The 57093-nt window shown below is 69.7% G+C and carries 51 protein-coding genes, 5 tRNA genes, 1 pseudogene and 2 CRISPR repeat arrays (1 of these 59 only partly in view); of the genes and pseudogenes, 45 read left to right on the top strand and 12 right to left on the bottom strand.

The genetic code is table 11. From position 1 onward, the window contains the following. Nucleotides 1-15 carry the beginning of a hypothetical protein gene (locus AKI01S_RS03785; RefSeq protein WP_067812289.1) on the bottom strand. 426 nt of this gene lie to the left of the window's left edge, so the window shows 15 of its 441 coding nt (coding positions 1-15); the start codon lies at nucleotides 13-15; the stop codon falls past the left edge of the window. Nucleotides 16-343: 328 nt separating this feature from the next. Here AKI01S_RS03785 and AKI01S_RS03780 point away from each other — a divergent pair, with 328 nt between their 5' ends. Genes AKI01S_RS03780 through AKI01S_RS03770 form a run of 3 tightly spaced genes read left to right on the top strand, consistent with a single transcriptional unit; the run spans nucleotide 344 to nucleotide 2548 of the window. After that, entirely contained in the window at nucleotides 344-841 is a 498-nt protein-coding gene (locus AKI01S_RS03780) for a GntR family transcriptional regulator (protein WP_067812288.1), read from the top strand. 22 nt (nucleotides 842-863) lie between these two features. Next, complete coding sequence (locus AKI01S_RS03775) at nucleotides 864-1721, top strand: DUF5919 domain-containing protein (protein WP_067812287.1); 858 nt, start codon at nucleotides 864-866, stop codon at nucleotides 1719-1721. Continuing rightward, nucleotides 1718-2548, top strand: a complete 831-nt coding sequence (locus AKI01S_RS03770; RefSeq protein ID WP_067812286.1) for an inositol monophosphatase family protein — start codon at nucleotides 1718-1720, stop codon at nucleotides 2546-2548. Before AKI01S_RS03775 ends, AKI01S_RS03770 begins: the two co-directional genes overlap by 4 nt. Nucleotides 2549-3479: 931 nt before the next feature. Beyond that, nucleotides 3480-6313: a CRISPR direct-repeat array (repeat unit 29 nt; unit sequence CGGACCACCTCCGCCTGCGCGGAGAGAAC). Nucleotides 6314-6429: 116 nt separating this feature from the next. On the opposite strand, the gene cas6e is transcribed toward AKI01S_RS03770, so the two are convergent. From cas6e to AKI01S_RS54570, 7 genes and pseudogenes are all read right to left on the bottom strand, one after another. After that, complete coding sequence (gene cas6e / locus AKI01S_RS48760) at nucleotides 6430-7104, bottom strand: type I-E CRISPR-associated protein Cas6/Cse3/CasE (RefSeq protein WP_083998848.1); 675 nt, start codon at nucleotides 7102-7104, stop codon at nucleotides 6430-6432. Beyond that, nucleotides 7095-7817, bottom strand: coding sequence for a type I-E CRISPR-associated protein Cas5/CasD (cas5e, locus tag AKI01S_RS48755; RefSeq protein ID WP_157419641.1), 723 nt, complete (start codon nucleotides 7815-7817; stop codon nucleotides 7095-7097). The genes cas6e and cas5e overlap by 10 nt, the downstream gene beginning before the upstream one ends. Then, nucleotides 7814-8929: a type I-E CRISPR-associated protein Cas7/Cse4/CasC gene (gene cas7e, locus AKI01S_RS03755; protein ID WP_067812282.1), complete on the bottom strand. Its 1116-nt coding sequence runs from the start codon at nucleotides 8927-8929 to the stop codon at nucleotides 7814-7816. The genes cas5e and cas7e overlap by 4 nt, the downstream gene beginning before the upstream one ends. Beyond that, entirely contained in the window at nucleotides 8926-9528 is a 603-nt protein-coding gene (gene casB / locus AKI01S_RS03750; protein WP_083998846.1) for a type I-E CRISPR-associated protein Cse2/CasB, read from the bottom strand. Before casB ends, cas7e begins: the two co-directional genes overlap by 4 nt. Further along, on the bottom strand, nucleotides 9525-11078 hold the full coding sequence (gene casA, locus AKI01S_RS03745) for a type I-E CRISPR-associated protein Cse1/CasA (protein ID WP_067812279.1): 1554 nt from the start codon (nucleotides 11076-11078) through the stop codon (nucleotides 9525-9527). Before casA ends, casB begins: the two co-directional genes overlap by 4 nt. After that, nucleotides 11075-13768 (bottom strand): CRISPR-associated helicase/endonuclease Cas3, encoded by a 2694-nt coding sequence (locus AKI01S_RS03740; protein WP_067812277.1) that lies wholly within the window; start codon nucleotides 13766-13768, stop codon nucleotides 11075-11077. Before AKI01S_RS03740 ends, casA begins: the two co-directional genes overlap by 4 nt. Nucleotides 13769-14585: 817 nt before the next feature. After that, nucleotides 14586-15102: direct repeats of the CRISPR family, unit length 29 nt; unit sequence CGGACCACCTCCGCCTGCGCGGAGAGAAC. 34 nt (nucleotides 15103-15136) lie between these two features. After that, nucleotides 15137-15343 (bottom strand): annotated as a pseudogene (locus AKI01S_RS54570) (HD domain-containing protein); the annotation flags it as partial. Nucleotides 15344-16211: 868 nt separating this feature from the next. On the opposite strand from AKI01S_RS54570, the gene AKI01S_RS03735 reads away from it, so the two are divergent. Next, nucleotides 16212-16275, top strand: a tRNA-OTHER gene (locus AKI01S_RS03735). A gap of 221 nt (nucleotides 16276-16496) precedes the next feature. Here the strand turns inward: AKI01S_RS03735 and AKI01S_RS03730 are convergent. Then, the gene (locus tag AKI01S_RS03730; protein ID WP_067812274.1) at nucleotides 16497-16883 is read right to left on the bottom strand and encodes a site-specific integrase; all 387 of its coding nucleotides are present in this window, start codon (nucleotides 16881-16883) and stop codon (nucleotides 16497-16499) included. Between the two features lie 208 nt (nucleotides 16884-17091). On the opposite strand from AKI01S_RS03730, the gene AKI01S_RS03725 reads away from it, so the two are divergent. From AKI01S_RS03725 to AKI01S_RS03670, 11 genes are all read left to right on the top strand, one after another. Next, nucleotides 17092-18570: a DUF885 family protein gene (locus AKI01S_RS03725; protein ID WP_245681463.1), complete on the top strand. Its 1479-nt coding sequence runs from the start codon at nucleotides 17092-17094 to the stop codon at nucleotides 18568-18570. A gap of 131 nt (nucleotides 18571-18701) precedes the next feature. Next, complete coding sequence (locus AKI01S_RS03720) at nucleotides 18702-19871, top strand: NAD(P)/FAD-dependent oxidoreductase (RefSeq protein WP_067812273.1); 1170 nt, start codon at nucleotides 18702-18704, stop codon at nucleotides 19869-19871. Continuing rightward, nucleotides 19868-20749: an RNA polymerase sigma factor SigJ gene (gene sigJ / locus AKI01S_RS03715; RefSeq protein ID WP_067812271.1), complete on the top strand. Its 882-nt coding sequence runs from the start codon at nucleotides 19868-19870 to the stop codon at nucleotides 20747-20749. The genes AKI01S_RS03720 and sigJ overlap by 4 nt, the downstream gene beginning before the upstream one ends. A gap of 80 nt (nucleotides 20750-20829) precedes the next feature. Next, complete coding sequence (locus AKI01S_RS03710) at nucleotides 20830-21270, top strand: YybH family protein (protein WP_067812370.1); 441 nt, start codon at nucleotides 20830-20832, stop codon at nucleotides 21268-21270. Nucleotides 21271-21495: 225 nt separating this feature from the next. Next, a complete protein-coding gene (locus AKI01S_RS03705) occupies nucleotides 21496-22089 on the top strand; it encodes an RNA polymerase sigma factor (protein ID WP_083998841.1) in 594 nt (197 codons plus the stop codon). Further along, entirely contained in the window at nucleotides 22086-23210 is a 1125-nt protein-coding gene (locus AKI01S_RS03700) for a CU044_5270 family protein (RefSeq protein WP_067812267.1), read from the top strand. The genes AKI01S_RS03705 and AKI01S_RS03700 overlap by 4 nt, the downstream gene beginning before the upstream one ends. A 475-nt stretch (nucleotides 23211-23685) precedes the next feature. Further along, complete coding sequence (locus AKI01S_RS03690) at nucleotides 23686-24234, top strand: RNA polymerase sigma factor (RefSeq protein ID WP_067812264.1); 549 nt, start codon at nucleotides 23686-23688, stop codon at nucleotides 24232-24234. Beyond that, nucleotides 24231-24518 (top strand): hypothetical protein, encoded by a 288-nt coding sequence (locus tag AKI01S_RS03685; RefSeq protein WP_067812262.1) that lies wholly within the window; start codon nucleotides 24231-24233, stop codon nucleotides 24516-24518. The genes AKI01S_RS03690 and AKI01S_RS03685 overlap by 4 nt, the downstream gene beginning before the upstream one ends. A gap of 226 nt (nucleotides 24519-24744) precedes the next feature. Further along, entirely contained in the window at nucleotides 24745-25845 is a 1101-nt protein-coding gene (locus AKI01S_RS03680; RefSeq protein WP_157419640.1) for a DUF5753 domain-containing protein, read from the top strand. A gap of 79 nt (nucleotides 25846-25924) precedes the next feature. Continuing rightward, nucleotides 25925-26749, top strand: coding sequence for an SAM-dependent methyltransferase (locus AKI01S_RS03675; protein ID WP_067812259.1), 825 nt, complete (start codon nucleotides 25925-25927; stop codon nucleotides 26747-26749). 90 nt (nucleotides 26750-26839) lie between these two features. Then, nucleotides 26840-27571 carry a hypothetical protein gene (locus tag AKI01S_RS03670; protein ID WP_369688698.1) on the top strand — a complete coding sequence of 244 codons (732 nt, stop codon included), beginning with the start codon at nucleotides 26840-26842 and terminating at the stop codon, nucleotides 27569-27571. On the opposite strand, the gene AKI01S_RS03665 is transcribed toward AKI01S_RS03670, so the two are convergent. Beyond that, nucleotides 27568-28596, bottom strand: a complete 1029-nt coding sequence (locus AKI01S_RS03665; RefSeq protein WP_067812255.1) for a hypothetical protein — start codon at nucleotides 28594-28596, stop codon at nucleotides 27568-27570. The two genes, AKI01S_RS03670 and AKI01S_RS03665, sit on opposite strands and share 4 nt — an antisense overlap. 52 nt (nucleotides 28597-28648) lie before the next feature. Between AKI01S_RS03665 and AKI01S_RS03660 the strand changes: the two genes are divergently transcribed. The 9 genes from AKI01S_RS03660 to AKI01S_RS03620 all read left to right on the top strand — a co-directional run bounded on the left by AKI01S_RS03660 (nucleotide 28649) and on the right by AKI01S_RS03620 (nucleotide 34143). Then, entirely contained in the window at nucleotides 28649-29776 is a 1128-nt protein-coding gene (locus AKI01S_RS03660) for an acyl-CoA dehydrogenase family protein (protein WP_067812253.1), read from the top strand. A 111-nt stretch (nucleotides 29777-29887) separates the two neighbouring features. Further along, a tRNA-Thr gene (locus AKI01S_RS03655) sits at nucleotides 29888-29963 on the top strand. A gap of 163 nt (nucleotides 29964-30126) precedes the next feature. Next, nucleotides 30127-30199, top strand: a tRNA-Thr gene (locus tag AKI01S_RS03650). 300 nt (nucleotides 30200-30499) lie between these two features. Then, a tRNA-Met gene (locus tag AKI01S_RS03645) sits at nucleotides 30500-30573 on the top strand. A 121-nt stretch (nucleotides 30574-30694) separates the two neighbouring features. Next, entirely contained in the window at nucleotides 30695-30859 is a 165-nt protein-coding gene (rpmG, locus tag AKI01S_RS03640) for a 50S ribosomal protein L33 (protein WP_067812252.1), read from the top strand. 327 nt (nucleotides 30860-31186) lie between these two features. After that, on the top strand, nucleotides 31187-31624 hold the full coding sequence (locus tag AKI01S_RS03635; protein WP_067812250.1) for a MaoC family dehydratase N-terminal domain-containing protein: 438 nt from the start codon (nucleotides 31187-31189) through the stop codon (nucleotides 31622-31624). Then, nucleotides 31624-32049, top strand: a complete 426-nt coding sequence (locus AKI01S_RS03630; RefSeq protein ID WP_067812248.1) for a MaoC family dehydratase — start codon at nucleotides 31624-31626, stop codon at nucleotides 32047-32049. The genes AKI01S_RS03635 and AKI01S_RS03630 overlap by 1 nt, the downstream gene beginning before the upstream one ends. A 122-nt stretch (nucleotides 32050-32171) precedes the next feature. Continuing rightward, nucleotides 32172-33239 (top strand): UDP-N-acetylmuramate dehydrogenase, encoded by a 1068-nt coding sequence (locus tag AKI01S_RS03625; RefSeq protein ID WP_067812246.1) that lies wholly within the window; start codon nucleotides 32172-32174, stop codon nucleotides 33237-33239. A gap of 199 nt (nucleotides 33240-33438) precedes the next feature. Further along, nucleotides 33439-34143, top strand: coding sequence for a GntR family transcriptional regulator (locus tag AKI01S_RS03620; RefSeq protein ID WP_157419639.1), 705 nt, complete (start codon nucleotides 33439-33441; stop codon nucleotides 34141-34143). A gap of 12 nt (nucleotides 34144-34155) precedes the next feature. On the opposite strand, the gene AKI01S_RS03615 is transcribed toward AKI01S_RS03620, so the two are convergent. Together AKI01S_RS03615 and AKI01S_RS03610 are read right to left on the bottom strand one after the other, a co-directional pair. Continuing rightward, a complete protein-coding gene (locus AKI01S_RS03615; RefSeq protein WP_067812244.1) occupies nucleotides 34156-35229 on the bottom strand; it encodes an adenosine deaminase in 1074 nt (357 codons plus the stop codon). A 172-nt stretch (nucleotides 35230-35401) separates the two neighbouring features. After that, nucleotides 35402-36613, bottom strand: a complete 1212-nt coding sequence (locus tag AKI01S_RS03610; protein WP_067812243.1) for a pyridoxal phosphate-dependent aminotransferase — start codon at nucleotides 36611-36613, stop codon at nucleotides 35402-35404. 309 nt (nucleotides 36614-36922) lie between these two features. On the opposite strand from AKI01S_RS03610, the gene AKI01S_RS03605 reads away from it, so the two are divergent. From AKI01S_RS03605 to AKI01S_RS03505, 21 genes are all read left to right on the top strand, one after another. Further along, nucleotides 36923-36995 (top strand) — tRNA-Trp (locus tag AKI01S_RS03605). A 111-nt stretch (nucleotides 36996-37106) separates the two neighbouring features. Next, the gene (secE, locus tag AKI01S_RS03600; RefSeq protein WP_067812241.1) at nucleotides 37107-37355 is read left to right on the top strand and encodes a preprotein translocase subunit SecE; all 249 of its coding nucleotides are present in this window, start codon (nucleotides 37107-37109) and stop codon (nucleotides 37353-37355) included. A gap of 128 nt (nucleotides 37356-37483) precedes the next feature. Further along, complete coding sequence (nusG, locus tag AKI01S_RS03595; RefSeq protein ID WP_067812240.1) at nucleotides 37484-38302, top strand: transcription termination/antitermination protein NusG; 819 nt, start codon at nucleotides 37484-37486, stop codon at nucleotides 38300-38302. Nucleotides 38303-38500: 198 nt separating this feature from the next. Then, nucleotides 38501-38929 carry a 50S ribosomal protein L11 gene (rplK, locus tag AKI01S_RS03590; protein WP_067812238.1) on the top strand — a complete coding sequence of 143 codons (429 nt, stop codon included), beginning with the start codon at nucleotides 38501-38503 and terminating at the stop codon, nucleotides 38927-38929. 85 nt (nucleotides 38930-39014) lie between these two features. Continuing rightward, on the top strand, nucleotides 39015-39737 hold the full coding sequence (gene rplA, locus AKI01S_RS03585; protein ID WP_067812236.1) for a 50S ribosomal protein L1: 723 nt from the start codon (nucleotides 39015-39017) through the stop codon (nucleotides 39735-39737). Between the two features lie 197 nt (nucleotides 39738-39934). Continuing rightward, nucleotides 39935-40789: a hypothetical protein gene (locus AKI01S_RS03580; RefSeq protein WP_067812235.1), complete on the top strand. Its 855-nt coding sequence runs from the start codon at nucleotides 39935-39937 to the stop codon at nucleotides 40787-40789. Nucleotides 40790-40920: 131 nt separating this feature from the next. Further along, a complete protein-coding gene (locus AKI01S_RS03575) occupies nucleotides 40921-41781 on the top strand; it encodes an SCO4651 family lipoprotein (protein WP_067812233.1) in 861 nt (286 codons plus the stop codon). Between the two features lie 146 nt (nucleotides 41782-41927). Further along, nucleotides 41928-42773 carry an SCO4651 family lipoprotein gene (locus AKI01S_RS03570; protein WP_067812232.1) on the top strand — a complete coding sequence of 282 codons (846 nt, stop codon included), beginning with the start codon at nucleotides 41928-41930 and terminating at the stop codon, nucleotides 42771-42773. Nucleotides 42774-43069: 296 nt separating this feature from the next. Next, a complete protein-coding gene (rplJ, locus tag AKI01S_RS03565; protein ID WP_067812229.1) occupies nucleotides 43070-43639 on the top strand; it encodes a 50S ribosomal protein L10 in 570 nt (189 codons plus the stop codon). A gap of 72 nt (nucleotides 43640-43711) precedes the next feature. Next, nucleotides 43712-44104, top strand: coding sequence for a 50S ribosomal protein L7/L12 (gene rplL / locus AKI01S_RS03560; RefSeq protein ID WP_067812227.1), 393 nt, complete (start codon nucleotides 43712-43714; stop codon nucleotides 44102-44104). A gap of 600 nt (nucleotides 44105-44704) precedes the next feature. After that, nucleotides 44705-45757, top strand: a complete 1053-nt coding sequence (locus AKI01S_RS03555) for an ABC transporter ATP-binding protein (RefSeq protein WP_067812225.1) — start codon at nucleotides 44705-44707, stop codon at nucleotides 45755-45757. Beyond that, complete coding sequence (locus AKI01S_RS03550; protein WP_157419638.1) at nucleotides 45757-46608, top strand: MlaE family ABC transporter permease; 852 nt, start codon at nucleotides 45757-45759, stop codon at nucleotides 46606-46608. Before AKI01S_RS03555 ends, AKI01S_RS03550 begins: the two co-directional genes overlap by 1 nt. Then, a complete protein-coding gene (locus AKI01S_RS03545) occupies nucleotides 46608-47456 on the top strand; it encodes an MlaE family ABC transporter permease (RefSeq protein WP_067812222.1) in 849 nt (282 codons plus the stop codon). Before AKI01S_RS03550 ends, AKI01S_RS03545 begins: the two co-directional genes overlap by 1 nt. 7 nt (nucleotides 47457-47463) lie before the next feature. After that, nucleotides 47464-48894: an MCE family protein gene (locus AKI01S_RS03540; protein WP_067812220.1), complete on the top strand. Its 1431-nt coding sequence runs from the start codon at nucleotides 47464-47466 to the stop codon at nucleotides 48892-48894. Continuing rightward, the gene (locus tag AKI01S_RS03535; protein WP_067812219.1) at nucleotides 48891-49922 is read left to right on the top strand and encodes an MCE family protein; all 1032 of its coding nucleotides are present in this window, start codon (nucleotides 48891-48893) and stop codon (nucleotides 49920-49922) included. The genes AKI01S_RS03540 and AKI01S_RS03535 overlap by 4 nt, the downstream gene beginning before the upstream one ends. Continuing rightward, nucleotides 49923-51014 carry an MCE family protein gene (locus AKI01S_RS03530; protein WP_067812217.1) on the top strand — a complete coding sequence of 364 codons (1092 nt, stop codon included), beginning with the start codon at nucleotides 49923-49925 and terminating at the stop codon, nucleotides 51012-51014. It begins immediately after the preceding gene. A gap of 21 nt (nucleotides 51015-51035) precedes the next feature. Next, complete coding sequence (locus tag AKI01S_RS03525) at nucleotides 51036-52331, top strand: MCE family protein (RefSeq protein ID WP_245681462.1); 1296 nt, start codon at nucleotides 51036-51038, stop codon at nucleotides 52329-52331. Further along, entirely contained in the window at nucleotides 52328-53632 is a 1305-nt protein-coding gene (locus tag AKI01S_RS03520; protein ID WP_067812215.1) for an MCE family protein, read from the top strand. Before AKI01S_RS03525 ends, AKI01S_RS03520 begins: the two co-directional genes overlap by 4 nt. Further along, nucleotides 53629-55104, top strand: coding sequence for an MCE family protein (locus AKI01S_RS03515; RefSeq protein WP_067812214.1), 1476 nt, complete (start codon nucleotides 53629-53631; stop codon nucleotides 55102-55104). The genes AKI01S_RS03520 and AKI01S_RS03515 overlap by 4 nt, the downstream gene beginning before the upstream one ends. Next, a complete protein-coding gene (locus AKI01S_RS03510; RefSeq protein WP_083998837.1) occupies nucleotides 55101-55589 on the top strand; it encodes an Rv1363c family protein in 489 nt (162 codons plus the stop codon). The genes AKI01S_RS03515 and AKI01S_RS03510 overlap by 4 nt, the downstream gene beginning before the upstream one ends. After that, nucleotides 55586-56614 (top strand): Rv1363c family protein, encoded by a 1029-nt coding sequence (locus tag AKI01S_RS03505; RefSeq protein ID WP_067812212.1) that lies wholly within the window; start codon nucleotides 55586-55588, stop codon nucleotides 56612-56614. Before AKI01S_RS03510 ends, AKI01S_RS03505 begins: the two co-directional genes overlap by 4 nt. The last annotated feature ends 479 nt before the right edge of the window (nucleotides 56615-57093 follow it).

Genomic DNA, 57093 nt, shown 5'->3' with positions numbered 1-57093 from the left:
GCCGTTGTGTCGCATCGGCACCTCCAGGGATCAAGAGGACGCTGGGGTCTCACGCACTCCAGGCCGCACCGACCGAAACCGGTCGATGCCTCCTGGGCAGCGCAAGCGCCGCACGAAGGTGGTGCTCGTGGACCGGGTCGCGGAGACCTCGTAGTTCGTCCTCCCGCAGATGGGCCACGTGCAGTTGTTCATCCGGCGACGTCCGGTGAACTTCGGCTACGTCTGAGCTTATGCACATAGCTCAACCATGTACATATGGCTGAAGAGTTAGATCGATGTAACCCATCGCCTGGTGTGGTCCACTGGGCGTACCAGGCGACGCAACGTGTGGAAGGAATGGGGCGTGACCGACGAGATCCCTCGCACCGCCTACGAAGAGGTGGCCGACAAGCTTCGCGCCCAGATCGAAAGCGGCACCCTCAGGGTCGGAGACGCGATCCCCTCAACCGCACAGATCTGCAAGGACTATGGGGTGTCCACCACAGTGGCGCGGCGGGCGGTCTCCGAGCTTCAATCGGCCGGACTGCTCATCGGAAGAGCAGGCAAAGGCGTGTATGTGAAGGCCACCCCGAAAGAGGTGGAAAACCGGAAGGTTGACCTTGACGGCCTTGTCCAGCAGGTCGGAGAGCTTCGAGCAACGGTCGAAGAGATCCAAGCAGCTCGTGATGAACGAGTCGATGCAGAGCTAGGACGCTTGCGACGGCAGGTCGGGCTCATCCACACCCAGCTCATGGACCTGTACGCACGGCTGGGTCAGAGCTATCCACACGAGAGTCTGGCGGAGTTCGAGAACGAGACTCCGCCTGACCGTGAATCGACCAACCGCCGTACCGGCACCTGAACGCCTTGACCTGGAGCCCCCCATGACCAGCCAGGAGAACTACGGCGAGCTCATCGACCTACGCGGGCGGGCGGCCTACCGGCCTGACGTCGCCTCCCTCGCACGCAGCCAGCTCGCCGCAGCGCGAGCTGAAGCGAAGCTGACCGAAGAAGAGTTCGCGGAGCTGCTCAGCCCCATGCTGGGGTGGCCGGTGACCGCCGAAGCGGTACACGCATGGGAAACGGTGACCGTCCCGCCTGGCGACGCACTCGTGGCGGCGGGCCTGGTCCGTCACTCAACGCCCACGACACCAGCCACCCAACCGTCCGTGGACCTTGTCGGGCAGCTCATAAGCGATCGCTTCTCCGACGTCACGGCGGTGTACGCGAGCCGTTCCGAGTTCATGTCGTCCATGCCTCCGCACCGCTTGTTCGACGGGGCGAAAAGCATCGACGCTGTTGGCCTATCCCTCAATCTGATTTGCCAGCAGTACTCCTTGCCTAGCCTGTGCTCGCTCCTGGAGTCGGGGACGACGATCAGGTGCCTGTTCCTCGATCCAGAAGGAGAGGGGATCAAGCGGCGCGAGGAAGAGGAGCGGTACCCTCCCGGCCATCTATCAGCGTTGAACGCTCTCAACATCCAGACTCTTCAGCAACGTGTCCTCGGCCAGATCTCCCCAGAGGCGCAGGCACGGCTACAGATCGCCTTGTATGACGAGACGATCAGGTTCAACGTCATCACAGTGGACGCACGGCTCTGCGTGGTCCAGCCGTACCTCCCCGAGACAAGGGGAGTCGACTCTCCCACAATCCTCGTCCAGCGGCGTTGGCCGACCGCCGGCCTCTTCCCCATCTTCGGCCAAGTGTTCACCTCACTCTGGGAGCGGAGCGTTCGTCTATGACCGACCTGAAAGACCTGCTGCCGATCGCCCAGGCCGCGGTGGACCTCGCGAGCCGCTTCATCAAGGAGCATCCCGTCGAACGTGTCGTCTCCAAGGGAGACCGCGACATGGCCTCGGACGTGGACGTCAAGGTCGAACGCGCAGTCCGCGACTTCTTGCAGACCGAGACGCCTCACATGGCTTTCCTCGGGGAGGAGGACGGCGGCGACGGCAGCTCGGAGCTGTCCTGGGTGCTCGACCCGATCGATGGCACCGCCAATTTTGTGCGCGGCATCCCGCTGTGCGCTGTTTCCCTGGCGGTTCTACATCACGGGAGGCCAGCGCTCGGGGTGATCGAACTGCCCTTCCTCCAAGGGATCCAATACCACGCCGTCGAAGGGCATGGGGCGTTCAGAGACGGCGCGGCCATCTCCGCGAGCACAACGAAGTCCTTGCCGGACGCGATCGTGGCCGTCGGCGACTACGCGGTAGGAGTTGACGCCGCTGCCAAAAACCGGCGACGGCTCGCTCTGACCACTCTGCTGGCAGATCGCGTGCAGCGCGTCCGAATGTTCGGAACCGCCGCCATCGACTTGGCCTGGGCCGCCGAAGGCAGGATCGACGCGTGTATGTCGTTGTCCAACAAGCCGTGGGACGTTGCGGCAGGCGTCATCATCTCTCGGGAAGCCGGGGCCGATGTTGTCGGTCTGGCTGGCGAGGAACACTATGCAAATTCCGAGGCGACCATTGCAGTCACCCCCACTCTCCGGTCTGGCCTCTTCGAACTGATCGAAAGCGCAATCAAGGACGCAGACGGTAGCGAATCTCATGAGAACGCCCCCCAGTGACTCGGCAGGGATCTCAACGGCTCGGCGGTGAAGAACTGCCCCGGTTGCTGAGTTAGCCGCCGCAGAGCTCGGAGTCTGATACGCGCTCGCCATTGGGGCTGTCGGGCAGGTTAGATGATCTTCCCTTGACCTCCCAAAGATGTGGAGCCAGCCTATAGGCAGACGGGTCTGCTGCTGAGATCATGGAGGCGCACGCTCATGAAGCACAATGGAAGGCCGCCCATCACGGCAACTTCGTTGGCTCCGGCGAATATCAACCTTTATCCGGGCGAGAAGCCTTCTGCTGCGTGCCCGGATTGCGGCCGATGGCGTTTCATTCGCAGGCACATGCTCTGGCCTCATCGGACAGAAGACGGGAAGAGTAGGTGCCCAGGAAGCGGTCAGCGGATCATCATCGACCTTACTCCGGAACAGTGGCTCGATCTTGCAAACGGCGTCAACAAGGAAGGGCCGAAAAGTATTCGGGCTGTGAGTGGAGGACTTCCAGGGCTTGGTAAGAAGAGATAGTGCCGTTCTCCACGTCGGCCTCCTACGTCGAGCTGGCGACGTTGAATCGCCGCCGTATGCCCTGGCAGTAGGCACCGATTGGCGTCAGTGGTCGTCCCGGAAACAAAAAGGCAGCCCTCGAACGGAGGGCTGCCTTTGGCACGGAGCGCCAGCACGATCACGTGTTCGGGCGGACGTACAAGCTGTCGATCTCTTCGCCCGCCAGGCGGTAGAAGATTGTGACGTAGGCCGTCGTCAGGCGGTAGGTGTCAGGGACCGGCTCATAGCTTTCGGAGTTGGGGGGCAGTGGGTTGCCATGAGGCCGCCGACCGCGAATAAGGAGTTCTGGTGGTGTCGCTGAGCCGTGAAGCCGCAGCTGCGAGGGCACGGTCAACGGACGGACCCCTAATGCCTATCGGGCCCCACTGACAAAACAGCCCTTGTACGAGTCACCTCCGCCTGCGCGGAGAGAACGAGGACATCGAGACGCCCGACCTCGCCACCGACGGACCACCTCCGCCTGCGCGGAGAGAACGCGATGATCTCGCGCAGGTCCTCGTCGCTGAACGGACCACCTCCGCCTGCGCGGAGAGAACGGGAGCTTCACGACGGCCGTCCCGGCCAGTGACGGACCGCCTCCGCCTGCGCGGAGAGAACGTGACGGTGACCTGCACGTTCTTGGACCGGATCGGACCACCTCCGCCTGCGCGGAGAGAACCGGAGCGGCGAACTCCTACGGGACCTTCCAGCGGACCACCTCCGCCTGCGCGGAGAGAACACCTACCTGATGGGCATCGTGACCGGCGTCCACGGACCACCTCCGCCTGCGCGGAGAGAGCCTGGATCATGGTGCTACCTCCGGGGCGGCGTGCGGACCACCTCCGCCTGCGCGGAGAGAACCAGGTCAGGGCCCCCGACACCCCTTGTGCTGCAGGACCACCTCCACCTGCGCGGAGAGAACAAGAACTCGTTTGGTGAGTCGTGGGATTGGGTCGAACCACCTCCGCCTGCGCGGAGAGAACTCGGTGAGCAGGTCAACCACGGTGCTGAGGGTCGGACCACCTCCGCCTGCGCGGAGAGAACGCGGCTGCGGCAGCTCGCGTGCGAGATCCTTGAGGACCACCTCCGCCTGCGCGGAGAGAACTCCAGCGTCCCGATGAACACCGGCAGGCCGAGCGGACCACCTCCGCCTGCGCGGAGAGAACCGGATATACCGTTCCGCTCGGCAGCCCGGTCGCGGACCATCTCCGCCTGCGCGGAGAGAACACGGCCAGGGGCAGGGTGGTGCGGGTGCGGGTCGGACCACCTCCGCCTGCGCGGAGAGAACCAAGTAATGGCCAGAAGCCACGACGGCGAGGACGGACCACCTCCGCCTGCGCGGAGAGAACCTGGTGGATGTAGCCGGGGCTGAGCCCTTGCTCGGACCACCTCCGCCTGCGCGGAGAGAACCGCTGGCCGTACAGCCGCAGCACCGATTCGAGCGGACCACCTCCGCCTGCGCGGAGAGAACACGAGGTTGGGGCGGTCGGCGACGAACACGCCCGGACCACCTCCGCCTGCACGGAGAGAACCACCCCGCCAACGTCCGCGAGGACCTGGGCGACGGACCACCTCCGCCTGCGCGGAGAGAACACCACGAGCACCGGCGACAGCGCGACCAGCACCGGACCACCTCCGCCTGCGCGGAGAGAACGGGATCTTGGCCGACCTGCGCGGCGTGGGCCCGGGACCACCTCCGCCTGCGCGGAGAGAACACCGCCATATATAGAGCCGTGCGGATGTAGTTCGGACCACCTCCGCCTGCGCGGAGAGAACGCCGGGAATCCGGCCGGGTCCTCAGCCCTGTGCGGACCACCTCCGCCTGCGCGGAGGGAACTTCGGGCACCTGGGCCACGAGATCCTGACCCGCGGACCACCTCCGCCTACGCGGAGAGAACCAGGCGGCGGATGCTTCTGCGTCGCGCACAGCCGGACCACCTCCGCCTGCGCGGAGAGAACCTACCTGAGAACGTAACCCGCCTGCGCGATGCCGGACCACCTCCGCCTGCGCGGAGAGAACACCGGCGCCGGCACCAAGAAGACCGGCATCGGCGGACCACCTCCGCCTGCGCGGAGAGAACACCGACGCCGAGCGGGACGGCGCCGTGAGCGGCGGACCACCTCCGCCTGCGCGGAGAGAACGTCAGCCACCTAGACCCCCAACTCCCATGCCGCGGACCACCTCCGCCTGCGCGGAGAGAACGGGGTGAACGGGGTCCGCAGCTCGATCACGCGCGGACCACCTCCGCCTGCGCGGAGAGAACCCGTGCCATGCTCACCCCTCCGATCAGGCGCTCGGACCACCTCCGCCTGCGCGGAGAGAACTGCACCGCGGTGCCGACGTCGGACCGCTCGTCCGGACCACCTCCGCCTGCGTGGAGAGAACGCCGCCCGGTTCTCGGCGGCCAAGTGGGTCCACGGACCACCTCCGCCTGCGCGGAGAGAACAGCGCACGCGCCTGCTGGCTGGTGACGCTGTACGGACCACCTCCGCCTGCGCGGAGAGAACGACGCCGCAAAGTACGCCCGCCAGGCCGCCGCCGGACCACCTCCGCCTGCGCGGAGAGAACCGTAGCCATGGCGAGGTCGAGATGGACGGCGACGGACCACCTCCGCCTGCGCGGAGAGAACACGGATACCACCATCATGGCCAGGCCCGCGACCGGACCACCTCCGCCTGCGCGGAGAGAACTGAGACCGGATGGCAGTAGCGGGTCACTCCTGCGGACCACCTCCGCCTGCGCGGAGAGAACGTCCATGACGCGATGATAGATCCCGTCCTCGGCGGACCACCTCCGCCTGCGCGGAGAGAACGCCGCGTTGTTGTTCAGCACGAACACGTCGAGCGGACCACCTCCGCCTGCGCGGAGAGAACTGGACCGCTTACAACGACGTCGTCGACGGCGTCGGACCACCTCCGCCTGCGCGGAGAGAACGGCTCCCAGCATCGCATCGAGCATCTGGTCCACGGACCACCTCCGCCTGCGCGGAGAGAACCGCTACGGCGGGACCCCTCCGGTCTCGGCCGACGGACCACCTCCGCCTGCGCGGAGAGAACATCCTTTCGTGCCCGTGGTGTTCGGCCAGCAGCGGACCACCTCCGCCTGCGCGGAGAGAACTCGGCCGGGCACACCATCCGCTACCGCGCCTGCGGACCACCTCCGCCTGCGCGGAGAGAACGGGTGAGCAGGCTCAGGCGGGCTTCGGCGGCGCGGACCACCTCCGCCTGCGCGGAGAGAGCGAAGTAAGGGTGGCCTTGTCGGTGGGTCGGTGCGGACCACCTCCGCTTGCACGGAGAAGTATGGGGTAGGTGAATCATTCGAAGCTTTGAGCGGGGGTCCTTCCAGGCAAAGATCATCATTGCCTACTTCGTATGAGCGTCAGTAGGCCGCACCCGTATGGACGTGCTCGGCCGATGCCGTGTTGTAGGCCGTCCCAAAAGAGGTCCGGCTCCGTGATGGTCAGGTGACCTTCGAAACGGACGGGTTCGATGGTTACAACGGTTCCGGCTTGTTTGTCACCGCGTCCTCTCGGCAGGCTGCTGATCTGTACGTCGGGAGTGCCGAGCTGGCCGATCGGTACCTCGAAGCCGTACTGGGCGCCTTTGCGGGCCAGCCATCCCAGGCGTGCGGTTTCGTCGCGGAGGGGGAGGTGGCGGCCGGAGCGGCGTTTGCCGTCGGCGCGGGTTTTGGTGTCGACGTTGCGGGTGGGGTTGCCTGTGAGCCGGAACGCGAAGCGCCGCCCAGGGGTGAGCAGTTCCCGGAGGGGAGCCAGGGTTCTGAGGCGGGGAGGCTCGGTCAGGTAGCCGGCGGGGAGTTTGGCCCAGTCCGGAGCGGTGGTGGATTGGACCAGCAGGATCGGGGGGTGGCCGGGATCGGCGTCCCAGCGCCACAGCACGCCGTGCGCCAGTCGTCCTGGGCCGTCGATGTTGGGGAAGGCGCTCATGACGCGTTGGTGCGTTTTGTGCAGGTCGGCGAGGTCGCGGAGGACACGAGGAGAGGAGAGTTCTGGGGTAAGGCGGCTCAGGTACACCTTGTTCCTCGCTCGGGTGTCTGGCTGAGCAGGGCGTCTGTCAGCGGGATGAGTTCGGTGCGGATGTGGCGTCTGCCGTAGCGGCGGGCGCCGTCGACGAAGGAGATCGGCTGGTCGTTGAGGACAGCCGTGCCGGGCTCAGGGGGGATTTCGATGACGCAGCGCAGGAGGAGGGGGGCTCCGTCCTGGAGTTCTTCGTGGGCTTTGGTGCGGAGCGCCGGTTGGTCTTCCAGCCAGGGGTGGGTGCGGACTGCTTGCTCGGCGGGATCGGAGGTGGTGCCGATGAGCAGGTCGGGCGGTGCGGGAAAGGCTCGGCGGCCCAGGAAGAGCGGGAAGACGGGGCGTCGCAGAGCGGTGGCCAGTTGGTCGATGAAGGGGGCAGGTCCGGTGAGGGCGGCCAGGAAGCAGGCGTCGGCGAGGTAGTACCGGTTGGAGATGATGGTGCGGTGGTTCTTGCCCATGGTGTTGGGGACGTTCTGGGCGGCCTGGTAGTCGCGTTCGATGCGTCCTTCGCGGTCGGCCCGCACGGCCATGCGCAGGGCCGCCAGGTCGGCGGGGTCGACGTCGCGGGTACGTCCCAGGGCTGCCGCCAGCAGGCCAGCCACTCCTGATTTGGTCGGTTCGGTGATGGTGTCGCGGTGTTCGAAGCGGGAGTGGGCGCCCCAGGACTGCATGGGAGCGCTGAGCCTGAGCAGCAGGGTTGAGGAGGTCACTGCAGCGTTCCGGCGATGCTGGTGATGAGCTCGGACACCGACTGCACGGTGGTGATGTCCTTGGCGGTGACGTCGGCGTCGATCGTCAGCAGGGTGGCGGTGTGACCGTCGCTGCCGTAGGCGGCGGTGAGCTTGCCGTAGTAGGCCAGCAGGGCTTCGGCCGAGCGCTGGACGATGCTGGGGGCGCCGTTGACGTGGGGCGGGGCAATGGGGGCGGCGAACGCGTTGGCCAGGTTCCAGGTGCCGACCGGGCGGGTCACGGCCAGGATCAGCGAGGGCGGGTTGTGCGCCGCCATGGAGTTCTGTTTGCCGGTGGGGACTGCGTGGATGAACGCCTGGGCCCAGGCGAGGGTGCCGCGGTGGGCCAGGTCGGTGTCGCCGTCGAGGTTGGTGGTGAGTTGGTGCAGGTCGAGGTTGGCGTACCGGTAGTAGCAGGCGGAGTTGAACTCGATGGTGCCGATCATGCCCGCGCCGGTCTTGTCGGCGCCGAGCAGGTCGTCGACGGCGGTGTAGTAGTCGTACTGGGCGGTGGCGGTGTGGGTGGACAGGGCGTGGGCGACCTGGCTGGCCGCCTCGACGTTGAAGCCCTTGTTGTCGGAGATCATCCGGCCGAACAGGGCGACGTCGACGGCGCGGGAGGCGTCGACCAGCTCGCGGAGTTCGGTGATGTCGCCGCCTTTGCCGCCCTTGACCTTCTTGCCGCCGGCCTTGGTCAGCAGGGTGTCCCAGTGCTGGGTGCAGATGTCGGCGAGGCGGGCGGCGGCGTCGGAGCGGACGAACAGCAGGTATTCGGATTCGCCGGTCTTGTCCTTGACGCCGAGGCCGAGCTCGTTGAGGGCGGCCGCGGCGACTGCTTTGGCCGAGGCGGGGTCGTGGTCGCGGGACTCCAGAAGTGCGGCCGCCTCGTTGGCCAGCTGGCGGGTGCGGACGCCGACTTCGGCCGGGGTGAGGCCGTAGTCGGGCAGGGCCAGGCGCGTGGTGCGCTTGAGGCACTGGCTGGAGATCCTGGCCCGCTGGACGCCGCCGAAGGTGGCTGACTTGGGGGAGCCGGTGTCGTCGCGGTTGAGGTTGGAGGGGGCGAAGGACTGCAGGATGTGCAGCTCGACGATCATTTGTTCTCCTCGGTGGGGGTGGTGTTGGCGTGTGCGTGCCGGTGGTAGTCGGCCATCCAGCGCAGGCGGATCTCTTCGCCGCGGGTCATGCCGCGGGCGGTGAGTCGGGGGTCGTCCCAGCCGATGACGTCGGACAGCAACTGGACGTAGTCGACGGGCACGGATTTGGTGGCAAGCAGGGTGATGGCTTGCCGGAGGTGGTGGTGCAGGGCGTTGCGGTCGGCGGCCACTAGAACTTCCAGGCGTTTGTCCACCGAGGAGTTCTCGGCTCCGGCGCCGTCGCGGGCCCGGCGGAAACGCCCTAGGGAGGCGCCCAGGTTTCCCGCGCCGGCCTGGTGGTGGGGGTGCAGGGCGAGCAGGCTGGCGGTCAGCAGGGTGTGGCGCACCGTGGTCATGCTGAGGTCGTCGGGGGCGGCGCGCAGCACCACGCCGGCGGCGGCCACCGACGGGGGCCTGGTCGTGGTGTAGCGGCGCAGTTCGGCCAGCACGCCGGGGTTGCCCTTGCGGGTGGTGGTGGGCACCAGCCGGTGCACCGAATCGATGACTCGTGCCCCCCACCAGGTGGGCGCGGGCTGGGGTGTGGTTGTGCTGTCGGTCATGGGCGCTCTCCGCTGGCCAACGCGTTGAGGTGTTCGCGTAGGCGGTGATGGAAGGTGTTGGTGATGCGGCCTCGGACGGTCAGGCTGCGTGGACCGCTGGGGGCGGTGGCGATCACTGCGGCGAAGGTGGTGGTGGCGGCGCTGTGGAGCCGTTGTCGCCACAGGTCGCTGGCGTGGGTGTGCTGGTGGCTGGCCAGCAGGTGGACGAAGGTGTCGAAGGCGGGGGTCAGGGCCGTCCAGTAGGTGTCGAGCTGGTGGGGTCGCCAGCCTTTCTTCGCCTCGTCCTTGATCTCCTTGTCGGTCTTGAACTCGGCGCGCAGCCAACGCGCCATGCTGATGAGCAGGGCCTCGATGTGCTCGGCGGTCTCCAGGGCGCTGCGCAGGGCCTCCAGGCCGGGCGAGTCGCCGGGACGTAGCAGCTGCGGGGGAAGCGGGAGGCTCTCGGCACGCCAGGCGATGTATTTGGCCTGGTTGGCTGTCTGGCCGAAGGCCAGGACCGGGACCAGTTCGGGCAGGGTGAACGCGCCGCTCTCGTCCAGCCGGTACAGCCATTCCAGCGTGCGGGGGGCGTGGTCCTCCCGGACGGCCAAGGCCATGCTGTCGCGCCACAGTGTGCGGTGCGGGTTCAACCGCAGGGTGGTGACGTCTCCGTCTTTGGCCTCGATGTAGGCCATCTGCTGCTCCACGTCCCGCGGCTGGAAGGCCGGATGCGGGGCGTCGCCCGGGCAGATGGCCACGCCGGTGACCTTCGGCTCGACGTCGGGGTCCGCGGAGATTTGGAGCAGGACCCGGCGGGACTGCCAGGTCAGCCAGTCGGTCCAGCCGCGCGGCACGCGCTGGCGGGGGGAGCCCGGCGGCAGGTCGCTCTCCCAGGCGGGGGCGTCCTGGGCGCGTGTGCCCAACGGCCGCTCTCGGTCAGGGGCGTACTGGACGAGGTTGAGCAGCAGCGTTTCGCGCAGGGTGGCACCGGCGGCCAGGATGATCGCCGATCGCGCGCAGGGGCCGTCCTTGGCCGATTTGGGATGGCCGGGGAAAGGCGTTTTCATCCCACCCAGGTCGAAGGCATGGAGGGCCACCAGCCGGCGGGCGGCTTCGGCGAGGGTCAGCGCCACCGGGGTGGTGGCTGTGGTGTGGTCGAACAAGGTGACGTTGCTGCCCGAGGCCATGCTCGGGATCAACGCCGCAGGGGTGCCGAAGGTCAGCCGTGCCAGGTCGGGGCACTGGTAGAACGGTTCGGAGCCCAGCAGGTCGAACCGGTGGCGCCAGCCCGCCAGATAGTCGGTGATGGCGGCCTCGGGCAGGGTTTCGGCGTCCCAAAGGCGTTTCCAGGCTGCTTGGTCGGGTGGGCCCAGGGCCCGGTGGAGCACGGCCAGCAATAGCCGGTGCAGGGCCGCGGTCACCGTGGGGGTGTCGGCGGCGATGCTGTCCAGGGTGTGCGCCTGGGTGAGGGCCTGGCTCAGGGAGACCTCTTGGGCGGGGCCCTGGCATTGCTGGACGGGGATCCAGGGTTCATCGATCAGGTTGAAGGTGTGAGCGGCGACGGTGATCACTTCCTTGAGGTGGGAGGTGCGGGGTCGGTGCGTAGGCCGAGGATGTGGTCGTAGGCGACGTTGATGGCGTCGACGTGACCGGTTCCGTTCTGCAGGACGAGCGCGCGATGCTCGGCCAGCCAGGCGGACCGCGCCCATGACTGGGGAGGCTCTGCCCGGGCCAGGGCGCGCACCAGGCGGTGAGGACTGGAAACCGGCAGGGCAGCGCGGATGAGCGCCGTCTCCGTTGCCGAGTTCGGGGGCTGGTCGAGCAGGAACTCCGGGCCGCCGGTTACGGGCCGGACCCGACCGTCCGGACGCTGTTCCAGCAGCACCACATCGACGGCGGGCTGCCCCAGCCGGGTGAGCCCGGAGTCGGCCAGGTCGTCGGTGTCGGGCAGCGCGGTGAACTCGTGCAGCTCCTCCGGGTCGGGGGAGGGGATGCAGCGGTTGGCCGCCAGGTGCTGGTGGTCTTGGTGCTCTCGGTGTTGTTGCGCCAGGGCTTCGGCGTAGCCGTCACGGTCTTGAAGATCCAGGGCCGGTTCGGTGTCGCCGTAGACGCTTTCGGTGAGCAGGCGGATATCGCCCGGCACGTGCAGGCAAGAGCGGTCGCGCAGGGCATACCAGGAGGCCAGCAATGTGCGTTGGCCGTAGACGCTGACGCTGCCGGCAGGGAAGACGGCCGGGCGTTCGGACTCGACACCGACCAACACCAGCCGCGGCTTGGTCAGGCCGCGGGGCCGCTGGGGACGGTCGTGCCGGTGCAGGCGGCCGATCCGTTGCAGCACCAGGTCAACCGGTGCCAGATCGGAGACCAGCAGGTCGAAGTCCAGATCCAGGCTCTGTTCGATCACCTGGGTGGCGATCACGATCGCTTGCTTGGGGCGGTCGCCGTCCTTGCCGAACAGGGTGAGGATCTGGCGTTCCAGCTCATGGCGCCGCCCGTGTGGGAACCGGGAGTGAAACAGCAGTAGCGTCCCGTCGAAACCCGTTGCCGCCAACGCCTGCTGCAAGTCTTGGGCGCGTCCCACCGTGTTGCACACCACTGCGACGCATCCGCCTTGGCCGATCTGGGCGAGCAGGTAGGCGGCCAGCCGGCGAGGGGTGTCGCCGACACGGCGCTCCAACTGGACTGGCCGGTTGCCGGGCGGGTCCGGCTGCAGCGTGCCCGCGCGTTCCCCACCGGCCCAGGTGATCAGCGGATAGGCGTTGGAGGAGGGCGTCTGCTGCGGGTTCCCCGCCCCACGACTCCACGCCGCTACCAGCCGACTGCGTCGTACCGCAGGCAGCGTCGCCGACAGCAGTACCACCGGGACCTGATGGCGCCCCAGCCATTCCAGCAGGCGCTCCATCAGCACCGACATGTAGACGTCGTAGGAGTGCACCTCATCGATGACCACGACTTTGTTTTGCAGGCCGAGGTGCATCACGCCGTTGTGCCGGACTCGCAGCACCGCCCGCAGCAACTGGTCCACCGTGCCGACCCCGCACTGCGCCAGCAGGCCCCGCCACCGGGCGGTGAACCAGACATGCGCGCTCACCAACGACGCATCGGAGTCCCCGTCCCCACACACGCCGGTAGGGCGGACGGGGGCCGTGCTCGTCCCGGTCTGCAGCAACTCCAGGAACAGGTCGTTGAGGCCGGCCGCGCCGTGTGCCAGGTGCAGCAGCGTCTCCCCTTCGGAACGACTGCCGAGCAGCCGAGCCATCCGGTCCAACGCCTGGTTGCTGGTCGCCTGAGTCGGCAGCGCGAAGTAGAAACCGCCCAGGCCCAGGCTCTGTACCCAACGCGCCATTGCGTACTGGGCGATCTCGGTCTTACCGCCGCCCATGGTCTCTTCGACCACCACGATGCCAGGGCAGTCGAACAACCCCATGGCATCCAGCTGTTCGAACTTCTGCTGCATCGGCCGGGGAAGTGCTCCTTCGGGAAGCACGTCCTGCATGGTCCTCACCGCAGGCGACCAGCGCTTCCACCCAAGTGCATCAAGCGCACGGGCGGCCCGGGCCCGGCTGACCGCGACGTAGTCGTCGAAGTCCACGGCGGCACCCGCATAGGGGAAGTACCGCTCGTCAGAGGCGATCCAGTCGCTGACGGCGGTCAATCCCTCAAGCAGGGCCGCGGCAGACGCGCTGAGCCGCCACTCGGGACCCACCTGCTGATCCAGCGGAAGCGCCAACCGCCGAGCCAGTTCCATCAACAACTCGTTGCGCCGCTGCTCCCACTCGATGCTCCCGAGCAGCCTCCTGACCTCGGCCCTTCGGGCGATACGGCGCTGCGCAGGTGTGAAGAAGATCCCGTGATGGCCGCCCACCGCGTCGGCCGCCAAGGAGCCAAAGCCCGGCTCGGCCCCGAACTGCTCGACCAGCCAGCGGCGGAGATGCAAGGACGAGACCAGTCCGTGGGGAAGTTTGCTTCGGTGAGCTCGCCACATCGTGTCCGCGATGCCCGCCCTCACCTGCGAAGGAAGCAGGTCTGACCGCAGCATCTGCCACCACGACGCCTTCCCGACATCGTGGGCACCGACCAGGAAGCACACCCACGTCGTGCGATGCCCCTCCGGAATCCCGCCAGCGAGCATGTCGAGTAGCCGCTGCGGCAGGACCCGATCGAACAACACCTCCGCCACGTGCGCGGCATCCAGCATGTGGCACAACAACGGGTGCGGAGTGTTGCCACTGCCAGCCTTGCCCCACACCCAGTTGCTCATGTCGCTCCAAGCACTTAGCAATAAGAGGTGGCGAACTTAACTTCCCTCTTACGGCCAGTCAAGCAATATGCCTAAACTGCACTAGCAGGACCAATCCCCAGATCGCAAAGCAGCCTGGGGGTGGCCCCCACTTGGCAATCGACCAAGTGATGTCCCCGCGCGAGCGGGGGGGCAGGAACGGACTCTACGCAGAGGGTGTGACAGAACTGGTGCCCCGCTTGGAGTGGGCGACAAAAACCTCAAAAAGGTCAAAGTGGACTAATTGTGGATGATGGCTATCGAGGGCATCACAGTCATAATTCTCCGCGCGAGCGGAGGTGGTCCGCTGGCCAAGATGGAGCGCGGCGAATGGGTTCGGTTCTCTCCGCGCGAGCGGAGGTGGTCCGCTCCGCGAGGAACGCCACGGCAACGGCACCGCGTTCTCTCCGCGCGAGCGGAGGCGACCCAATCACGCAGGTTCTGGCGGATGTACTTCCCGCGTGGGGACGGCCCCTAGATACGCTCCCGGAGGACTGGACGCCCTCAGATGCTCCCCGCTCGTGCGGAGGTGATCTAGGTGATGATGACCATGTGAATGTGTGGCTGAAGCGTTCCCCGTGCGTGCAAGGGCGGTGGCTTCAAGGGCGATTTCATCGCTGCGGTGACCTATTTGGGCCCCAAGAGCATTTGCGTTCGCCGCAACTTTGGCGATTGTCCAGGTCACGCTAGGTGTGCGAGTAGGTGGGCATGCGGACTGGCCGACCGCACTGCCCACCTACGGAAGTCAACCCGTGCGCGGATAGAACAGGAGCGGACCGGCGACGAGGGCGGCATCGAGCGGGCCACCTCCGCCTGCGCGGAGAGAATCCCGCCAGCGGGACATGGAGCCTGGTCTCGGGCGGACTACCTCCGCCTGCGCGGAGAGAACGTGGTCTCCGGTACCGGCCTGATCACCCCGACCGGACCACCTCCGCCTGCGCGGAGAGAACAGTTTGTGGATCGCCTGCAGGCTGCCCAGCGCCGGACCACCTCCGCCTGCGCGGAGAGAACGCGGCCCAGTTCGCTTTCGATCTCGGAGCGGACGGACCACCTCCGCCTGCGCGGAGAGAACCCAGCGCAACGCGGGATGAGTTCCTCAACGACCGGACCACCTTCGCCTGCGCGGAGAGAACACGAAGACGCTGCCGCGCTGGCTGCGGATCGGCGGACCACCTCCGCCTGCGCGGAGAGAACCTCGATACCGAGAGTTGGGCAACGAGCGGCTACGGACCACCTCCGCCTGCGCGGAGAGAACTCGGGGGCGCTCGCGGCGCACTGCTCGGCGGCCGGACCACCTCCGCCTGCGCGGAGAGAACCCTGAAACGACGGAGAGACCTTGCCCAGGTCGTGCAGGCCAGCCCAGAAACAGATAAGAGAGCGCGCCTCTTCTCTGGAGATCTTGCTGAAGGGGCCAGACTGAAGTGTGGGAAGGCCATCGACCCACGCATCCCAGAGGGCTCCGGCCACTGCAGCGGTGTCGACGAGGTGACAGACCGCAGGGTAAGGGGCTGGGAGCCCAGCGTGCTTGCCCCACAGGCGCGCATCAACACTCAACATCTGTGGAGGGCCTTGAGGCGGCATGGGCAGCTCCAAAACGGCAGCACTGTCATCGCCCACCGCATCACATGCCACCGACAGAATGTGAGGAGCCCCTCTAAGCTGCTTCCATGACCGCTGTTCACCCGCACCGCAGCGTGAGGTTGCAGAATGGTAACGGTGGTCTTTAAGCGCAGGTCACTAAGTGTTCTCTCCGCGCGAGCGGAGGTGGTCCGTTCTTCAGCATGTACTGCATGGACGCGGCCCCGTTCTCTCCGCGCGAGCGGAGGTGGTCCGTACGACGCGCTGCCCGACGGCGGCGGCGCCCTGTTCTCTCCGCGCGAGCAGAGGTGGTCCGCGCCTGCACGGACTCGACGTGCTCGCCCTTGGGTTCTCTCCGCGCGAGCGGAGGTGGTCCGATCACAGACGGGATCCGGATCACAATGGTCCGGTTCTCTCCGCGCGAGCGGAGGTGGTCCGGCCACGCTGACCGGCATCACGCCGAACGGCACGTTCTCTCCGCGCGAGCGGAGGTGGTCCGGGCTACCTTCTGAGCTGGTGACCTGTTGGGGCGTTCTCTCCGCGCGAGCGGAGGTGGTCCGTCGGCCCCCGAGATGTCGGCCACGTCCACGGGGTTCTCTCCGCGCGAGCGGAGGTGATCCGCAGGAAGACCTCGTCCGAAAGGTCGTCGACCTGTTCTCTCCGCGCGAGTGGAGGTGGTTCGGCGTGGACGACCATGTGGATGTGCGGTTGAAGCGCTCCCCGCGCGGGCGAGGACGGGCTGGCTTCAGGGGCGCTTTCGTTGCTGTGGTGACCTATTTGGGCCCCAAGGGCATTTGCGTTCGCCGCAACTTTGGAGGTCGCCCAGGCCACGCTAGGTGCGCGAGTAGGCGGGCAAGCGGACTGTAAATCCGTCGGCTTAGCCTACGCAGGTTCGAACCCTGCACCCGCCACCTCAGTGGGAACGGCCCCTGACCAGCACGTATGGTCCGGGGCCGTTGGCCTTTCCGGAACCCGCCAGTGCAGCCGGATGCCACGATGTGCCGCCGTCTGTCGCTGGTCGCGGGATATGCGCGGGATGGGCCAAGGGAGCTTTCCCAGGTGGCATCAGGAATAGCGAAGGGCTTCGGGATGATCCGGAGCCCTTCCGTCTGTCGGCGCGTATTCGGCACGATCACTCGCCCAACGCGCCGTCGATCCGCTTGTTCGCCTGCTCCTGCTGGCCCTCGATGCACTTGGCGTAGATGTCCAACAAGACCTTGAGACTGTGGCCCGCTTCCTCGGCGACATCGGTTGCCGGAACGCCCGCGTTCAGCCGCGGCGACACCCCCGCATGCCGCAGGTTGTACGGCCGCCGCGCCGAGGGCGAAGCGAACTGTGCCGGAGTGAACGCCAGCGCGCGGGTTGCGGCCCACACGTCTCCGTAGGCGGTCGAGCCGACGACGCCACCGCGTTCGGTCTGAAAGAGCCGACCATCCGGAGCCGTCCCGAACTCCGCGATGTGCTCTCTGAGCATCTTCACCAGGACGGGCGGGATGGAGACCCTTCGGACCTCGTTCACGGGCCGCAGCTTGAGCCCGCGTTTCTCATGCGTCGTCCCACTGTCCGGCCAGCGCGAGTTGGTCTCAGGAAGCGACTTGGTTAGCCCCAGCCGCGCTCCGGAAGCGGCGGGGGAGAGTGCCGGAGTGGGCGTCGGGCGGGATTGGTCCATGGAAGGGCGGTGGAATTGGTCATTGTGGGGGGCCGAGGTGAGTCGGGAGCCTGGCTCCGTGATCACGGATATTCGATTGCGGGCGGTGTGCTCGCTGATGGTGCCGGTGGCGCGCGAACAGGCGGGCCTTCACGACTACGACGGAGTGCTCCAGGACCTGTCACCCGACGGGGTCCGCCAGGGGCTGGCCGTGCTTGGCGGGAAGCCCTGTTCCGATCCCGACGACGAGGCGCGGCTCGGAGCGGCCGAGGAGACGTTGCGGGTGCGGTTCGGTGAGCTCGAACTGCACCGGCGCGACCCGTCCCTGCACCTGGCCAACCTGGATCCGTCCTGCTACGACCGGGACTACGCGCCCGCCGAGCAGCGTGCGGCGGCCCGCCGCGACCACCTGCGGGCCTGGCCCGACGCCGTGGACGCCGCGATCAAGGCCCTGGACGGGGTCTCGGCCGACCACGCGCGGGACGCCGCGGACACCACCGCCCGCCTGGCCGTCCATGCCGCCGACCCCGCGGCCCGGGACGCGCTCGACCGGTTCGCCGCGCACCTGGCCAGGGCGACCGCCCCGCTGGAACCCATGGGGCGTGTCCCGCTGACCCGGCTGCTGTCGGTGACCGAGGCGGTGGAGGTCGACCTCGACCGCCTCGCCGACCGCGCCGACGCTGAACGGCGCACGTGGCGGGCACGGCTCCAGGACGCCTGCCGCCGGATCGACGCGTCGGCGGACGCCCCCGCGACCGTCGCGGCGCTGCTGGCCGATCACCCGGCCGCCGGTGACCTGGTCGCCGAGACCGCCGCGCTGGTGCAGGAGGCGCGGGAGTGGGCGGCGCGGCACGGCCTCGTCCCCTACGACGACGGAGAGTGCCTGGTCGGCCCGACCTCGCCGGGGCAGCACTGGCAAGTCGCCACGATGACGTGTGCGGCGCCGCACGAACCCGACGGGCCGAGCTGGTTTCGCGTGACACCGCCCGACCCGTCCTGGCCCCTGGACCGCCGTCGGCAGTGGCTCACCCACTACCACCGGGCCGGACTGGCCAACATCGTCCTGCACGAGGTCGCGCCCGGCCACTTCTCCCACGGCCGCGCACTGCGCCGCGCGGTCGGTGAGGTGCGCAGGACGCTGTTCTCCGAGACGTTCACCGAGGGCTGGGCCCACTACACCGAGCAACTCGCCCTGGAGGAGGGGTTCCGGGCGGGCGACCCTCGCTTCGAGGTCGCCGTGGCGCGCGACGCGCTGCTGCGACTGACCCGGTTGAGCTGCGCGGTCGGCCTGCACACCGGCGCGATGACTCTGGAGGAGGCCGCCCACCGGTTCGAGGCCGACGCGTTCGTCCCCGGCCATGCCGCCCGCGTCGCCGCAGCGCGCGTGCTGCGCGATCCTTTGACCGTCGCCTACTCCTGGGGACGCATGGCGATCCTGGACCTGCGTGAACGCGCGAAGGCCGAATGGGGGTCCGGGTTCTCGCTGCCCCGCTTCCACCGCGCCCTGCTCACGCTGGGCGCGCCGCCGATCGGCCTGCTGGACGCCGCGCTGCGTTGAACGCCCAGGCACCCATCTGCCCCCCGCAACGCAAGAAACGGGAGACAGTACGTCCGCATGGAGGTGGTGCAGATGCGGTGGCCAGTGCCACGACGTGTCACGTCGCGTCGGTTTTCGGTGTCTTGAGGGGCATGGTCGAACACAGCACCCTTCACAAGGTCGTGGTCATCGGCGGAGGCTACGCGGGAACGCTCGCCGCCAACCGCCTGCGCATGCGCGCCGACGTCGGCGTCACCCTGGTCAACTCCCGCCCGGAGTTCGTCGAGCGGATCCGGCTGCACCAGTTCGCGGCCGGCGACTACGACGCGGCGATCGACTACGGCACGCTGCTCGGTGACGGCGTCCGGCTGGTGGTCGACAAGGCCATCCGCATCGACACCGCCTCCCGCACGGTGGAGCTGGCGTCGGGCCGCACGCTGGACTACGACTACGTCGTCTACGCGGTCGGCAGCACCGGCGCGGTCCCCGCCTCGGTGCCGGGCGCGGCCGAGTTCGCCCACTCCGTCGCCGAGTTCGAGTACGCCCGGCTGCTGCGCGCCGGGCTGGCGGAGCTGCCGGCCGACGCCCCGATCACCGTGGTCGGCGGCGGGCTGACCGGCGTCGAGACCGCCGCCGAGCTCGCTGGCCAAGGGCGCGCGGTCACCCTGGTCTGCGGCGGGACCCTGGCTCCGGCACTCAGCGCCACCGGCCGCCGATCCGTCGCGACGTGGCTGTCCGAGCACGGCGTCACCGTGCTGGAGACCGGTGTGGTGGCCGAGGTACGGCAGGACGCGGTCGTCCTCACCGACGGATCGGTACGGCAGGGCGCACTCACCATCTGGACGGCCGGTTTCGGCGTGCCGGGCCTGGCGGCGGCCAGCGGGCTGCGCGTCGACGCGCTCGGCCGGTTGGTCACGGACGAAACGCTGGTCAGCGCCGATGACGACCGCGTCATCGCGGCGGGCGATGCCGCCTCGCCGTCGGGGCGGCCGCCGCGGATGAGCTGCCAGGCCGCGGGGTCGCTCGGCGTGCAGGCCGCCGACGCCGTGCTGAGCCGCATCGCGGGGACCACGCCCGCCGTGGCGGAGGTGGTCTTCAAGGGATCGTGCGTCAGCCTGGGCCGGAACGCCGGCGTGATGCAGTACTCCGACCGGGACGACGCCCCTCTGGACTCCATCCTCGACGGGCCCGAGGCCGCGGATCTCAAGGAGCGGCTGTGCCGCAACGCGGTGCTGGGCATCACCCTGGAGGCCCGTGACCCCGGTGCCATCGACCTGAAGAGCGTCGGGCGGGGGGCCGCCGGGATGACCGCGGCGTCATGACCACCGACGAGCACGCCGAACGGTTCACACTGTTGCGGCCGCTGCTGTTCACGATCGTCTACGAGATCCTCGGTTCGGCGACGGAGGCCGACGACGTGCTGCAGGACAGCTACCTGCGGTGGGCGGAGGTGGATCTGTCGAGGGTCTACGACACCAGGTCGTACCTGGGACGGCTGGTGACCCGCCAGGCGCTCAACGCGCTGCGGGCCGGCGCGCGCCGCCGCGAGGACTACGTCGGTGTGTGGCTGCCCGAGCCGCTGCTGCTCGACGAGCACGACCCCTCGGCGGACGTGGTGCTCACCGAGTCGGTGTCGATGGCGATGCTCGTTCTGCTGGAGACGCTCACCCCCGACGAGCGCGCGGTGTTCGTCCTGCGCGAGGTGTTCGGCTTCGGCTACGACGACATCGCCGAGGCGGTGGGCAAGTCCGTCGTCGCGGTGCGCCAGGTGGCGCACCGCGCCCGCGAGCACGTACGGGCGCGGCGCAGGCGGTTCCAGCCCGCGGGGGCCGCCAGGGCCGCGCGGATCACCGAGCGGTTCATGGCGGCGGTGGCCACCGGTGACATGGAGGGCATGCTCGCGCTGCTCGCCCCCGACGTCACCTGGACCGCCGACAGCGGCGGCAAGGTGAGCGCGGTGCGCCGGCCGGTGGTGGGCGCGGAGAGGGTGGTGACGCTCGTCCTGGGCATCTTCCGCGAGGACGTGCGGATCGAGTTCGTGAACTGCAACGGCACGCCCGCGCTCGCCGCCTACGGCGGCGACCGCCTGGAGGCCGTCTTCCTGGCCGACGTCGCCGACGAGAAGATCACCCACTTCTACGTCGTCCGCAACCCCGACAAGCTCCTCGCGCTGGAGGCGCCCCGCCGGATCAGCCGGTAGCGGCGCCTCACACTCCGGGCGGCTGCGTCGTCATAGGAGTGGGCCGAGTTCTCATGCTGGAACAGGAAGGACGAGTGGCGATGCCGACGCAACGCGAGACGGACGAGAGCAGGATCAGGCGTCACATCGACGAGATCGTCGAAGGGATCAGGACCAAGGATCTTGAGGCCCTGAAACGGCTCTACGCGGCGGACGTCGTCTCCTTCGACGTGGAGCCGCCGCTACAGCACGTGGGGGTGGAGGCGAAGGCGAAGAACTGGGCGAACGTGTTCCTGCTCTTCGAGGAGGCGAGCTACGAGGTTTCGGACCTGACGTTCACCGTGGGCGACGACGTGGCGTTCGGGCACGGCTTCGGCCGGCTGAGCGGCACGTTGAAGGACGGGACGGTCACGAAGGGCATGTGGGTCCGGGCCACCTTCGGCTTCCGGAAGATCGACGGCGAATGGCTGATCGTGCACGACCAGGTGTCCGTGCCGTTCGACATGCGGAGCGGCAGAGGGGTGACCGACCTCGAACCCTGACGGGTCGAGGGGACCGCCCCCCGGCGGTCGTTCCGGCTTCGTTCGGTGCGCGACCCGGCGAAGACGGACGCCATGACGAAGGCCCGGCCGACGGCCGGGCCTTCGCCGGTGGCGGGGGAATCCGTCTCGGCGGGCGCTGCGGCCGCGAGAAAAGAAAAGGGAACCGGTAGGTAGGGTCCGCCCAAGTACGGGGTGTTCTGACCTCCTGCGAGAGGAATCGCACCTGTGACCGCCCCTCCACCCTCTGACGAGGACGACGCCGCGTCGATCGCGGCGTCCCGCGCCGAACCGGAACGGTTCGCCGTGATCTTCGATCGGCATTCCGAGGAGATCCACCGCTATGTCGCCTGGCGGCTGGGAGCCGGAACCGCCGACGACGTCGTCGCCGACACGTTCCTGGTCGCCTTCCGCAGGCGCGGCGACTACGACCTGGACCAGACCGACGCGCGGCCCTGGCTGTACGGGATCGCGTCGAACCTGATCAAGGACCATCGGCGGGCCGAGACCCGGCGGCACCGCATGCTCGCCCGCACCCCGGCGGCCCACGCCACCGAGTCGTTCGACGAACGCAGCACCGCCAGGATCGCTGCGCAGAGCATGCAGCCCCGGCTGCGGGCCGTGATCGCGAAACTGTCGGCCGCCGACCGGGACCTGCTGCTCCTGATCGCGTGGGCCGAGCTGAGCTACGAACAGGCCGCCCAGGCGCTGGGTGTGCCGGTCGGCACCGTCCGGTCGCGGCTGCACCGGATCCGCAAGAAGGTCCGCCGGGGACTCGGCGGCATCGACCCCACCAGCATGTTCGAGGAGGCATGGGCATGACCCACGATGAGATCGACCTGATCCGTGCGATCCGTCCCGAAGAGGTCTCCTACGACCCACTGAACAAGGCCCGGGCACGGGCCCGGATGCTGGATGGAAACGCCCACCCGCCCCGCCGTCGGCGCCGCCGGACGACGGCCTTCGCCCTCACCGCCGCGGCGACCGCGGCGACCGCGGCGGTCGCGGCCGCCGTCGTCGGTGTCGGCGACGGCACGCCGGGCCGCCAGGGGAGCGGACCCGCCGCGGCGCCGCCCGACGCCAGGCAGATGGTCCTGGCGGCCGCGCACCAGGCGGAACGGCGGGCGACGGGCCGTTACCTGACCGTCCATGACCGGTCCTGTTTCTCGCTGCCGGTCAGGCACGAGGTCGGCACGTACTTCATCGCGGTCTGCGACGAGCTCTGGCAGTGGCAGGCGCGGGACCGGACCCACGACCGGGCCCGCAACTCGGCGATCTGGTCCCGCGACCTGCCCAGGCGCCCGCTCACCCCCAGGGACGAGGCCCTGTGGAAGAAGGCGGGCTCACCACGGACCTTCCCCTACCAGGAGCTCCCGAAGAAGTTTCCGGACTACTACAAGATCGGGGGCACGCCCTGGAAGGAGGACGCCGGCAAGCGCGACTCGAACTCGGGCAAGTTCTTCGTCCCGGGCCCGGGCAAGGAGTTCTCGGCCCGGCAGATCCAGGAACTGCCCACCGACCCCGAGGCGCTCAGGAAGATCTTCCTGCCCGACCTCGGGAAGCGGACGATCGCGACGGGGCCGGGGGAGGACATCGACCGGCTCAGCGGAGCCGTCTCCGACCTGCCTCTGCCCCCCAAGGTGTGGGCGGGCCTGATCAGGATGCTCACCGGGACCCCGGGGGTCCGCGCGGTCGGCAGGGTCACCGACCCGATCGGCCGCCCCGGGGTGGCGCTGGAGGCCCCCCGGAGCACGTCCGCCCGCGGGGGCCGGGGACCGGTCACGACCATGGAACGGATCATCTTCGCCCCCGGCACCGGCGAGTTGCTCGCATCCGTGTCGACGACCGTCAAGCCGGGAGCCGACATGCCGAAGGTGATGAACTCCCGCGTTCGGATCAGCGCCACGTGGAGCGACACGAAGCCCGGGAGCCCGCCCCGGTGACCCCCGCCCGGACCCGCCCATCGCCCGGCGGTCCCCACGGCGTGGGCGAGGGCCGGCGCACTCGATGACACCGAACCGCCTGCCAAGGGCCTCCGGCACCCCACCGGAGGCCCGTTGGCTTTGCCCGGGAGCTCCAAGGCCGGGGTCGCGGTCGCCATCCGTACGAACGCGCGCACCGTGTCCACGACCTTGGCGCCGGTCATCGCCCGCTTGCAGGTGACCGTGGGGGGTCTGGACGCCGCCGAGCACGGCCGTTCGCGGTGGACTCGATTTCGCTCTCTCGCCGGGGCGGACGGGTGGGGCGCCGGGCGAGAGGATCGTGGGGTGAATCCTTTGCGGGTGTCGCGGCCTCTCATGGGGGTCCCGGCGACTGTGCCGGGGCGGGACCGGGAGGTTGTCATGATCATTGGTGCCGTCGTCGTGGCCGTGCTCGTCTGCGCGTGCGGTGTGACCCTGGCGCGCCGGAGGCGCTCGCGTGGCTGAGACGAGCTGGCCCGGCGCGGAGCTGATCGCCGCCGCGCAGGGCGGGGACGTCGAGTCGATCACCGCGTTGGTGTCCGGCTCGCACCCGCACGTGCGGCGCTTCGCCCGTTCGCTGTGCGCCTCGCCCGAGGACGCCGAGGACGCCGCGCAGGAAGCGTTGATCATCCTGTACCGCAGGATCGGGACGCTGCGGGCCTCCGGCGCGCTGGCCTCGTGGATGTTCCGCATCGTGCGCAACGAGTGCCTGCGGCGGGCGCGGCCGGCGCCGCGGCACCGCGAGCCGCCCCCCGACACCGGCGCGGTGTCGGCCGAGGAGGAGGCGCTGCGGCGCCTGGAGGCGGGCCGGGTGGCGGCCGCGATCGCCGCCCTGCCCGCCGACCAGCGCCGCGTGCTGATCATGCGTGACGTCCAGGGGCACAGCGGACGGGCGGTCGCCGACGCGCTCGGCCTCAGCCTCCCCGCGATGAAGTCACGGCTGCACCGCGCCCGCGCGACCGTGCAGCGCACCCTTCAGGGAACGGACCGAGGAGGCGGCGGATGACCGGTGGACGGAGTTTCGCGAGCGCGTCGCTCGCCCGGCACCTGCTGCGCGGCGCGGTGGGTTTCAGCGCCCTGGTCGGCTCGGTCGCGCTGCTGCCGGTGCTGGGGCCGGTCGGCCTGCTGCTCGCGCCGGTCGGCCTGCTCGCGCTGCGCGGCTGCCCGACCTGCTGGGCGATCGGGCTGGTGCAGACCGTGTCGATGGGCCGGTTGCGCCGCTCCTGCGGTGAGGACGGCTGCGAGCTGACCGTGGCCGAGCCCGTCCGGTCGCGCCGCGGTACTGGCTGAGGGACCGCCGATCCGTGGGACAGGCCCGGCTCCTCGGGGAGAGCCGGGCCCGTCCCGCGGAAAGGGATGTTCTATTTGCGGGGATTAGCCTATTTATACGGTTTTAGCTGGTGGTGATGCTGGCGGGTTTTGTGGCGCATGACCGGAATTCGTGGCGATTTGCTGGCAGCATGTTCGATGCGGGGCGGTGGTGAGGACAGCGCAAGATCGAATGGACCCCGGAATGATGAACGAGAGTCGTACGGATCGGTATGCGGCGGTGGTCTTCCTGCTCAGGCGCTGTCACGGCGTCGCGGGTGAACCCTCCTACACCACCATCGCGAAGGTCGCGGGGGAGAACGACGGGCGGCGCGGGCCCGAGGGCGTGCTGATCGAGGCGATGGGCAAGTCCACGGCCAACGACATCCTGCTCGGCAAGCACAAGCGCGGCCTGCGGTGGCGGGCGGTGGAGACGCTGTGGGCGGTGCTGCACCTCATCGCGAAGGAGAGGGGCCTCGACACCGCCGACATGGTGCCGCGGGACGAGCTGCACCGCTGCTACCACGCCGGGCTGTCGGCGGTCTCGCCGCGGAACGGCGCGCCGTCCCCGCGGGCGGAGGACCCCGGCGCCGACCGTCCCGACGTCGACCTGAACGCCCTGTGCCCCGGCGGACCGGGCGGCCGCGCCGCGCAGCAGGCGGAGGTGGGGAGGCTCCTCGAAGAGATCCGGCGGCGCGGCTCCGACGCGTGGTGGCATGGGTTCCGGGACATCGTCCCCGGCTGGTTCGGGCCGTACCTGACGCTGGAGCCCGAGCTCAGGGACGTTCACACGTACGCGGCCCGCCGCGTCCCCGGCCTGCTGCAGACCCCGGACTACGCGCGGTACGTCATCGCCGACGACCTGCCCCACGCCTCGGCGGCCGAGCTGGACCGCCGCGTGGAGCTGCGGATGCGCCGCCGGCAGGTGCTGCACCGCACCGACCCGCTCAACTACTGGGCCGTCATCGACGAACGCGTCCTGGAGCCGGGCCCCTTCCCCGGCGTGCTGCGCGACCAGGTGGACCACCTGATCGCCATGGCCGAGGTCCGGCACGTCGTCGTGCAGGTGGTGCGGACCGGGGACGCCGAACGCATCATCACCGCCGGCCCGACGACCCTGCTGCGCTTCGGCGAGTCCCGGTACGGCGACCTGGTGTACCTGGAACAGCAGGACCACGGGCTCTACCTGCACGACAACGACGACGTCGCCCACTTCACGAAGAGCATTTTCGACCTGCAGATAGCGGCCCTCCCGCCGAGCAGGAGCCTGGAACTCCTGCGGGAGATCCGTGACCGGCTCCAGCCATGAGATTCCCGGCCCGTGCGCCGGCGCGTCCGGTCTGTTCTGATGGCAGGCGAAAGGGAGTCCGGCGGCACGGAGGCGAGCGATGGCCGACAACGAGCGGGAATTCTGGATCGAGGCGGAAAAGGATCTCTTCGAGGGGATCGACACCACCGTTCCGCACTCGGCGCGGATCTGGAACTACTGGCTCGGCGGCAAGGACAACTTCCCCGTCGACCAGGAGGCCGGGGACCGGTACGCCGCGACGTTCCCGGCCATCCGCGAGCTGGCGCGCGCGTCCCGGGCCTTCATCGGACGCGCCGTGACCTACCTGGCCGCCGAGGAGGGCGTCCGGCAGTTCCTCGACATCGGCACCGGGCTGCCCACCGAGGACAACACCCACCAGGTCGCCCAGCGCGTCGCGCCCGAGGCCCACGTCGTCTACGTCGACAACGACCCGCTCGTCCTCACCCACGCCCGCGCCCTGCTCACCAGTCATCCCCGGGGCGCCACCCACTACATCGACGCCGACCTGCACGAGCCCGAGGACATCCTGACGCGGGCCGGGAAGCTGCTGGGCTTCGACCGTCCGGTTGCGCTGATGCTGATGGGCATCATGGGGCACGTCGAGGACCACGACGAGGCCCGGTCGATCGTCCGGCGGCTGCTGGAGCCGCTGCCCTCGGGCAGCTTCCTCGCCCTCTACGACGGCACCGCGACCGACCCGGCGTTCCTGGAGGCCCAGCAGGGCTACGACGACACCGGCGCGATCCCCTACCGGCTGCGCAGCCCCGAGCGGATCGCCGGGTTCTTCGAGGGACTGGAGCCGGTCGAGCCCGGGGTGGTGCCGTTGCAGCGGTGGCGTCCCGACCCCGGCCCGGTCCCGCCGAAGGACGTGGACGCCTTCTGCGGGGTCGCCCGCAAGCCGTGACGCCCGGCCCCGCCCCGGAACTGTGCCCTGGTAGGTAGAGGCTTGTGGCGATTGGCGGTGGAAGGGACGGGGGAGGACCGGGGCGTGCGGGTGAGTTTCGGAAGTGAGGCCACACCGGGCCGTGTCAACGAGGACTTCGTCGTCGCCGGACCACGCTGGGCGGTGGTGCTGGACGGCGCCACCGCCCCACCCGGGATCGACTCGGGATGCGCGCACGATCCGGGATGGCTCGTGCGGCGGCTCGGCGGCTTCCTGGGCGGACGCCTCGCCGTCGAGGGCGGCGAACCGCTCGCCGACCTGCTCGCCGAGGGCATCAAGGCCGTGGGGGAGATGCACCCGGCCTGCGACCTCGGGAACCCCGACAGCCCCTCGGCCACCGTGGCGATGGTGCGGGTGCTGGACGGGCTCGTCGAGTGGCTGGTGCTCGCCGACTCCCCCGTGGTCGTGGACGACGGCGGGCTCGTCGTCGTGCGCGACGACCGCGTGGACCGCCTGCCCTCCTACACGCTGGAGGCGGTGCGGGCCGCGCGCAACAACGAGGGCGGGTTCTGGGTCGCCGGCACCCGGCCCGAGGCGGCCTACGAGGCGTTGACCGGGGCGCTGCCCGTCGAACGCGTCCGGCGCGTGGGCGTCTTCAGCGACGGCGCCGCCCGCCTGGTCGAGAGGTTCGGGCTGCTCGGCTGGGACGGCCTGCTCGACCTGCTCGACCGGGGCGGGCCGGGGGAGGTCATCCGGCGGACGCGGGAGGTCGAACGCGCCACCGACCCCGGTGGGCGCGGCAAGCGGTTCGACGACGCCACCGCCGTGCTGCTGCGGTTCTAGCCGGCGGCGGGCTTGATGTGCGGCCACCAGCCGGTCAGGTCCTCGGGCAGGTGCAGGCCGTCCAGCGTCAGCGAGCCGGGCAGCATCGGGTGCTTGCGGCCGGCCTTGAACGTGTGCCGGTAGGGCGGCGGGTCCAGCACGAGCACGCGCGTCCCGGCCACGGCGGGGATGTCGGCGGGCGCACCCTCGTTGTAGACGCGTTCGCCGTGGGCGTCGTGCAGGCCCCACGGGCTCTCGATGATCGGCGGGTCGTCGGGGGCGTCGGTGTCGGTGAACCAGGCGATCACCTCCGGCGGGTACGGGTCGCCGGGCATCCCGTAGGAACGGCCGAGCAGCACCCCGCCCAGCAGCACGTGCAGCTGGAAGTTGTCGCCGATCCCGCCGATCGTCACCGTCCAGCCCCGGCCGGTCGCGCGGTCCAGCACCAGCAGGCGTTCGTCCTCCAGGACGCGCAGCAGTGAGGCGACCCACCCCATCTGGTGGCAGTGCTCGGCGAGCCGCCCCACCAGCGCCGCCTTGCCGTCGCGGTCGGTCACCGAGGCGCGCAGTCGCGGCGACCTCGACAGCATCGTGTTCGCCGACAGCGCGAACTTCTCCATCGCGAACCACGACAGCATCGCCCCCACCGGGTCGGGCAGGTGCGGGCTGACGGTGTTCACGATCTCCTGCGAGGGGGCGCCGTCGACCGGGCTCGGCACCGGGGCGCCGGACGCCGAGCGCCACGCCTCCTCGAACGCCGCCGAGGTCTCGGCCACCGTCAGCAGCGCGCGCAGCACCGGCTCGTCCACGCCGAACGTGGCCGCGCCGTTCTCGACCCACGCCCCCGCGATGATCGCCAGCCAGCAGCCCAGGTTCGGCGGGGCGGCGGCGATCCCCTCGCCGAGCCGGGTCATCCCCATCGTCAGCACGGTGGGGGGAGCCTGCTGGGACTCGTGCATCAGCCGCGGCATCAGATCGCTGAACGCCTGGTCCTCGGCGACCGCCGCCCGGACGGTGGCATCCAGGAGCTGGAGGATTTCACTCATGGGGGATCACCCTGGCATACCCAATTCTAGAGCGAAATTCTAGGATGGGGTCATGGATGCTCAGGACTTCGCCGACGTACTGTCCGCCGTCCGCGCCTTCGTGCGCGAACGGGTCGTCCCGCGCGAGGAGGAGATCGAGGAGACCGACGCCATCCCCGCCGACCTCCGCGCCGCCGCCCGGGAGATGGGCCTGTTCGGGTACGCGCTGCCCGAGGAGTACGGCGGGCTCGGCCTGACGGTGGGCGAGGAGGTGCGGCTGGTCTTCGAGCTCGGCTACGCCAGCCCCGCGTTCCGGTCGATGTTCGGCACCGGCAACGGCATCGCCGGGCAGGTCCTCGTGCACGCCGGGACCGCCGAGCAGAAGGCCGAGTGGCTGCCGAGACTGGCGTCCGGCGAGGTCGTGGGGGCGTTCGCGCTCACCGAGGCCGAAGCGGGCTCCGACCCCAGCACCCTCACCACCGCCGCGCGCCGCGACGGCGACGACTACGTGATCGACGGCGCCAAGCGGTTCATCACCAACGCCCCCGAGGCCGACGTGTTCATGGTCTTCGCCCGCACGGGCGGACCGGGGGGCCGGGGCGTCTCCACGTTCCTGGTCCCCGCCGGCGCCGCCGGCCTCGAGATCGGCCCGCCCGACGCCAAGATGGGCCAGCGCGGCGCGCACACCGCCGAGGTGTTCCTCGACGGCGTCCGCGTCCCCGCCACCGCGATGGTCGGCCCCGAGGGCACCGGCTTCCGCACCGCCATGTCCTCGCTGTCGCACGGCCGCCTCAGCATCGCCGCCGTCTGCGTCGGCCTGGCGCAGCGCATCCTGGACGAGACCGTCGCCTACGCGAGGGAACGCGACCAGGGCGGCCACCGCATCGGCGACTACCAGCTCGTCCAGGGCCTCATCGCCGACTCCCAGACCGAGATCTACGCGGGCCGCGCCATGGTCCTGGAGGCCGCCCGCGCCTACGACGCCGGGGAGGACACCAAGCTCGGCCCGTCCTGCGCCAAGTACTTCTGCTCGGAGATGCTCGGCCGCGTCGCCGACCGGGGCGTCCAGGTCTTCGGCGGCATGGGCTACATGCGCGGCGTCGCCGTCGAACGCTTCTACCGCGACGCCCGCCTGTTCCGGATCTACGAGGGCACCAGCCAGATCCAGCAGCTCGTCATCGCCCGCTCCCTGCTGCGCTGACGGGCCGCCGGCGGCCCGCGCCCCCGCTCCGCCAATGATTTCGCATGTGGCGCGCGGGCCATGTATGGTTACACCTGTCGCCGCGACCGGGAGGAAGCGGAGGCGGGACCTGCCCCTTTAGCTCAGTCGGCAGAGCGTCTCCATGGTAAGGAGAAGGTCTACGGTTCGATTCCGTAAAGGGGCTCCAGAGCGACAGCCGCATCCGAGTGACGGATGCGGCTTTCGTCGTTTCCGGGGTCGATCATGAATGCCGCCCCGTCGCGGTGGACCGGGGTCCGCAAGGGTTGCCCGAGCATGCCCGGGAATGTGTATTCTTGGCGTGGCCGCGTCCGGAAGGGCGCTGCTGACCTGCCCCTTTAGCTCAGTCGGCAGAGCGTCTCCATGGTAAGGAGAAGGTCTACGGTTCGATTCCGTAAAGGGGCTCGGTTCCACGAGGGCGTCACCCGCGGGCGGCGCCCTTCGTCGTTCCCGGACCCGTCCCGGAGCCGCCGGACGCGTCGCCGGCCAGCGGTCCGGCGGCGGACCGTTTCGCTCACCCCGGCGCCCTGTGATAGCGTCCCTGCGGTCCGAACGGACGATTCGCAGGTCACCGCGACAGCGGGTAATCTGGGAACCGGTCCGTGACGGACCTCCCGGACCTGAGTCCCCCGCGCGGGGCCCTCACGATTCCGGGGTGCGGTGAACATCCGGTATCCTTTCATTCCGGTCCACCGCGACCATCACGGCGGGGTAGCTCAGTCAGGCAGAGCAAGCGGCTCATAATCGCTGTGTCGCCGGTTCAAGTCCGGCCCTCGCTACTACCTGAGCCTCTCGCCCCCCACCAGGGGGGCGAGAGCGCTGGGTTGATCCAACCACCGGCCGTCTCACGAGGACGGCCGTCGCAACGTCCTTGTCCCTAGCTCAGAAAGGCACTCCATCGTGGCTGCCACCGACGTCCGGCCGAAGATCACGCTGGCCTGCCAGGAGTGCAAGCACCGCAACTACATCACGCGGAAGAACCGGCGCAACGACCCGGACCGCCTGGAGATCAAGAAGTACTGCCCCAACTGCCGCACCCACCGCGCCCACCGGGAAACCCGGTAACCAAGGCCGGTAGAAGTACTGCCCGCTGCGCTTCCACACGGGGCCAGCACCCACCGTGCGCACCGCGAGACCCGATAACTCCGGCTCTCCTCCCCGGCAGCTTCTGAACGCACAGCTTGCCCTGACGTTTTTCAGCCCGCTCTCGCAGATGAACACGCGCGAGGCGGGCTGAACGTCGTTACGGCCCCTTCTCCGGCCGCCCCGCCGCCCCCTCGCCGAACACCGTTCTGTTACCTTCCGATCGACCGGTAAGCGGGTGCTTGGGCGCGGGCACCCGGCACGCGGCCCCTGTCCGACGGTTCTCACGCAAGCGGAGGGACGGATTGCATGGCACTCAACCGTGATTTCATCGGGCGGACGTTCCCGCCCACCGAGCCCTACGAGGTCAGCCGGGTCAAGATCCGCGAGTTCGCGGACGCGATCGGTGACCGCAACCCGGTCTACCGCGACCCCGAGGCCGCCAAGGCCCTCGGCCACCCCGACGTGATCGCGCCCCCGACGTTCCCGATCGTGGTGTCGCTGGGCAACCCGGCCCTCGCCGACCCCGACCTGGGCCTGAACTACGCGATGGTCGTGCACGGCGAGCAGCGCTTCGAGTACACCCGCCCGGTCCGGGCCGGGGACGTGCTCACCTGCACCTCGACCGTCACCGAGATCAAGTCGATCGGCAACAACGAGAAGATGGTCATCGAGACCGACATCAAGACCGCCGACGGCGAACTGGTCTGCAAGACCTACAACACGATCGTGGAACGGGGGGCCTGATGACCGCGCAGGTGAAGTACGCCGACGTCGAGGTCGGCACCGAGATCCCCGCCCAGAGCTACCAGATCGACCGCATGAACCTGGTGATGTACGCCGGCGCCTCCGGCGACTTCAACCCCATCCACTGGCGCGAGTCGCTCGCCAAGGCCGTCGGCCTGCCCGACGTCATCGCGCACGGCATGTACACGATGGCGCAGGGCGGCCGGTTCGTCACCGACTGGGCCGGCGACCCCGGCGCGGTCCTGGACTACGGCGTGCGGTTCTCCGCCCCGGTCGTGGTGCCCGACGAGGGCGGCGCGACGCTGGAGATCTCCGGCAAGGTGGAGCAGAAGCTGGACGACAACCGGGTCGTCGTGGCGCTCACCGCGCGCAGCGCCGACCAGAAGGTGCTGACGCGCGCCAAGGCCGTCGTCCGCCTCGCCTGAGCCCTCCGGGGACTGACGGAACGCCGAGGAAACGCGCCGACATGCGATCGCGTGCGGCCGGGGCCCGTACCATCGCCCTCGGGTGCACGCGATCGTGCCGTCTTACAGGGAGGACAGACCACGTGGCGGTCTTCGCCGAAGAAGTCAACCTCGCCGGGTACACCACACTGCGGCTGGGCGGCCCGGCCCGGCGGTTCGTCGAGGCCACGACCGAGGCCGAGCTGGTCGCCGCCGTCCGCGCCGCCGACGAGGCCGGCGAACCGGTCCTGGTGCTCGGCGGCGGCAGCAACCTGGTGGTCTCCGACGACGGCTTCCCCGGAACGGTCGTCCATGTCGGGACCCGCGGCACCGAGCGGCTGTCCGGCGAGGGCGGCCACGTCACGGTCCGCGTGCAGGCGGGCGAGGAGTGGGACCCGTTCGTCGCGCGCTGCGTCGAGGAGGGCCTGTCGGGCGTGGAGTGCCTGTCGGGCATCCCCGGCCGCGTCGGCGCCACCCCCATCCAGAACGTCGGCGCCTACGGCCAGGACGTCAGCGAGACGATCGTCGAGGTCCGCGCCTACGACCGGCGGACCCGCAAGGTCGTCTCCCTGGACCGCGAGGCGTGCCGCTTCACCTACCGGCACAGCGTGTTCAAGGGCTCGGACCGGTACGTCGTCCTCGACGTCACCTACACGCTGCGCGAGACCGAGGAGTCCCGCCCGGTCGCCTACGCCGAGCTCGCCCGCACGCTGGGCGTGGAGCCCGGCGCCCGCGTCCCGCTGAAGGAGGCCCGCGAGGCCGTCCTGGAGCTGCGGCGCGGCAAGGGCATGGTGCTGGACCCCGCCGACCCCGACACCCGCAGCGCCGGCTCGTTCTTCACCAACCCGATCCTGGAGCCCGACCAGCTCGCCGCCCTGGAACGCCGCGTCGCCGAACGCCTCGGCCCCGACACGGCCCCGCCGCGCTACCCCGAGCCCGACGGCCGCACCAAGACCTCCGCGGCCTGGCTCATCGACCGCGCCGGGTTCGCCAAGGGCCACGCCCGCGGCCCGGTCCGGATCTCCACCAAGCACACCCTCGCGCTCACCAACCCCCACGCCGGGACCACCGCCGACCTGCTGGCGCTCGCCCGCGAGGTCCGCGACGGGGTCCGCGGGGCGTTCGGCGTGGAACTGGTCAACGAACCCGTCTTCGTCGGGGTCTCCCTCTGACGAATGATGCGCGCCTCACGAGGGATGAATTCTCTGCGTGAAGTGCTGTCCTCTGGCAATTGATTTACCCGTGCCGGAAGGCGTCCACTGCGTTCCCACCCGAGCCGTTCGCGCGCATGATGTGTATCAGGGACGGGGTTCTCTTCACCCTCGCGGTGCCCCCGACCGCGGGAGGACCCCGGTGGGGCGGAACAGGATCGTGGCCATTCCGCGTCCCCGGACGGGACTGGGACTGCGCCCTCAGCTGAGTGACGAGGTCGCCACCCGGATCCGGGAGCTGATCATGGAGGGTCGGGTGCGGCCGGGCGAGTTCCTCCGGCTGGAACGGCTGGCCGCCGAGTTCGGCATCAGCGTCACCCCGGTGCGCGAGGCGTTGCAGTCGCTGCGCAGCGAGGGCTTCGTGCAGCTGGAGCCACGCCGCGGCTTCATCGTCGCCCCGCTGTCCAAACGCGACGTCACCGACCTGTTCTGGGTGCAGGCGACGATCGCCGCCGAACTCACCGAACGCGCCGCCGCCCGCGTCACCACCGACACCGTGCGCGAGCTGGCCGCCATCCAGCGGAGCCTGGAGCAGGCGGCCGCCGCCGGCCGTCCCGACCTGGTGGAGGAGCGCAACCACGACTTCCACCGGAAGATCAACCAGGCCGCCGGGTCGCCGAAGCTGGCCTGGTCGCTGGCCTCGGTCGGCCGGTACGTGCCGCGCGGGCTGTACGCGCGGCTGCCCGACTGGCCCGCCCTGGCCGTCCACGACCACCAGCGCGTCCTGGCCGAGCTGCGCCGCGACGCGCCCGCCGCGGCCGGGGCCTGGATGCGCGCCCACATCATGCGCGCGGGCGAACTGCTGGTCGCCCACCTGGAACGCCAGGGGATGTGGCGCCCCGAACTCGACGAGGTCGCCGACTAGTCCACCGGCCGGCTAGCCCGCCGCCGGTGTGCCCAGCCAGGCGTCGACGTCCGCCAGCAGCCGCCGCCGCGTCCCCTCCGGGGCCGACGAACCGCGGATCGACTGGCGGGCCAGCTCCGCCAGCTCCTCGTCGGTGAAGCCGTGCTCGGTGCGCGCCAGCTCGTACTGCCGCGCCAGCCGGGAGCCGAACAGCAGCGGGTCGTCGGCCCCCAGCGCGATCCGGGCGCCCGCCTCGAACAGCGTCCGCACCGGGACCCGCGCCGCCGTCGGCGCGACGCCCAGGCTCACGTTCGACGCCGGGCACACCTCCAGCGTCACGCCCCGCTCCACGACCCGCTCCAGCAGCCGCGGATCCTCCACCGCCCGCACCCCGTGCCCGATCCGGTCGGCCTCCAGGTTGTCCAGGCACTCCCGGACGCTCGCCGGACCCAGCAGCTCGCCCCCGTGCGGCACCGACAGCAGCCCGCCCCGCCTGGCGATCCGGAACGCGCCCTCGAAGTCGTAGGCGCGGCCCCGGCGCTCGTCGTTGGACAGCCCGAACCCCACCACGCCCCGGCCCGCGTACCGCACCGCCAGCCGTGCCAGGGTCTTGGCGTCCAGGGGGTGGCGGGTGCGGTTCGCGGCGACGACCACGCCGATGCCGACGCCGGTCGCCTCCTCCGCGGCGCGCGCGGCGTCCAGCACCAGCTCCACCGTCGGCGTCAGCCCGCCGAACTTCGACGCGTACCCGCTCGGGTCCACCTGGATCTCCAGCCAGCCCGACCCCTCGGCCGCCTCGTCCTCGGCGGTCTCGCGCAGCAGCCGCCGCATGTCCTCGGGGGTCTGGAGCACCGACCGCGCGATGTCGTACAGCCGCTGGAACCGGAACCAGCCCCGCTCGTCGGTCGCGCGCAGCCGGGGCGGCCAGTCCTCCACCAGCGCGTCCGGCAGGTGGACGCCGCGTTCCTTGGCCAGCTCCACCAGCGTCGAGTGCCGCATCGATCCGGTGAAGTGCAGGTGCAGGTGAGCCTTCGGCAACGCCGTCAGGTCGCGGCGCGCGGACGCGGACGGGGGAGTGGGTGCGGGCGAAGTGGTAGGGGCCTCCATGAGCCAATGTTGCCGGATGGCACGCCGTGTCGAACCCCCGGCTCACCAGGACCACCAGTCAGGACTATCCCGGATGGCACGCCGTGGCCATGCCCGCCTGATCCGGCGCGACAAAAAGGATCATGGGCCGGAAGCTCCGGCCCATGATCCTTGGAACGCGCGCCCGGTGGGCTCAGCGCGCTTCGGACAGCAGCTTCCCGACGCGGGACACGCCCTCGACCAGGTCGTCGTCGCCCAGCGCGTAGGACAGGCGGAAGTAGCCCGGCGTGCCGAACGCCTCGCCCGGCACCAGCGCCACCTCGGCCTCCTCCAGGATCAGCGCGGCCAGCTCCACCGAGCTCTCCGGCCGCCGGCCCCGGATCTCCTTGCCGATCAGCTCCCGGACCGAGGGGTAGGCGTAGAACGCGCCCTCCGGCTCGGGGCACACCACGCCCGGGATCTCGTTCAGCATCCGCACCATCGTCCGGCGGCGCCGGTCGAACGCCGTGCGCATCTCCGCCACCGCCGACAGGTCGCCGGTCACCGCCGCCAGCGCCGCGGCCTGGGAGACGTTCGCCACGTTGGAGGTCGCGTGCGACTGGAGGTTGGCGGCGGCCTTCACCACGTCCTGCGGGCCGACCAGCCAGCCCACCCGCCAGCCGGTCATCGCGTAGGTCTTGGCGACGCCGTTGAGCACCAGCGTGCGGTCGGCCAGCTCCGGCACGACCACCGGCATCGAGTGGAACCCGGCGTCCCCGTACACCAGGTGCTCGTAGATCTCGTCGGTGACGACCCACAGGCCGTGCTCGGCGGCCCAGCGGCCGATCGCCTCGATCTCGTCCCGCGCGTAGACCGCGCCGGTCGGGTTCGACGGCGACACGAACAGCAGCACCTTGGTGCGCTCGGTCCGCGCGGCCTCCAGCCGCTCCACGTCCACCCGGTAGCCGGTGGTCTCGTCGGCGACGACGGGCACCGGAACGCCGCCCGCCAGCTTGATGGACTCGGGGTAGGTGGTCCAGTACGGGGTGGGCATGATCACTTCGTCGCCCGGGTCGAGCAGCGCCGCGAACGCCTCGTACACCGCCTGCTTGCCGCCGTTGGTGATCAGCACCTGGGACGCCTCGACCCGCAGGCCGGAGTCCCGCAGCGTCTTGTCGGCCACCGCCTGGCGCAGCTCCGGCAGCCCCCCGGCGGGCGTGTACTTGTGGAACCGCGGGTTGCGCGCGGCCTCGATCGCGGCCTCGACGATGTAGTCCGGGGTCGGGAAGTCGGGCTCGCCCGCGCCGAACCCGATGACCGGACGGCCCGCCGCCTTCAGCGCCTTGGCCTTGGCGTCGACGGCCAGGGTGGCGGACTCGGAGATCGCGGCGATGCGCTTGGAGAGACGAGGACGGTCGATGCTCATGCCCCCATGGTTCCAGACCTCGCGCGGCGACACCGGCGCTATTCGACGGAACCGGGGACCGGGTGTTCCACCGCAGCTCGGAGGCGGTGTCGGCGGGCGCGCCGGGGGAGCGTTCCGAGGCCGGCGGACGGTGGCCGGAAGCGGCGCGGAGGCCGTCCGGTTCGACGCGGGGCCCATCATCGACGTAGACTCACCCTCCTAGTGACGTGCCACCGCATACGGTCCGGTCCACCCAGGCCGTAAGCTGTGACCGATCACGACTCCGATCCCTTAGGATCTGGGGTGCGGGAAAGTCCCCCTGGGGGATGTAGGGCAGTGGCTCAATTGGTAGAGCTCCGGTCTCCAAAACCGGCGGTTGGGGGTTCGAGTCCCTCCTGCCCTGCGAGGTGCGGTGCACGTGCGGCCGTGCTGCTGCGCGCGTGTCGCGCGGGCACGGCATCGCGCGACGACCACGATGTGGTTGAACACGACCTATGAGGTGAACGGCGGCACAATGGCGACTGATACGCACGGCGAGTCCGTGGCCAAGGGCGACGAGAAGGGCAAGTCCGCCTCCAAGCGGACCTCTCCGGCGCTCTTCGTGCGCCAGATCGTCGCCGAGCTGCGCAAGGTCATCTGGCCCACCCGCTCGGAACTGGTCACCTACACCACCGTCTCGCTGGTGTTCGTGGCGATCATGATCGCTCTCGTGTCGGGTCTGGACTGGGTCCTGCAGAAGGGCGTTTTCTGGCTCTTCACCTGAGCCGAACGTCCTGACCGGGGAATACTCCCGTCGTGGAGTGCCGTTCCGGTCCTCGGGCCGCCACGCGGCCCGGGCCGCCCCGAACCTCCACTCACGCCAGACGTATCCGAGAGAAAGAGTCAGTCACCGTGTCCGACGAGCCCACCCAGCCCCACGACGAGGCCGCCGACGAGGCCGTGCCTGCTGCGGCTGCTGCGGACGAGGCCGCCGACGAGGCGACCGACGCGGCTGACGCCGAGCTCGCGGAGACCGGCGAGGCCGACGCGGCCGACGCCGACGCCGACCAGGCCGAGGCGGACCAGGCCGGGGACGAGGACGAGGCGGCCGACGAGCCCGCCGACGAGCCCGTCATCGACCCGCTGCTGGAGTTCAAGAACGAACTGCGGTTCCTGCCGGGCGAGTGGTACGTCGTGCACTCCTACGCGGGGTACGAGAACCGGGTCAAGACCAACATCGAGACCCGGACCCAGACCCTGAACATGGAGGACTACATCTTCCAGATCGAGGTCCCCCAGCACGAGGTGACCGAGATCAAGGGCGGCAAGCGCCAGAAGGTCAACGAGAAGGTCCTGCCGGGCTACATCCTGGTCCGCATGGAGCTGACCGACGAGTCCTGGGCCGCCGTCCGCAACACCCCCGGCGTCACCGGCTTCGTCGGCCTGTCCAACAAGCCGTCGCCGCTGAGCCTGGACGAGGTCGCCAAGCTGCTGGCCCCCGCCCCCGAGGAGGGCGCGGCCAAGAGCACCGAGAAGACCCAGGCCAAGGCCACCCCCACCGTCGACTTCGAGGTCGGCGAGTCGGTCACCGTCATGGACGGCCCGTTCGCCACCCTCCCCGCCACGGTCAACGAGATCAACATCGAGCAGCAGAAGCTCAAGGTGCTCGTGTCGATCTTCGGCCGCGAGACCCCGGTCGAGCTGAGCTTCAACCAGGTCTCCAAGATCTGACGCCGCGCCCGGACCATCCGGGCGCGCCGCGTATCCTGGAGAGGTCGCCCCCGCCGAGTGCGGGGGCTTCCCCACGTCTTCCCCGTGTTCGATCACGGGGGCCATCAGGATCCTGACACCCGGGTTTTCGTTCCCGCCGGGGTGTTGCCCGCCGGGCGGGAGTAGGGATCACACGTCAGGGAACGACGAGGAGGGCTCATGCCTCCGAAGAGAAAGATCTCGGCCATCGTCAAGGTCCAGCTTCAGGCGGGCCAGGCCACCCCGGCGCCGCCCGTCGGTACCGCGCTCGGTCCGCACGGTGTCAACATCATGGACTTCTGCAAGCAGTACAACGCTGCCACGGAGTCGCAGCGCGGCAACGTGATCCCGGTCGAGATCACGATCTACGAGGACCGCTCGTTCACCTTCGTCACCAAGACCCCGCCGGCGCCGAAGCTGATCCTGAAGGCCGCGGGCGTGGAGAAGGGCTCGGGCGAGCCGCACAAGACCAAGGTCGGCTCGATCACCGCGGACCAGGTCCGTGAGATCGCCCAGACCAAGATGCCCGACCTCAACGCCAAGGACCTGGCCGCCGCCGAGAAGATCATCGCCGGCACCGCCCGTTCCATGGGCATCGAGGTCAAGTAACACCCTTCCGCGCGGGTTCGCGCGGATGTCGTGGGAGGGCCGGGCGCGACGGCGTCCGGCCCGCACACACCACCAAGGAGTAGAGATGCAGCGCAGCAAGGCTTACCGTTCCGCGGCCGAGAAGATCGACCGCGAGCGGCTGTACACCCCGGTCGAGGCGGTCAGGCTGGCCAAGGAGACCGCGGTCACCAAGTTCGACGCGACCGTCGAGGTCGCCCTGCGGCTGGGCGTGGACCCGCGCAAGGCCGACCAGATGGTGCGCGGCACCGTGAACCTGCCGCACGGCACCGGTAAGACCGCCCGCGTGCTGGTGTTCGCCGGTGGCGCGAAGGCCGACGAGGCCCGCGCGGCCGGTGCCGACCTGGTCGGCTCCGACGACATGATCGAGAAGATCCAGGGCGGTTTCCTGGACTTCGACGCGGTCGTCGCGACCCCGGACCAGATGGGCAAGGTCGGCCGACTGGGCCGGGTGCTCGGTCCGCGTGGCCTGATGCCGAACCCGAAGACCGGCACCGTGACCATGGACGTGGCCAAGGCCGTGACCGACATCAAGGGCGGCAAGATCGAGTTCCGTGTCGACCGGCACGCGAACCTGCACTTCATCATCGGCAAGGCCTCGTTCGACGAGCGCCAGCTGGTGGAGAACTACGCCGCGGCGCTGGAGGAGATCCTGCGTCTGAAGCCGTCGGCCGCCAAGGGGCGGTACGTCAAGAAGGCCGCGATCACCACCTCCATGGGCCCGTCCATCCCGGTGGACCCGAACGTGGTGCGCAACCTGACCGCCGAGCTCGACGAGACCGCCGCCTGAGTCTCGCGACGACGCGTCCGATCGCCTGAAGGGCGTCCCCGCCGAGCGGGGGCGCCCTTCGCGCGTTCCGGTTGACGTGGCGGTCAGGCCGGATGAGGCCAAAGGGCGTGTCGTTTCCTCTGGGGCGGCAGGAGCGGTTGGGGTTGAATTGACCGGGATCGTTGGCCGCTCCCGTTCGTCCGACCACGGAGGACCCGTTGGACCGTCGCACCGACCGGCTCATCGCGATCGCGTCGGTCACCGCCGTGGTGGTGGTGCCGACCGTGGTCGTGACGTTGGTGAGCGCGGGGACCGCGGAGCCGAGGCAGCCGGGTGCGGGGCCGGCTCCGGCGTCCCTGCCGCAGATGCGGGCCGACGGTGAGGACCGGTCCGCGGCGGCGACCCCGCTGACGTCCCCGGCGGCGTCCTCGCCGGTGGCCGGGAAGCCCTCGGGGAGGCCGAAGGCCACGCCGCCGGGCGGGAGGAGGCCGGGCGGGAAGCCGTCCCCGCGGGTGCCGCGGGGCTACACGCGGGTGACCGACGTGAAGCTGTCGGGCGCGGCGAACGGCGACTACCAGCAGGCCACCGAGACCGCGCGGGTGACGCTGGTCCCGGCGTTCCGGATGGACGCGACCGGGACGCGCCGCACGATGGCGGGCGGGAAGCTGACCACGCTGACCCAGCGGGTCGTGATCAGCGGGCGTTCGATGCGGACGTTCGACGGGAGTTCCTGGACGAGCACGACGCTGGACGCCGCGACCTACGAGCGGCTGCGCACCGGTTCCGATCCGCGCGTGCTCACGCACCTGGTCCGTTCGGCGCCGGGTGGCACGCGGAGCGGTCCCGACCGGTTCGGCTCCGTCAAGTACACGGCGGGTACGCGGCTCGGCCTGGTGTACGGGCTGCTTCCGGCGGACCTGGTGGCCGAGGCGCGCAAGGTGCTGCCGGACGGCACGAACGTGGCGGTGAGCCTGTGGGCGGACGCCGAGCACCGGCCCTCGTTCGCGACGCTGGGCGCGTCCGCCCCGGCCGCCGCGCTGAACGGTTCGATGACCTTCCGCGACCACCGCTGATCGTTCCCCCCGTTTCCGGGTAGGCCGCAGGGCGTACTCGCGGGTCGGGCATTCGTACTCACGGGGGATGTGGCGGACCCCGCGCCCGTTGAGACTGGGATCACCAGAAGGGCGACAAGGGAGGCTCACAGATGAAGCGTCGATTCACCGTGGCGGCCGGCGGCACGGCGGTGGGCGCCGCGCTCCTCCTGTCCGGGTGCACGGGCGACGGTGGCGGGACCGGCGAGGCCGTGAAGATGAGCGCCACCGAGGCGCTGGCCAAGACGTCGCAGAAGACGGGGCAGGCCGACAGGTTCAAGGCGGACCTGACGGTGACGGACCGGGCGGACGGCGGCAGCCGCGTCCGCGCGTCGGGGCAGTTCCAGCTGCGGCCGACGCTGACGTTCAGCGCCCGGCTCGACGAGGTGAGCCGGGGCGGTTCGGCCGTTCCCGCGGCGCAGGGCCAGGCGATCTTCACGAACAACACGCTGTACGCCCGGGTGCCGCCGATGGTGGGCCAGGCGGTGGGCGCGACCAAGCCGTGGCTGAGGGTCGACGTGAACCAGGTGGCGCAGCAGACCGGGTTCGACGTCAAGGGCATGATCGACCAGATCCAGCGGGTCGATCCGGCCGAGCAGACGAAGATGTTCACCGCGTCCAAGGACGTCCGGCGGGTCGGTGAGGAGAGCGTCGACGGGGTGAGGACGACGCACTACGCCGGTTCGGTGACGGTCAAGGAGGCGCTGGCCAAGCTCGACCCGCAGGCGCGGGAGAAGACGAAGCGGTGGTTCAGGGGCGGCGAGGGCAACGAGAAGATCACCTTCGACCTGTGGACCGACGCCCAGAACCTGCCGCGCAAGCTGGTCTCCAAGGGGACCGGCAACGGCCACGGCGGCACGGTCGAGGTGCGGTACAGCGACTACGGCAAGGCGTTCAGCGTGAACCCGCCGCCCGCCGACCAGGTGGGGCAGCTGTCGCTGGAGCAGCTCTTCGGCGCCCGCCCGCGGAACTGACCGTCGGACATCGGCGACGAAAAGCGTCGAAACTTATCTATCGGGATGGATGAACCCGTAGGGTCTCCCGTGCGTCGGATTCCACGTGCGTCCCCGCCGTCGCGGCGGGGACGCGCGCACGACACCGCACCGAAGGAGATCCCCTGATGATTCGTCGCTTCGCCGCGGGTACGGCGGTCGCCACCGGCCTCACCCTCGCGCTGACCGGCTGCCTGGGAGAGGCCAAGAACACCGCGGGCGAGGCCGGCGAGAACATCCGCCTCACCGCCGCGCAGGTCCTGGGCAAGGCCGCCGACAAGACCGCCCAGACCGACACCTTCAAGGCCGAGGTGACGGTGGACGGCAAGCTCACCCAGGGCTCGATGAACATGAAGATGACCATGGAGACGCGGCTGCGTCCCGAGGTCGCCATGCGGATGGTCACCTCTCCGACCAGCGTGGCGGGCCAGACCGTGCCCGGCATGGAGATGCGCCTGGTCGGCGACGCCATGTACATGAAGATGCCGCAGATGGCCGCGCGGAACGGCGGCAAGCCGTGGGCCCGCATCAGCCTCGACGCCGTGGGCCAGGCCGCGGGCGGGGTCAACTACCGCCAGCTGCTGGACCAGGCCAAGCAGCAGAGCCCGGCCGACCAGGTGAAGATGTTCACCACCTCCAAGGACGTCCAGCAGGTCGGCACCGAGACGGTCGACGGGGTGAGGACGACCCACTACAAGGGCACCTACAACCCGCAGGAGGCCCTGACCAAGCTCGACCCGCAGAGCCGCCAGGCGATGGAGCGGACCTACGCCCAGCTGGGCACCACCGCCATCCCGTTCGACCTGTGGGTGGGCGACGACTCGCTGCCGCGCAAGATGACCATGTCGATGCAGACCGCGATGGGCACCATGAGCACCACCGCCCTCTACCGCGACTACGGCAAGCCGATCCAGGTGGCCGTCCCGCCCGCGAGCGAGGTCGGCGACATGAAGATGCCGGGCGTCGGCAACTGATCCCACGGACCCGCACGACGGGACCGCGCCCCGCGCCGGGGCGCGGTCCCGTCGCCGTTTTGCGGGGGAGCGTTTCATCGCATACGCTGTGGACTGCCGAAGACCGCCGGTCGCCGTTCGCATGGACGGCCGAAGGACCCGAATCCGTTCGGGCGGCCCGCGTAGGTGAGACGAGAGCTTCCCGCATGGCCTCCTGGTCGTGCTCGACGCCCCGTGCGCCTACGCCGGGGCGTTCGTTGTTTTTCACAGGCTTTCGCCCCGGCGGCTTCCACCCCAGGTAATCGGAAGGAGGCCACATGGCTAAGGCCGACAAGGCCACGGCGATCGCCGAGCTCAAGAGTGAATTCGAGAGCTCCAACGGCGCCGTGCTGACCGAGTACCGCGGGCTCACGGTCGCTCAGCTCAAGGAGCTGCGCACCAACCTCGGCGAGAACGCGCGTTTCTCCGTGGTGAAGAACACGCTGACCAAGATCGCGGCCAACGACGCCGGGATCGACGAGCAGTTCCAGAACCTGCTCGAGGGCCCCTCGGCCATCGCGTTCGTCAAGGGCGACGTGGTCGAGACGGCCAAGGGTCTGCGTGACTTCGCCAAGGCGAACCCGCTGCTGGTGATCAAGGGCGGCTTCGTCGACGGCAAGTCGATGGACGCCACCGAGATCACCAAGCTCGCAGACCTGGAGTCTCGCGAGGTCCTCCTCGCGAAGATGGCCGGTGCGATGAAGGGCTCGATGGCCAACGCCGCCGCGCTGTTCAACGCCCTGCCGACCCAGACGGCTCGGCTTGCCGAGGCCCTGCGCGCCAAGCGCGAGGCCGAGGGCGAGACCGCCGAGGCTCCGGCCGCCGCCGACGAGGCTGCCGCCGAGTAGTTCCGGCCCCGCCGGAATCCCTGATCCCGCGGTCTCCCTGAGACCGAACGTTAAAAGCCAGGAGGAACCATCATGGCGAAGCTCAGCACCGACGAGCTGCTCGACGCTTTCAAGGAGATGACCCTTCTCGAGCTCTCCGAGTTCGTGAAGCAGTTCGAGGAGACCTTCGACGTCCAGGCCGCCGCCCCGGTCGCCGCTGTCGCGGCCCCGGTCGCCGGTGGTGGCGACGGCGGCGCCGGCGGCGAGGAGGAGAAGGACGAGTTCGACGTCATCCTCGAGGCCGCCGGCGACAAGAAGATCCAGGTCATCAAGGAGGTCCGTGGTCTGACCTCCCTGGGCCTCAAGGAGGCCAAGGACCTGGTCGACAACGCGCCGAAGCCGCTGCTGGAGAAGGTCAACAAGGAGACCGCCGACAAGGCCAAGGAGGCCCTGGAGAAGGCCGGCGCCACCGTTTCCGTCAAGTAAGGCGTCTCCCCACGCGTGTGGGGATGGCCTGACGGAGCCGCAGCGCTCTTCTCCGGAGTCGTCGGTGACCCCCTCGCGGGTCCCAGCGCTCTTCTGACGAAGGCGGCCGTCCCACCGTTCACCGGTGGGGCGGCCGCCTTCGCGCGTTCCCGGGGTTTTCGCACAGCGGAGAACTGTCCCGAAGTGACAAGGGGGCGCCGTCGGCACTGTGCGCGAGGCGCTTGTGCGTCGCCCGGAGGCGGCGTACCGTCCCCGATGTCCCATTGGACTCTCTGGCAACAAGGGCGGCGTCCGGTCCCGGTCGGACGCCCCAACCCCGGCTTGTAGTGCGGGTTCGTCCGTCAGTAGTCTCACGGGTGTCGTAAGTAACGATTGTCTTACAACGTCGCATTTCGTCGCCGAAAGTGGGCCCTTCCTCTTCCCTTTCTTGACGAGGCCGCTACGGTAGTGGCACCCGCCACAGCTACCAGCCGGTAGCAACCGACCGGTGGCGAGACGTGACGACAACTTCCAGGCGACCGGCTCACCCCCGGGCCGTCGCGCCGCACAACTACTCGCCTCATTGGTTCCGGATTCCCCGGCCTGGACGAAAGGTGACGAGTGGGCGTCGAGATCAGAGTCGAGGGCCTGACCAAGTCCTTCGGCCGCCAGGTGATCTGGCAGGACGTGTCGCTGAGCATCCCCGCAGGGGAGATCTCCGTGCTGCTCGGCCCGTCGGGCACGGGCAAGTCGGTCTTCCTGAAGACGCTGGTCGGCCTCCTCAAGCCCGACCGCGGTCACATCTGGATCGGTGACCGGGACCTGCCGTACCTGCCGGAGCACCAGCTCTACGAGACCCGCAAGCTGTTCGGGGTGCTCTTCCAGGACGGCGCGCTGTTCGGGTCGATGAACCTGTTCGACAACATCGCCTTCCCGCTGCGCGAGCACACCCGCAAGACCGAGGCCGAGGTCAAGCGGATCGTGCTGGAGAAGATGGACCTGGTCGGCCTCATCGGCGCCGAGCACAAGCTCCCCGGTGAGATCTCCGGCGGTATGAAGAAGCGCGCCGGACTGGCCCGCGCGCTGGTGCTGGACCCCGAGATCCTGCTGGTCGACGAGCCGGACTCCGGTCTGGACCCGGTCCGCACCGCCTTCCTGAACCAGGTGTTCATCGACCTGAACGCCCAGCTCGACTGCACCTTCCTCATCGTCACCCACGACATCAACACCGCCCGGACGGTGCCCGACAACATCGGGCTGCTGTACCAGCGGCACCTGGCGATGTTCGGGCCGCGCGAGATGCTGCTGTCCAGCGAGGAGCCGGTCGTGCGGCAGTTCCTCAACGCCAGCAAGGTCGGCCCCATCGGCATGTCCGAGGAGAAGGACGCCTCCGAGCTGGAGGCCGAGGCCCGGATGGGGCTGGACTCGGGCAAGCTGCCGCCGATCGCGCCGCAGCAGATGCCCAGCAACGGCCTGCTGCGCCGCGGCCAGCACGCCCCCGGCGCGTGGTGCGCCGCGCACGGCGTGACGCCGCCGCCCGGTTCGTTCGTCGACGAGCTGGGCCGCAACTGGGTGGAGGAGTGGCCGCGTTACGTCGCCTCGTTCGGGCAGAACGCGGCCGCGCAGGGCGGCGGGCACGTCCCGCTGGGCAAGGGTCCGGGGGCACAGCACTGATGACTACTCCTGGTATCGGCGCGGACCAGGAGGGCAGGAAGAAGGGCGGCGGTTCGTCCGCCGCCCTCCGCAGGTTCTCCGACGGCGCGACGAACGTGGCCATCAAGGAGCCGGGGCGGTTCTTCGCCCTGTGCCTGGACACGTTCCGGGCGATGTTCCAGCGGCCGTTCCAGTGGCGCGAGTTCATCCAGCAGTCGTGGTTCATCGTCAGCGTGACGGTGGTGCCGACGATGCTGGTCGCGATCCCGTTCGGCGGCATCCTGTCGCTCCAGGTCGGCGGGCTGATCCGGCAGCTGGGCGCGCAGTCGTTCACCGGCGCGACCGCCGTGGTCGCGATCGTCCGGGAGGCCAGCCCGCTGGTGACGTCGCTGCTGGTGGCGGGCGCGGCGGGCTCGGCGATGTGCGCCGACATCGGCTCCCGCAAGATCCGCGAGGAGATCGACGCGATGGAGGTGCTGGGCATCAACCCCCTGCACCGCCTGGTCGTGCCGCGCATGCTGGCGTGCGCGTTCATCGCGCTGTTCCTCAACGGCCTGGTGTCGGTGGTCGGCCTGATCGGCGGCTACGTCTTCAACGTCGTGCTCCAGGACGGCACGCCGGGCGCGTACCTGGCGTCGTTCAACGCGATCGCGCAGCTCCCCGACCTGCTCCAGGCGGAGATCAAGGCGTTCGTGTTCGGCATCACCGCCGGGCTGGTGGCGGCCTACAAGGGCCTGAACGCCAAGGGCGGTCCCAAGGGCGTGGGTGACGCGGTGAACCAGACGGTGGTCATCACGTTCATGCTGCTCTTCCTGGAGAACTTCATCATCTCCGCGCTGTACTTCCAGTTCGTTCCGTCGAAGGGCATGTGATGGCGGCCTCAGGAACCTCGAGGCGGCCGTTCCTCCGGTGGCTGAACGCCCCCCTGCAACGGCTCGACGACTTCGGGCACCAGCTGTCGTTCTACGTGCGGGCGTTCGCCTGGACGCTGCGGGTGCTGCGCCGCTACCGCACCGAGGTGCTGCGGCTGCTGGCCGAGGTGTCGCTGGGCACCGGCGGCCTGGCGGTGATCGGTGGCTCGGTGGTGATCGTCGGCTTCATGACGTTCTTCACCGGCTCGCAGGTCGGCCTCCAGGGCTACAACTCGCTGAACCAGATCGGCACCGCGGCCTTCACCGGCTTCGTGGCCTCCTACTTCAACACGCGGGAGATCGCGCCGCTGGTGTCGGCGCTGGCGCTGTCGGCGACGGTCGGCTGCGGCTTCACCGCCCAGCTCGGCGCGATGCGGATCTCCGACGAGATCGACGCGCTGGAGGTCATGGCGGTCCCGTCGATGCCGTTCCTGGTCACCACCCGGATGCTCGCCGGGATGATCGCGGTGGTGCCGCTGTACATCGTGGGCCTGCTGGCCTCCTACGGCGCGACCCGCGTGGTGGTCACGGTGTTCTACGGCCAGTCGACCGGCACCTACGACCACTACTTCCATCTGTTCCTACCACCGAACGACATCCTCTGGTCGTTCGGCAAAGTGATCGTTTTCGCGCTCCTGGTGATGCTGATCCACTGCTACTACGGCTACCACGCCAGCGGCGGCCCGGCGGGCGTCGGCGTGGCCGTGGGCCGCGCGGTCCGCACCAGCATCGTGGTGATCAACGTGACCGACCTGATGCTCGGCATGGCGATCTGGGGCGCGACCACGACCGTCCGGATCGCGGGGTGACGCGGCGATGAGTGCTCCTGCCCACACGCCCAAGGCCGAACTGGTCAAGTACCGGCTGCTCGGCCTGTCGATGGTGCTGGTCGTCGCGCTGGCGCTGGCGCTGACGGTCGCGCTGTTCAACAAGGCCCTCACCCCCGTGACCAAGGTGCGGGTCGAGGCGCAGCGCGCCGGGCTCCAGCTGCTGCCGCGGTCGGACGTGAAGGTGCGCGGCCTGATCGTCGGCGAGGTCCGCTCCACCACCGCCACCCCGGACGGGGCGGTCCTGGAGCTGGCGCTGGACCCCGACAAGGCCAAGATGATCCCGAACAACGTGCAGGCGCGGCTGCTGCCCAAGACGCTGTTCGGCGAGAAGTACGTCGATCTGGCGATCCCCGAGCAGCCCGGTCCGCTGGGGCTGCGCCGGGGCCAGGTCATCCGGCAGGACGTGTCGCAGTCGGCGATCGAGATCGACCGGGTGCTCAACAACCTGCTGCCGCTGTTGCAGGCGGTGCGTCCCGAGAAGCTGAACGCCACCCTCAACGCCATCGCGACCGCGTTGCAGGGCCGCGGCGACCAGATCGGCCGCAACCTGGAGCGGACCGACGCGCTGCTGAAGAAGATCAACCCTGAGCTGCCGACGCTGGTCCACGACCTGAAGGGCCTGGCGGACGTCTCCGACATCTACGCCGACGCCGCCCCGGACCTGCTGCAGACGCTGCGCAACCTCAACGTCACCAGCGACACGATCGTGCAGAAGCGCCGGACCATCGAGGACATCATCCCGATGGTCACCGGGTTCGCCAACGACACCGACCGGTTCATGCGGGAGAACGGCCCGAGGATCATCGGGGTGAACATCGCCACCCGGGGCACGCTCGCGATCGTCGCCGAGTACTCGCCGTCCCTGCCCTGCGTGTTCCAGGGGCTGGAGCGGGTCAGGCCCGAGGCCGAGCGGGTCGCGGGCGGCAACGGCAGCACGACGTTCAACCTCACCATCGAGATCGTCAAGCCGCGGCCGGCGTACAAGTACCCGCTCGACCTGCCCGAGGCCAAGGACAAGCGCGGGCCGCGCTGCTACAACCTGCCCAACCCGCGCGTGCCGTTCCCCGACTACCTGGCCCGCGACGGGACAGAGGACGACCTGTGGTGGAAGAACCCCCACGACCCCAACGAGCCCATCCCGCACCCGACGTCTGAGGACCGGCAGGTCGGCCGCCCCGACCAGCGGCGGACGCAGAGCCGCCAGCCGCAGCAGCCGCAGGCGCGGCAGCCGCAGGGCCAGACCCGAGGCCGCGCGATGTCCGGTGTCTTCATCGACCCGGGCACGGAGATGAGCGCGCAGGACCAGATCAAGAACGTGGTGGGGCCGCTCACCCGCACCCCGGCCGACGAGGTGTCCGACATCGCGACGCTGCTGTTCGGCCCGGTGCTGCAGGGAACGGTGGTGACGATCAAGTGAAGACCACGAGCGCCGCGATCAAGCTGCTCGTCTTCGTCGTGCTGACCTCGCTGGCGACCGGCGTGCTGGCGATGACCATCGCCAACATGCGGTTCACCGACGCCCGCCAGTACCGGGCGATGTTCACCGACGTCGCCGGGCTGCTGGAGAAGGACGACGTGCGGGTGGCGGGCGTGCGGGTCGGCCAGGTCGAGAAGATCGAGCTGGCGAAGGACCAGCACCACGCCCGGGTCACGTTCAGCGTCAACAAGGAGGGCGTGTTCCAGGCGGGCCTGCCCACCTCCACCCAGATCCAGGTCCGCTACCGGAACCTGATGGGCCAGCGCTACCTGGCGCTGACCCAGGGACCCGGCACCGCCGACCTGCTGCGCGAGGGCCAGACCATCCCGGTCACCCAGACCCGGCCCGCCCTCGACCTGACCGTGCTGTTCAACGGGTTCCGCCCGCTGTTCCGCGCGCTGGAGCCCGACGACGTCAACAAGCTGGCGTTCCAGATCGTGCAGACCCTCCAGGGCGAGGCCGGCACGGTCAACAGCCTGCTGACGCACGTGGCGTCGCTGACCAACACCCTCGCCGACCGGGACCGGGTCATCGGCCAGGTGATCGACAACCTCAACTCGGTGCTGGGCACCATCGACGCCCGGCACGACGAGGTCAACCGGCTGATCACCAACCTGCGGCAGTTCGTGTCCGGGGTCGCCGACGACCGCGAGGCGATCTTCGACTCGGTGGCGGCGATCAACGATCTGGAGGCCACCACCGCCGACCTGCTGGAGGACGGCCGGCCGCTCATCCAGCGCGACATCGCGCGGCTGCGCACCCTGGCCACCACCCTGGACCGCAACCGGAACTCGGTGGACCTCGCGCTGCGCCGCACCCCGGGCCGCATGGAGAAGCTGGTCAACATCTCCTCCTACGGCTCCTGGTTCAACATGTACATCTGCGGTCTCGACGCCCGCGTGCGGCTGCCCGGCGGCCCCATGTACCAGACGCCGCGCATCGTGAACGAGAACGCGAGGTGCAAGTAGATGAGGATCCCCTTCCGGGAACGCAATCCGGTCCCCATCGCCCTCACCGCGTTCGCGGTCATCATCGTGGCGCTGGCGGTCTCGATGAACCTGGGCAACCTTCCGTTCCTCACCGGCGACGTCACCCACACCGCGTCGTTCGCCGAGGCCGCCGGCCTCAAGCAGGGCGAGGAGGTCCGCATCGCCGGGGTGAAGGTCGGCAAGGTCAAGAAGCTGGAGCTGGACGGCCCCAAGGTCAAGGTGACCTTCGTCGTCAACGACGAGGTGCGGCTGGGCGAGCTGACCCGCGCCGAAATCAAGATCAAGACGGTGCTGGGCGCGCACTACCTGGCGCTGGACCCGCGCGGCGGCGGGAAGCTGAGCAAGCCGATCCCGCTGGAGCGGACCACCACCCCGTTCGAGGTGGTCCCGGCGATCAGCGAGCTCAGCCAGCGGGTCAGCAGGATCAACTACAAGCAGGTGGCCAAGTCCTTCGACGTGCTGTCGGAGACCTTCCAGAACTCGCCGGACGAGATCCGCGCGTCGCTGAAGGGCCTGCGGCGGCTGTCGGAGACGATCGCCTCCCGCGACGAGGAGCTGCACCAGCTCGCCGGGCGCGCCAAGGACGTGTCCCAGCTGCTGGCCGACCGCAACCAGGACTTCACCCGGCTGATCGACGACGGGGACAGGGTGCTGCGGGCCGTACAGGCCCGCCGCGCCGTGATCCACCAGCTGCTGATCAACACGGTGCGGCTGTCCCAGCAGGTCAACGCGCTGATCCGGGAGAACGAGGGGCAGCTGCGGCCGATGCTCCAGCAGTTGCAGAAGGTCAATGAGGTGCTGCTGCGCAACCAGCGGAACCTGGACCGCACGCTGGAGCTGTTCGCCCCCTACGTGCGGCAGTTCACCGACGTCACCGGCACCGGCCGCTGGTTCGACAGCTACATCCAGAACCTCCTGCCGATCCCCGCCTCGATCGAGAACGTGCCGCAGCCCGGCAACGGCTCGGGCCAGCGCGGACCGAAGGGGCAGGGCCAGCAGGGAGGCCAGCAGGGAGGCCAGCAGGGCCGTTCCGGAAACGACAAGAACAACCCGTTGCCGTTCCTTCCGTGATCGTGAGCAGGTAGGTCACCCGTGCGTAACTCAGCAACCATCCTCCGTCTCGGCGGGGCGCTGCTGGCGCTCGCCGTGCTGGCGGCCGCGCTGGTGCTGCTGCTCCGCGAACCCGAGCAGCGGCGCATGACGGCGTACTTCACCAAGACCGTCGGCCTCTACCCGGGCGCCGACGTGCGAATCCTGGGCATCAGCGTCGGCCGGGTCACCAGCGTCACCCCGGTCGGCGGCTCGGTGAAGGTCGAGCTGAAGTACGACGCCAAGTACAAGGTCCCGGCCGACGCCCAGGCCGTGATCGTCAACCAGACGCTGGTCGCCGACCGCTACATCCAGCTCACCCCCGCCTACAAGGGCGGCGCGGTGATGCCGGACCGGGCGACGCTGACCATCAACCGCACCGCGGTGCCGGTCGAGGTCGACGAGATCGGCTCCAGCCTCAACGACCTCAACAAGGCCCTCGGCCCGGACGGCGCCAACGCCCCCGGCGCCGACGGCCAGGGCTCGCTGTCGCGGCTGCTGTCGGTCGGCGCGCAGACCCTCGACGGGCAGGGCGAGGACATCCGCAGGACGATCCACGACACCTCCCGGATGCTGAGCACCCTCAGCGCCGACCGCGAGGACGTCGCCGAGACGATCGAGAACCTGCGGATCATCACCGGCGCGATGAAGGAGAACGACGCGCAGATCCGCCAGTTCACCGGCCACCTCAACCAGGTGTCGGGCCAGCTGGCGGGGGAGCGGGAGGAACTGAGCGCCGCGCTCAACACCCTCGGCCCCACCCTGCGCAACGTGCAGCGCTTCATCAAGGGCAACCGGGACGAGCTGTCCACCAACGTCCGCCAGCTCGCGCAGATCACCGGCACGCTGGTGAAGCGCAAGGACGAGATCGCCGAGATCCTGGAGGTCGGCCCGCTGGGCATCAACAACCTGGCCCGCGCCTACGACCCGATCTCCGGCACCATCCACAACCGCGCCAACCTGCGGCAGTTCCACGACCTGGCCGACTGGGTGTGCTCGCTGGCGTTCTCGGTCGGCACCCCCGCCAAGCAGTGCCTGGACTTCATGCGCCCCTACAACGGCATCGGCCAGGCCCTCACCGGCTTCAGCCTGGACCTGTCCTGGCTCACCGCGCTGACCACGCACTACGACCCGGTGCCGATCCCGCCGGACGCCTACGGGCCCGGTGAGAAGCGCCCCGGCGGCGGCGTGTCCGGCAACGACAAGCGCAACGGCGCGCCGCTCAAGCGGTCCACGCCCACGCGGTTCAGCGGCCAGCCGCGCGACGTCAGCGCCCTGTTCCCCGGAGGTGGCCGGTGAAGCGGCTCCCCAAGCGCACGCTGAGGCTCACGGCGACCGCGGTGGCCGGGCTGGTCGCGCTGACCGGCTGCGGGTTCCGCGGCGTGGACTCCATCCCGCTGCCCGGCGGCCCGGACCTCGGCGACGACCCGCAGACCGTCAAGGTCGAGTTCGCCAACGTGCTGGACCTGGTCCCGCAGTCGGTGGTCAAGCTCAACGACGTGTCGGTCGGCAAGGTCGACCGGGTCGAGCTGGCCGGCGGCGCCGACAAGGGCTGGCACGCCTTGGTCACCATCAAGATCCGCAAGGACGTGCGGCTGCCCGACAACGCGCACGCCACCATCGGCCAGACCAGCCTGCTGGGCGAGAAGTTCGTGGCGCTGTCCCAGCCGCCCAAGGGCGAGTCCCCGTCCGGGACGCTGAACACCGGCGACCTGATCCCGCTGGCCCGCACCAGCCGCAGCACCGAGATCGAAGAGGTGCTGTCGGCGATGTCGCTGCTGCTCAACGGCGGCGGCATCGAGCAGGTCTCCACCATCACCCACGAGCTGCAGTCGGCGATGGGCGGCCGCGAGGCCACCATCAAGTCGGTGCTGAACCGGGTGAACACGTTCGTGGGGACGCTGGACCGCAACCGCGCGGCGATCACCCGGGCGCTGGACAGCATCGACCGGCTCACCGGCAAGCTCGCCGCCGAACGCAAGACGATCACCGACACGATCGACCGGACCGGCCCGGCCATCGAGGTCCTCAACCGCAACCGGGCCGACCTAACCCGGATGCTGGTGGCGCTGGACCGGCTGAGCCGCACCACCACCGGTGTGATCCGGCAGTCCCGCGCCGACCTGCTGGCCAACCTGGAGGACCTGGACGAGATCCTCAAGAACCTCAACAAGTCCGGCGACGCGCTGCCGCGCACGTTCGAGATGCTGATCAGCTGGCCGTTCCCGCCGACGTTCGACAACGTCGTCCGCGGCGACTACGGCAACGTGCGGCTGACCCTCGACCTGGACTTCGAGTCGATCGCCCGCAACCTGCTGGGCGGCACCGACCTGGAGGGCCTGGTCGGCGGCCAGCAGATGCGCTCCATGCTGAAGGTGCCCAACGTGCAACTGCCGCAGACGCCGCTGGGCGTGCTGCCGCAGATGCCGAACAGCGGCGGGCTGCCCGGACTGAACCCCGGCGGCCAGCCCGGCGTGCGGCCCGGCCAGAAACCCGGCCAGAACGGCCAGAAGACCGGGCAGCAGCCGGCCGACGGCAGGCCCCGCGCCCTCGGCGGCCCGCGTGACATCAACAGCCTGCTGACGGAGGGCCTCTCGTGATCCTCAAGCGCGGCGTCAAGATCCAGCTGATCGTGTTCGCCCTGATCACGGTCATCGGCGTGACGGTCGTGTCGGTGAACTACATCGGCATCGGCCGGGGGCTGCTCGGCCGCCAGTACACGGCCTACGTGGACCTGACCGACTCCGGCGGCGTGTTCACCAACGCCGAGGTCACCTACCGCGGCGTCGCCGTCGGCCGGGTCGGCCCGATCCAGCTCACCCGGGACGGCATCAAGGTCAAGCTGCTCCTGGAGAAGGGCCGGCGCATCCCCCGCGAGGGCACCGCCGCCGTCGTGGCGAACCGGTCGGCGGTCGGCGAGCAGTACATCGACCTCCAGCCGTCCCGGAACACCGGCCCCTACCTGGACCAGGGCGCGCCCTACACGATCCCGCGCCAGATGACCAGGCTGCCGGTGTCTACCGCCGAGCTGCTGCGCAACGTCGACCGCCTGGTCACCTCGGTCAACCCCAAGGACCTGGGCACGATCGTCGACGAGCTGGACAAGGCGTTCTCCGGGTCGGCCACCGACCTGCAGAAGATCCTGGACGACACCGACCGGCTGCTGGAGACCGCCGACCGGGCCTACCCCGACACCAAGCAGCTGCTCGACAACAGCCGCACGGTGCTGGACACCCAGCGTTCGCAGGGCGCCAACATCCGCGGGTTCGCCCGCAACCTCAACGTCCTGACCGGCCAGCTCCGCCGGGACGACCCGGCGATCCGCGACGTCATCGACTCGACGCCCGGCGCGGTCAACCAGGCGAACGGCCTGGTCCGGGACCTGTCGCCGACCCTGCCGGTGCTGCTGGCCAACCTCACCACCACCGGGCAGGTCGTGTCGGCCCGCAAGGACGGCCTGCGGTCGCTGTTCATCCTGTACCCGGTGACCCTGGCGGGCGCGTTCACCGTCACCCCCGGCGACGGCACCCAGCACCTGGGCCTGGCGTTGAACATCGACTCCCCGCCGGTCTGCGAGAAGGGCTACGAGGGCGTCCAGAAGCGCTGGCCGCAGTTCACCGAGCGCAAGAAGCCCCTCCTGGACCGGGGCTGCACGCTTCCGAAAGACTCGCCGACGGCCGTCCGCGGCTCCCGGAACGCACCCCGGCAGGACATCGTGGGCCCGACCCCGCAGGTGCCGCCGGGCGCCACCGACGGCGCGGGCTTCCCCGAGGGAGGCGCGAACGGCGACAGCCGCGCGAAGCGCAAGGACTCGCAGGTCAAGGCCACCGACGCCAAGGGCGGCCAGAAGCCGGCCGAGCAGACCGAGCGGACTTCCGCCCAGCAGCAGGGCAACGGTTCTTTCCTTACCTTCCCTGCCAAAACCGTGGAACTCGCCGGGTACGATCCATCGACCGGTCTGGTCTACGGGCCCGATGGCAAGCGATACGTCATGCCGCGCAGCGCGGGCAACCGTCAGTTGGGAGATGAATCGTCGTGGAAGTGGCTGCTGCTGGGACCGCTGAGCCAGTGACCCGCGGCAGATGGTCGGCTCTCAACGTCACCCTGGTGGCGTTGACGGTCGTGCTGGTCGTGGCCGTCGCGGTGTTCGGCGTGCTGTTCTACCAGGACAAGGACCGCGCCGACCAGCGGGACAAGGCCGTCCAGTCCGCCCGCCAGATGGGCGTGAACCTGATGAGCGTCAGCCACAAGACGGCCCAGCGGGACCTCGACCGGATCGTGGCCGGCGCCACCGGGGAGCTGAAGAACCAGTTCAGCACCCAGTCCAAGAAGTTCCTGGACCAGGTGACCCAGGCGCAGGCCACCTCCACCGTCAGCCAGGTGGACGCCGCCTACGTCTCGGGCGACGACGACTCGGCCGAGGTGATGGTGTCCCTGAACGGCATGGTCACCAACCCCAAGGTGACCCAGGGGGTGCCGCGCCCCTACCGCTACCTGATGGACCTCACGCGCACCGACGACCGGTGGCTGGTGTCCAAGTTGGAGATGGTTCCGTGACGACCACCGAGGAGAAGGCCCGCAAGGCCGCCGAGCAGGCCGAACGCGCCGCCGAGGCCGCACGGGCGGCCAAGGCCGCCGAGGAGGCCGCCGAGGCCGCCAAGGCCGCCGCCCGCAACGCCCTGAAGGCGGCCGAGCAGGCCGCCGCCGAGGCGGGCCTCATCGACGACGAGGAGCGGGACGAGCCCCCGGCCGCCGAGGTCACCACGGAGAAGGCCGACGCGAAGAAGGCCGACGCGGAGAAGACCAAAGCGGACGAGGCCGAGGCCGAGGACTCCACCGGCGACGGGACGGACGCGGCCGCCGAGGGCGTGACGGACGGGGAGCCCGCCCGGGACGCCGACGAGGACGTCGACGAGGAGCCCGCCGAGGCTCCGAAGGCCAAGAAGCCGGTCGGCCTCCGCAAGCGCCGCAGGACGGCTCCGGCGGACGCGGAGACCGACGCCGAGGACGCCGCCGAGGCGGTCGAGGCCGAGGAGGGCGACGAGGTCGAGGAGGACGGCGAGGAGACGGCGGCCGCGAAGGCCCCGCGCTCCCGGCGTCCCGGCTTCACCCTGCTGTCCGGCGTGCTGGTCGCCGTGATCGTCGCGCTGGTGGTGGGCGGGACGGTCCTGGGGCTGGAGTTCCGCGAGCAGAAGGCCGTCGAGAAGGCCCGCCAGCAGGCGGTCCTGGCCAGCAACCGGGCCGCGCAGGACCTGTCGTCGTACGACTACCGGACGCTCGACGGCGACTTCAAGGCGGCCACGGACCAGACCACCGGCAAGCTGCGCCAGCAGTACGACAAGCTCTCCCAGCAGCTCAAGACCCAGGCGGTCGCCCAGCAGGCCGTGGCCACCACCACCGTGATCAAGGTCGGCGTGGTCAGCGCGACCCCCGACAAGGTCGTCACCCTGGTCTACGCCAACCGCAGCACGGCGACCAAGGACGACAAGGAGAAGCGCCTGCCCGAGGCGCTCCGGATCCGGATGACCATGCAGAAGGTCGGCGACCGCTGGCTCGCCTCCGACCTGGTGGTGCTCTCCTGAGCCACCGGTGACCTCGTCGAACGGCCGTCCGTCCCGGGCGGCCGTTCGTCACTTCCGGGCCCCGCCGGGAGGGCGCGGCACGGGCCGTGATCTCCCTCTCCGTGGGGCGGTCCGGACCAGGAGGGACGCGGTTTAAACTATGGCCTTCCTCACTGCAGGTCAGAGCCCGGAAAGTCCAAGTCCGCTCTTGACTCGCGGGCCCCGAGCAGCGATGCTCACAGGCAACTGTGATGCATACTGCGGACGTGGAGTTGCGAGCGGTGTGGGCGTCGGCTACACTGCCCCTTTGCGCTGCCCTCTGACTATCCTCGTGTGAGAGCAACCCTGCCTGGGCCCTTTTGTGGTCTTTTGTGTCAGTCTCGCACCTGGGTCGTCTGGCGTGCGTGTCGTCAGTTACGCCGCGAGCCCTCGGAAGGACCACTCTTGGCAGCCTCGCGCAACGCCTCGAATACCGCAACCGGTCCGAACCGCGTCTCCTT

Source organism: Actinomadura kijaniata NBRC 14229 (assembly GCF_001552175.1).
Taxonomy (GTDB): domain Bacteria; phylum Actinomycetota; class Actinomycetes; order Streptosporangiales; family Streptosporangiaceae; genus Spirillospora; species Spirillospora kijaniata.
The sequence above is the reverse complement of the archived record's forward strand: the minus strand, read 5'-3'. Positions and strand labels throughout refer to the sequence as shown.

Bases quoted from the DNA above. Each gene is read 5' to 3' on its own strand.
- AKI01S_RS03545 (WP_067812222.1), top strand. From the start codon at position 46,608: ATGGCGGCCTCAGGAACCTCGAGGCGGCCGTTCCTCCGGTGGCTGAAC.
- AKI01S_RS03530 (WP_067812217.1), top strand. From the start codon at position 49,923: ATGAGGATCCCCTTCCGGGAACGCAATCCGGTCCCCATCGCCCTCACC.
- rplA (WP_067812236.1), top strand. From the start codon at position 39,015: ATGCAGCGCAGCAAGGCTTACCGTTCCGCGGCCGAGAAGATCGACCGC.
- AKI01S_RS03635 (WP_067812250.1), top strand. From the start codon at position 31,187: ATGGCACTCAACCGTGATTTCATCGGGCGGACGTTCCCGCCCACCGAG.
- AKI01S_RS03665 (WP_067812255.1), bottom strand. From the start codon at position 28,596: ATGAGTGAAATCCTCCAGCTCCTGGATGCCACCGTCCGGGCGGCGGTC.
- AKI01S_RS03570 (WP_067812232.1), top strand. From the start codon at position 41,928: ATGATTCGTCGCTTCGCCGCGGGTACGGCGGTCGCCACCGGCCTCACC.
- AKI01S_RS03540 (WP_067812220.1), top strand. From the start codon at position 47,464: ATGAGTGCTCCTGCCCACACGCCCAAGGCCGAACTGGTCAAGTACCGG.
- AKI01S_RS03770 (WP_067812286.1), top strand. From the start codon at position 1,718: ATGACCGACCTGAAAGACCTGCTGCCGATCGCCCAGGCCGCGGTGGAC.
- sigJ (WP_067812271.1), top strand. From the start codon at position 19,868: ATGACCACCGACGAGCACGCCGAACGGTTCACACTGTTGCGGCCGCTG.
- AKI01S_RS03775 (WP_067812287.1), top strand. From the start codon at position 864: ATGACCAGCCAGGAGAACTACGGCGAGCTCATCGACCTACGCGGGCGG.
- rplK (WP_067812238.1), top strand. From the start codon at position 38,501: ATGCCTCCGAAGAGAAAGATCTCGGCCATCGTCAAGGTCCAGCTTCAG.
- AKI01S_RS03720 (WP_067812273.1), top strand. From the start codon at position 18,702: ATGGTCGAACACAGCACCCTTCACAAGGTCGTGGTCATCGGCGGAGGC.
- rplL (WP_067812227.1), top strand. From the start codon at position 43,712: ATGGCGAAGCTCAGCACCGACGAGCTGCTCGACGCTTTCAAGGAGATG.
- AKI01S_RS03615 (WP_067812244.1), bottom strand. From the start codon at position 35,229: ATGGAGGCCCCTACCACTTCGCCCGCACCCACTCCCCCGTCCGCGTCC.
- AKI01S_RS03700 (WP_067812267.1), top strand. From the start codon at position 22,086: ATGACCCACGATGAGATCGACCTGATCCGTGCGATCCGTCCCGAAGAG.
- AKI01S_RS03685 (WP_067812262.1), top strand. From the start codon at position 24,231: ATGACCGGTGGACGGAGTTTCGCGAGCGCGTCGCTCGCCCGGCACCTG.
- cas7e (WP_067812282.1), bottom strand. From the start codon at position 8,929: ATGATCGTCGAGCTGCACATCCTGCAGTCCTTCGCCCCCTCCAACCTC.
- casB (WP_083998846.1), bottom strand. From the start codon at position 9,528: ATGACCGACAGCACAACCACACCCCAGCCCGCGCCCACCTGGTGGGGG.
- AKI01S_RS03675 (WP_067812259.1), top strand. From the start codon at position 25,925: ATGGCCGACAACGAGCGGGAATTCTGGATCGAGGCGGAAAAGGATCTC.
- AKI01S_RS03740 (WP_067812277.1), bottom strand. From the start codon at position 13,768: ATGAGCAACTGGGTGTGGGGCAAGGCTGGCAGTGGCAACACTCCGCAC.
- AKI01S_RS03680 (WP_157419640.1), top strand. From the start codon at position 24,745: ATGAACGAGAGTCGTACGGATCGGTATGCGGCGGTGGTCTTCCTGCTC.
- AKI01S_RS03660 (WP_067812253.1), top strand. From the start codon at position 28,649: ATGGATGCTCAGGACTTCGCCGACGTACTGTCCGCCGTCCGCGCCTTC.
- AKI01S_RS03710 (WP_067812370.1), top strand. From the start codon at position 20,830: ATGCCGACGCAACGCGAGACGGACGAGAGCAGGATCAGGCGTCACATC.
- AKI01S_RS03610 (WP_067812243.1), bottom strand. From the start codon at position 36,613: ATGAGCATCGACCGTCCTCGTCTCTCCAAGCGCATCGCCGCGATCTCC.
- AKI01S_RS03550 (WP_157419638.1), top strand. From the start codon at position 45,757: ATGACTACTCCTGGTATCGGCGCGGACCAGGAGGGCAGGAAGAAGGGC.
- AKI01S_RS03630 (WP_067812248.1), top strand. From the start codon at position 31,624: ATGACCGCGCAGGTGAAGTACGCCGACGTCGAGGTCGGCACCGAGATC.
- secE (WP_067812241.1), top strand. From the start codon at position 37,107: ATGGCGACTGATACGCACGGCGAGTCCGTGGCCAAGGGCGACGAGAAG.
- rplJ (WP_067812229.1), top strand. From the start codon at position 43,070: ATGGCTAAGGCCGACAAGGCCACGGCGATCGCCGAGCTCAAGAGTGAA.
- AKI01S_RS03575 (WP_067812233.1), top strand. From the start codon at position 40,921: ATGAAGCGTCGATTCACCGTGGCGGCCGGCGGCACGGCGGTGGGCGCC.